Raw genomic sequence first — 56736 nt, 5'->3', positions numbered from 1 at the left:
AACGGGGGGCAGGGGTACCGGACGGCACGAGAGCCACCGACCACCCACCATCCCCTCGACCGTCCGCACTTCGGCGCTGCCGCGCCCCAGTGTGCCACCACCGGGCAAACTGGACCCATGAGCGTCAAGGACGCCCTCGCCATAGCGCTCGGCCTCGTGCTCAGCCTGCCGTTCCCCTCCGTCCTGTTCATCCGCGTCAACGCCCGACGCCTTGAGAGACGACGGCGGGCGGCCCGAGCGGCGGCCCACGACGCCCTGGCCAACGCGCTCACCCACTACCGCCGCGCGGAACTGCACTACATCCGCCGGCGCCTCGGATCGCCCGGCACCTCAGCCGCACGCGACGCGCACGCAGCGTCCTTCCGCGAGCGCTCTGCGGTTCAGCACGCACTCTTCCTGCTGCGGACGGCGTCCACCGACCCGCGCATCGTGGCACTGGCGGAGCGGGCATTCGAGCTCACCGGCCTGATCCACGACGCGAGCACGCTAGAAGAAGCCACCCGGGACGCCGCCAGGGCAGACCAGGCGGTCCGCGACTTCGTCACCGCGACCGGCGCCACCGTCCACCCCACGACGGCACGGACCGAGCTGCGTGATCCTTAGGTGCGCGCGAGGTACGGCGTTTGATCGGGTTGCCTCAAAGGTCGTATCCGCCCCGCTTGATCTTCGACACAAAGGCCGCCCACGCGTCCCGCCCCAGGGCCAAGACCCCGCCTTCGGGGTCCTTGGAGTCCCGAACCAAGTGCTGCGCGTCGCGGACGCAGGTCTCGACGCAACCGTTCGCACCCTCACTGTGGCTGCTCTTACGAAAGTCAGTGCGGTGAAGACGGGGACTGGACAATTTGTCCCTCCATGTGCTCATTGTCGCGCTAGCCGTTCGAGCATAGCCACCGACTCCTCGGGGCTCAGCGCCATGGCCGCCATCTGCTCGAATGCCAGCGAGTACGTGTGCACTTCCTTCTCGTCCTCGATGTAGAGAGCGCTCGTCATGTTCTCGACGTACACCACGTTCGGGGTGAACCGTTGAGGGAATCCCAGCACAGCGAAGCTGCCCACGACTCCGGGGTGCCCACCGGCGGCTACGGGCATGATCTGAAACATCACGTTCGGCTGCTCGGTCAACTCGATCATGCGTCTGTACTGGGCACGCATCACCTCCCGACCGCCTATGACCCGCCTGAGCGCGGTCTCGTCCAAGATTGACCAGAGTCGCGCGGGATCTTCCCGCTCCACCCACGCCTGCTGTCGCGCCATGCGGGCCGCGACGCGACGCTCGACTTCTGTGGCCGGCGAGAAGCGCATCAAGATCGACTTAGCCACGTGATGGGTGTAGTCCTCGGTCTGCATCAGGCCGTGCACGAGTCCCATCGTGTAGGAGTTGAGCCACTCGGCTTCAGCCTCCAGCCCCATGTAGGTGGCATAGTCCGCAGGCAGGCTGTTCTCGTAGACGTCCCACCAGCCGCGCTGCCTGGCTGTACGAGCGAAGCGGGCGAGCCCGTCCAAGCGGGGTCCACTCACCCCGTAGAGGGCCAGCATCTGCTGGACCTCGGCCACGGTGACCCTGCGGATCGCGTTCTCGATCCTGGAGAGCTTGGTCTTGCTCCACCCGAGCCGCTCAGCGGCCTCTTCCAGGTTCAGCGTCGTCGTGGACTCCCTGAGCCTCCGCAATTCACTGGCGAGACGGCGCTCACGAACACTGGGTGGCCTGGTTGTCATGTGACCGAGCATGCCCGCTGAGTAGTCACGCCTCAAGCCGTTCAAAGGAAGCTCACCGAAAGGATCTTTAGTTCCTTCTTTAAAACAGTTGCGGACACGATCCCAAGCTCGCATCATGTGATCCGAGTCACGAAACAGAGAGTGATACATATGTCGCTTTCTGTATGAATTCGGCGATGGCATGGAGGAGGTAGGTCTCGTGGAGGTCAAGGGGGCGTGGGGGCTGGTGGCCGGGGGGCTGTGCGCGTGGCGGCTGCCCGGGGACGAGAGCGGGCCGGCGATGGCACGGCGCCTCGTCCGGCAGACGATGTCCGAGCTCCGGCTCGACCCGGACGTGATCGAGGACGGCAAGCTCGCCGTGTCCGAGACCGCGACCAACGCACTACGGCACGCCGGGTGCGCGCGGGGCGACCGGCCGCCCACCCAGCCGGAACTGTGGATCTGGGCGCGGACGGTCCCATCTCCCCAGCTCATCGTCTCCGTCTTCGACGGCGCGCGAACGACCACACCGCACACCTCCGGGGCCGGGCTGCTAGACGAGCACGGCAAGGGCCTCGAACTCGTCCGCCAAGTCACCGCCGCCTGGGGCAGCACCCCAACCCGCTCCCGCGTCGACCCCGCGTCCGTCCCCGGCAAGACCGTCTGGTTCGCGCTGCCGCTCCCCGACGACTGGCCCGGCCTGCACTACCGCGTCCACCCCGGAACCGCCGCGCACCACCTGCTCCTCAACCTCACCCGGCGCGGCTTCAAGGGAACGAGCGGCACCATCGACGACGGCCTGTCCGTCCTCGTCCTCCCCAACCTCAACGTCTGGGTCCACCGCCGAACCTTCTGCTGGTGGTCCACACCGCACCGCTACCTCCGACGCCCCCTCATCGACCTCCAAGAAACCACCGAACTCCTCATCCACCACCTCGACACCACCCTGGTCCCGGCCACCTCCTCACCGCGATGAGCCCGCTCGATCTACCTCGGTGGCGCCTGACCATGCCGCCCCTGCGACCTACACCTCTGGGATCTTGGGATGCGGTTAGTCGCGATGATGGGGGTGTACGTGGACGTCCGGTCGAGCACGCACGTGATCGAACTGGGGCCCGACGTGGTGGTCAAGCGCTACCGCTCGCGGCGCAACGACGAGCCGCGTCGCGAGTGGCGGGCCCTGACCCTTCTGCACGAACACGCCCCAGATGTCGCGCCGGTACCGATCAGCGCCGACCTGGACGTCGAGCCGCATATCTCCACAACCGAGCGCTACCTCCACACCCTCCCCACCGCCGACGAAACCGCCCTGGAAGCCCTAGCCAAGATCCGCGCCAACCAGGGCAGTCAGGACGCAGCCTCAGGCCTCGAAGCCCAACTCACCGAAGCCCAAGCAAAGATCACCCAACTACAGGCCGTCCTCGCCGACCAGTTGGTCGCTCAGCACGTCGAGACAAGGCCGAACCTGCGCTCTGTGCAACTTCGCGCTGCCCCGGCCGCGGTTCCTCCACCTGCCGATTCCACATCCAGGTGGTATCGAAGTACCATGGGGTACCAAGGTACTTGGAGGTGATCGTGTGGCTGTCACCAAGCCCACGGCGGGACGGGTGAGCGCGCCGCTCAAGGTGGACCGGGACACAGATGAGCTGATCACTGATGGTGCCCACTTCCTCGGGATGACCAAGAAGGATCTGGTGGGTGAGGCTGTCAGGGTCTACCTGGCGTCCCGCCGCGAGGAGATGCGTCAGGCCATGCTCGACAAACTCCGCAAGCTTGACGGGTCGGCCGCCTCCAGCGTCTCCCTCTTGACCGACATCCCAGCCGAGGACATCGAGCGACTCGGCGGGATCAGCGAGGACACCTGATCGATGGAACCGACTCGGCCGACGCTGCGGGCGCTCCTGGACGACCTCGGCCTTCCGCTGCCTCCGCTTGATCAGCCTTTAGACGAGATCGACCACCCCCTGCTGGCCAAGGCCCGCGCCCAGTTCGCGACGGACGAGGTCGGCCACGAACGGATCCGCGCGATAGATGACGAGGTGGTCTTCAAGGTCAAGGTCCGGCGGTGGCGCGGCGCCGTCTGGCCCGATACGAACATTCCCTGGCTAATCGCCGCCGGTATACGCGAGGACGGCTCCGGCGACGACTTCTACCGGGTTCTCATGCGCGAATCCCAAGCGGCTCGTGCACGCTACAACGCGGAGAACGCCAAACCGCTCGGCGGCAGAACCTATATCGGTCATCTGCTGCCGACCGGCGACGACCACAAGCGCCACCAGCTGGAAGCAGGCACCCGCCTAGTCCGCCGATTGATCAAGGTGATCCGCGAGCTGGCGCGTGGGTCTCTGCACGACGGTCACGAGCACGCTGCCGATCTGCCCGGCTTCCGGCTGGGCATCGTTGTCCGTGCTGACGACGGAAACGAGACCTACGTCGCCGTGAAGATCACCGGCTCCGTCCCCGGCGATCTGGTCGCTGTGATCCTGCGGCACGTTCCCGGCTGCGACCCCGAACTCTGGGACACCGCAGTCAGACTTCCAGAGCGAAGTCTCTTCGGCCCCGAACAAGCCTGGTTCAACGTCATGGAACCAAAGGCTGCCGCCCAACTCCTGGAAGAGGGCGTCTGACCCAACCGGGCTCTTCACGAATGAACCACACCGGGTTAAGTGGAGATACTGGGTTGTGGCTGTGAGCTGCTGGTTTGGGCGTTGCCGGTAGTGGTCCGGTGGGGTGTGGCCGATCTCCGCGCAGGCGACGGTGTTGTACCGCCCCACCCACTCGGCATTGGCCAACTCAACCTCGTTGTTGTCAGGAGCGGCGCGGCTTGATCAGCTCAGTCCCATGCAGCCCGAGCGTGATCCATCGGCGCGTTGCCCAGCACATGACCGAGGGGCCGATCGGACGATCGGTGCGGTTGCGCGGCCACAGCGCCATCTCCCTCGCATCCAACACCAGCCTGGTCTCTGTTGGTGGCCCCGCGGCCTAGCCGGACGATGACGCGAAGTACGGCCACATCCTCGGAAGTGACCCGCCTCTCTGCCCCGAGGGTGAAGCAGAGAGGCGGGGCGCCAGCGTGTGGCTCCGGCAGCCCGCACTGGAGGCCGTGCTCGAACACCCGACGCGGCCCGTTTTCGGCACCGGGGACGGGAACCTGGCGAACCTCCTCTGGGACGGCAGCGAAGTCCGCCTCGTGGACTTCGAGTACTCCGGCCGCAGTGACCGTCCCTACGAGCTGGCCGAACTGGCCGAGCACATTTCGGTGCGGACGGCGGACGGGCCCGGCATGGAGCGCGTCCTGGAACGCTTCGACCTGGACGCGGCGGAGGCCGACAAACTGAAGAGCTGCCGCCGCCTGCTCGCCGCGTTCTGGATGCTGAGGATCATGGGCGGCGACCGGGGCGATCCGCAGACCCGCGCAAAGGCCCTGACGAGCCAAGCGTCCCGCCTACTGGCCTTGCTCGACCGTCGAGCCCCGTGACGCCGATCCCCGACGGGGCGGTGGGTGTCAGGGGGCGGTCGTCCAGTGGTGGAGGGTGTCGTGGTCGTGGGTGAGCCAGGTTCCGTCCCGGAGGGGGACGGCCGGGCCCGGGTCGGCGGCGTGGGCCTGATCGGGATATTCGATCAGGGCGGGTGAACGTCCGGGGGTCACCAGCCAGTGGCTCGACTCGCGCCAGCGCTCCGGGCCGAAGACCTCGACGTCGATCTCGTCGTATGTGTCCTCCAGCGCGAGCAGCAGGGCGCCGTCGCGCAGGACGCCGCCGGTGGAGCCGGACAGGTACGGCCGGATGTGCATGTCCGAAGACGGGAGGTCGGTGCAGGTGACCGCGGTGACCGGGTCCGCCCCGTCGGGGCCGTGCCACCGGACGTCGGTGGTCTCGCCGTCGTCGCTGCGCCCGACGGTGACGAAACCCGAGCCCGGGTCGGCGTCCAGCAGTGTGCGGTTCATGGCGGGCGAGAGGACGCCGTCGCGCCCGACGCCGAACGTCATCGCGACCGCACCCGGGCGGACGCCCAGGGCCACCGGCCGTCCGCCCGCGTCCAACGCGAGCCCCACGAAAAGGTGGCGGCCATCGACCGGCACTGCCAGCCGGTCGACGACCTCACCCGCGACGGTCAGCAGGTGCAGGCAGACTCCTCGATCGGCGTTGACGGCCAGCCACAGTCGCGGTTCGGCGCCGGGTGGCTGCACCCACTGCGCGTAGAGCACGGGGACGCCCTCCGAGCCGGCCGCGGGCCGGCTCCACAGCAGCGTCCCGTCCGGGGTGACGATCCGGTAGGAGTGTTCGTCCACCAGGACGGCGTGCGACAGGTCCGGTGCCACCGGGCCCGTCCCGACGATCGGCCGCCCGCGCACGTCCCCGGGGAACACCGCAGCGGGCTCCGCGAGAGGACCGCCGCGCCTCAGTTCGTGCACCACGAGCCCGTCACCGGTCCGGACGATCAGACGCGGCACGGGCCCCGCCCGATCGATCACCGCCGACCCGCGTTCGAGCAGCGCCGCGTCACCCGTCCGGTACAGCGCGATCTGCCGTGGTCGGATTTTCACACCGGCACCACCCCCGAGGACGTCTCGTCCGCACCACCGTGCCACACCCCCCGTCTCACCACTTGATTCCGGCCGCTACCGGCAGATGGTCGCTGCCGGTGGCGGGCAGGACGCGCGAGTTCACCGGTTCCACGCCTCTGACGAGGATCTGGTCGATGCGAGCCACCGGGAATCTCGCGGGCCAGGTGAAGCCGAAGCCGTCTCCGGCCCCGTCCTGGGCCGAGCGCATCCGCGAGGTGAGGCCGGCGAACGCGCGGTCGTCCATGGTGCCGTTCAGGTCGCCGAGCAGCACCACCCGCCCGTTCCGCTCTGCGGCGACGGCCTCGCCGAGCGCTTTCGCGTTCCGGTCACGGTGGACCGTCCAGAAGCCCGCCCTCAGATTCACGCGTGCGGACCCCAGGTGGGCCACGTACACCGCCAGCGGCCCGTGTTCCGTGGCCACCGTGGCGCGCAGCGCACGGGCATGGCTCATCCTGGCGTCGGCCGGCCTGGCCGCCGCCAGCGGCCCGTAGTCGGTCTGGATGTCGACCGGGCGGACGTCCGACAGCGGAAACCTGCTCCACAGCCCGACCGTCCCCAGCACCGCGTGGTACGCGTACGTCCTCGCCAGCTCCCTCTCGTACGTGCCCCGTGCCCGTTCGGTCAGCTCCTCCAGTGCCAGCACGTCCGCGCCGGACGCGGCCAGGTCGCGGGCGGTGCGAGCGGGGTCGGGGTTGTCGGCGCCGACGTTGTGGCTGGCCACGGTGACATCGCCGCCCGGACGGGACTTGTCGCTGAGCAGCCCGCCGAACAGGTGCAGCCACACCACGACCGGCACCAGCAGCGCGGCCACGGCGGACGCGGAACGGCGCCACAGCGCCCCGGCCAGCAGTGCCGGGACGGCCAGGCCGAACCAGGGCAGGAAGGTCTCCACCAGGCTGCCGACGTTGCCGACCCGGTTCGGGATCTCCGCGTGCAGCAGCATGAACAGGCCGAGCAGCGGCGCCAGCGCCGCGAGGACCGGGCCGCGCCGCCAGGGCCCCGGCCGCGCGGCGAGACGCAGCGCCCGGCGGACGGCCGCGCGGCGGGCCCCGGCGCCGGCCCGTCCGGTCTCCGACGTCTCTCGCCGCAGCATCGTCTGTCCTTGTTCTCCACCGGTCACTGCCGCATCCTCGGGTCCTGGGTCGGGTCGGCGTACATGCGCGGGCAGCCACGGTCGATCGCCTTGGCCCGCAGTTCGTAGTGCCAGGGCTCGTTCTCGTAGATCTGGCACAGCCCGTACTCGGCGCCGTGCCCGGACAGCCACGACGCCGCGTCGGTGCGCCCGATGTCGACCGCGTCCCCCGACACGTGGGAGGACGTCGCCGGGGTGGCCACCCATCGCGCGGCCTCCTTCTCGGACCCGTACTTGGCGACCGCGTCGCGCAGAAGCCGCTTCTGGTACTCCGGGGAGCGCCAGCCGCTGTTGACGTAGAACGTGACGCCGTCGTCCGCCGCGTCCCTCGCGGCGCGGCGGAGGGTCCGGAGCAGGTCCGGATCGAGGTTGGCGACGGCCGGGAACCGGTCGTTGAAGACCGTCACGCCGTCGGAGACGAGCCCGTCGGCCTTCCCGACCGGGCCACGGCGCTTACGGCGAGGTGCGTTCGAGGGCGGAACCGCGCTGAAGGACGAGGCGGGCGCCGACAACGAAGGCCCCAGGGGCGGCGAGGACGACGAGGAGGTGAGCGGCCGATGGGCCAGGGCCGCCACGGCCGCCGCCAGGACGGCCGTCACGCAGACGATGACGAGCCAGCGGACCCGGTGCGTCGGTGGTGCGGTTCGAGGCATACCGCCTAGTCAAGGCAGCGGGATGTTGCCGGCGCGTATGCGGTTTTAGATACGCCGACGATATGCGGCGGCTCGTAACTTAGGGTGCATGCGCGTGCTGATCGTCGAGGACGAGCCCTATATGGCGGAGGCCATCCGCGACGGCCTCCGCCTGGAGGCGATCGCCGCCGACATCGCGGGGGACGGCGACACCGCCCTGGAAATGCTGAGCGTCAACGCCTACGACATCGCGATCCTCGACCGCGACGTCCCCGGGCCGTCCGGTGACGAGATCGCCCGGCGCATCGGTCGCCTCCGGCAGCGGCATGCCGATCATCATGCTCACCGCGGCCGACCGTCTCGACGACAAGGCGTCCGGGTTCGAACTCGGCGCCGACGACTACCTGACGAAGCCCTTCGAACTGCAGGAACTCGCGCTCAGGCTCAGGGCGCTCGACCGCAGGCGCGCCCACAGCAGGCCCCCCGTGCGGGAGATCGCGGGCCTGCGGCTGGACCCGTTCCGCAGAGAGGTCTACCGGGACGGCCGCTACGTCGCGCTGACCAGGAAGCAGTTCGCCGTCCTCGAAGTCCTCGTCGCGGCGGAAGGCGGCGTCGTCAGCGCGGAGGAACTCCTGGAACGGGCGTGGGACGAGAACGCCGACCCGTTCACCAACGCCGTCCGCATCACCGTCTCGGCGCTGCGCAAGCGTCTCGGCGAACCCTGGATCATCGCGACCGTGCCCGGCGCCGGGTACCGCATCGACACGCCGCCCGACGGCGGGCCTGAAGGAGCCGCGCATGGATAGGGAGCCCGGGACGAGCGTCCGCCTCAAATTCACCCTCAGTTACGCCGGGTTCCTCATGCTCGCCGGTGCGTTGATCCTCATCGCCGTGGGGCTCTACTTCCTGCGCGGCCTGCCCAACGGTGCGATCTACAGCACCGGTGAGATCTTCATCAACCGCCGCCTCATCCTGCGTTCGTTCGTCCCGATCGCGGTCATCGTGCTGGCGTTCCTGCTGGTGTTCGGCCTCCTGGGCGGATGGATCCTCGCCGACCGCATGCTCGCCCCCCTGTCCCGGATCACCGACGCCACGCGCCTGGCCTCGACCGGGTCGCTCTCCCAGCGGATCCGGCTGCCGGGCCGCATGGACGAGTTCCGCGAGCTCGCCGACGCCTTCGACATGATGCTCGCCCGGCTCGAAGCGCACGTCGCCGAACAACAGAGGCTCGCGGCCGAACAGCAGAGGTTCGCGGCCAACGCCTCGCACGAGCTGCGCACCCCGCTCGCGATCTCGAAGACGCTCCTGGAGGTCGCCCGCGCCGATCCGGCGCAGGACGCCGGCGAGATCATCGAACGCCTCCACACCGTCAACACCCGGGCGATCGACCTCACCGAGGCGCTGCTCCTGCTCAGCCGCGCCAGCCGGCGGTCCTTCACCCGGGAGAGCGTCGACCTCTCCCTCGTCGCGGAGGAAGCCACGGAGACGCTCCTCCCCCTGGCGGAGAAGCACGGCGTCACCATCGAGTCCTCCGGTGACATCACCCCCGCTCTCGGGTCGCACGCGCTGCTCCTGCAGCTGACGACGAACCTCGTGCACAACGCGATCGTCCACAATCTGCCCGAAGAGGGCACCGTGTGGGTGAAGACGAGCGTCCACCCCGGGACGGCGGTGCTGACCGTCGAGAACACCGGCGGGAAGATCACCCCGGAGCTGGCCGCGACACTCACCGAACCGTTCCAGCGCGGCACCGAGCGCATGCACTCCGACCAGGCGGGCATCGGCCTCGGCCTGGCGATCGTCAAGACCATCGCCCACGCCCACGACGGAACACTCACCCTCACCCCACGCCCCGAAGGCGGTCTCCACATCACCGCAGAACTCCCCGCCCCCGGCGGGTAAGGGTCAGGCGTCGGTGGAGAAGCGGATGGCGGTGGGGGGGAGTTCTATGCCCGGCCAGATCCGCAGGCCGGGGCGTAGTTCGTTGCCGGGGCCGACCACCGCGCCGTCGCCGAGGACCACGCCGTCCAGGACGGCGCCGGGGCCCACCCGGGCGCCGCGGCTCAGGACCGAGTCGCAGACCGTGGCGCCCTCGGCGACGAACGCGTTCTCCAGCAGGACGCTGCCCACCACGGTGGCGCCCGCCTCGATCACCGCGTTGCGGCCCACCGTCGTGCCGCCGCGCACCACAGCGCCCGGGGCCACCTGGGCGCCGGGGAGGATCAGGCGCTCACCCGGGTCGCCCGGCATCGCGGGAGAGGTGAGCGCCCCCAGGACCAGGTCGCGGGAGCCCTGGACGAACGCCTCCGGGGTCCCGACGTCCAGCCAGTAGGCCGACTCCACGTGCCCCATGACCAGGGCGCCCGACGCGATGAGGCTGGGGAAGGTCTCGCGTTCGACGGAGACCACCTCGTCCTCGGGGATCGTGTCGATCGCGGAGCGGCGGAAGACGTAGCAGCCGGCGTTGATCTGGTTCGTGACCGGGTGCGAGGTCTTCTCCAGGAAGGCGGTCACCCGGCCGTCGTCGGACGTCGGGACGCAGCCGAACCGGGACGGGTCGTCCACCTCCGTCAGGTGCAGGGTCACCGCCGCGCCGGCCTCCTCGTGCAGCTTCACCTGGGCCCGGACGTCATGGCCCGACAGGATGTCGCCGTTCAGGATCAGGACCGGGTCGTCCGGGCCGCAGGTCAGCGCGCGGGCCGCGTTGCGGATGGCGCCGCCGGTGCCGAGCGGCTCCCTCTCGCTGACGTAGGCGAGGTCGACGCCGTGCGCGTGGGCCCCGAACGCCGCCTCGAACATCTCGGCGCGGTAGGACGTGGCGAACACGATGCGCTCGACGCCGGAGGCGTGGGCACGGGCGAGCTGGTGCGCCAGGAACGCCACGCCGGCGGTGGGGAGCAGGGGTTTCGGGGTGGAGATCGTCAGGGGGCGCAGGCGGGTGCCCTGGCCACCCACCAGGAGGATCGCTTCCACTCGATTCCTTTCTCCGCGCGAGGTCGGAGAGAGCCTAGTGGGTGCGGGATGCGGCGTACTGGTCGACCGCGCGCCGGTAGGAGGCCATGTGCGCCTCGGCGGACGCCGACCAGGAGAACTCCTGGGAGCGGGCGTGGGCGGCCTCGGCCAGCTCGGCGCGGCGGGACGGGTCGTCGATCAGCGCGGCGAGCGCCGACGCGATGCCGGCCGGGTCGGGCTCGGTGTAGGCGACCGCGTCGCCGCCCACCTCGGGGAGGGGGCCGCGGCGCGTGGTGAGGACGGGCGCGCCGCATGCCATCGCCTCCAGGACGGGCAGGCCGAACCCCTCGCCGCGGCTCGGAAGCGCGACGACCAGGGCGCCGCCGAAGAAACCGGGCAGGGACGGCCACGGCAGGTAGCCGGGGCGCAGGACGCGCAGGTCCAGCGGGACGGTGGCGAGGGCCGCGTCGACCTCGTCGTCCCATCCGCCGCTGCCCGCGAGGACGAGGGCGGGGGCGTCCGGGCGGCCCGCGCAGGCCCGCGCCCAGCCGCGGATCAGGCTCGGGACGTTCTTGCGCGGCTCCAGCGCCCCCAGGTAGGCGACGTAGGGGCGGCCGTGCAGGCCGAGGCGGTCGGAGACCTGCTTGGTCTCGGCCTCCGACGGCCGGTGGAACACCTCGTGGTCGACGCCGTGGTAGGCGACGTCGATGTGCGCCGGGTCGGCGCCGAGGACGCTGACCAGCTCGTCGCGGGTCGCGCGGGACGGGGCGATGAGCCGGGTCGCGCGGCGCGCCGCGGTGCGGGTCGCCGACTTGATGTACGACGTGCGGACCGGGTCGTGCAGCTCGGGTTCCGCGAACAGCGTCACGTCGTGGATCGTCACGACGGTGGGCAGCAGGGCGCTCACCGGCATCGTGTACGTGGGCAGGTGGATGACGTCCGCGCCGACGCGCTCGGCCACGTGCGGCAGGCCGGTCTGCTCCCACGCGAGGCGGGTGGCGCGGTGCGCCAGCGTCGCCGGGCCGGCGACGACCCGGGCCCCGGGGACGAGGCCCTCGTAGCGTTTCTCGTCCGCCCGCTGGCAGGCGACGGCGAGATCGGCGCCCTGCGCGTGCAGGGCGCACAGGAGCCCGTCCACGTACCGGCCGAGCCCGCCGCGATCGGCAGGCACGGCGGTGGCGTCGAGGAGAATTCGAGGCGCCACGGTCCATTCCCCCATCCAGCGCGGTGGCGTAGATCACCCTTTACTCCCCGAGCCTACGCCCGCCGGGCGTGCGCTCGGGTGACCTCGTTCCACGCGATTCACGATGAGGCCCCTACCCGCTGGCTACCTCTTACGCGCCCGCACGAGGACGATGCTGCCGCGCTCGTTCGGCGCCTTGCGGTCGGCGAGGGCGACGAGCGGGGTCAGCGGCGCGGCGGCGTTGAAGCCGACCTTGCCCCCGTAGGTGGACAGCGACAGGTAGAGGCGCTCGCTGGCGGCCGTGCGGAACTGGTAGCTGTGCTTCACCAGGTCGAGGCCGCGCTCGTCCATGAGCTTGCGCAGGCTGTCGTGGGTGTAGGTGTGCTGGACGTGGTACTTGGCCTTGTGCGCGTCGCGCAGCTTCGGCCAGGCGTCGGCGCGGCTCAGCACGTCGGCGGACATGAAGATCTCACCGCCGGGCTTCAGCACCCGCGCCATCTCGTCCAGCGACCTGCCGCCGTCGTCGAAGTGCTCGATCGCGCAGACGGACAGGACCGCGTCGAACGACCCGTCCGCGAACGGGAGCCGCAGCGCGTCGCATTCGATCAGCGCGGGGGCGTGCGCGAGCGTCCGCCCGTAGACCATCTTGGTGCGGGCGAGGTCGATCGAGACGGCCTCGGCGCCGCGCCTGCGCGCCCGCCCCGCCCAGTAGCCGTCGCCGCCCGCGACGTCGAGGACGCGCCTGCCGCGCAGGTCGCGCCCCATCCAGTCGAGCAGCGTCCCCGCCTCGCGGTACCGGCACACGTGCACCTGGTGCCCCATGAAGGCGACCACATCCGAAATCTTCATCGCCCCCAACTGTAGGGCGAGCGGACGGGTGGGAGGTCGCGTTCGCCTACGCTGGGCGGGTGAAGATGAAGGTCGTCGCCGTGCGGGCGCTGCGCGTGCTCCTGGTGCTGCTCGCGCTGGCGTTCTGCGCCTACAGCGTGGCCTCCCAGTGGGACGCGACGGTCCGCGCATTCGAGCAGATGTCGTGGGCCGCGCTGGCAGGCGCGCTCGCCGCGGGGCTGGCGGGGCTCTTCGTCTGGATGCTCGGCTGGCGGGAGTTCCTCGCCGGGCTCGGGTCGCCGCTGCCCGTGCGGGCCATCTTCCGCATCTCCGGGATCTCCCAGCTCGGGAAGTACGTGCCCGGCAAGGTCTGGGCGCTGGTGACGCAGATCGAGATGACCCGCGAGCACAAGGTGCCGCCGGAGCGCAGCTTCGGCTCGACGCTGCTGGCGGTGGCGACGTCCACGGCGTGCGGCCTGGCCGTCGCGGCGGTGACGCTGCCGCTGACGTCGAAGACCGCGCGGGACGAGTACTGGTGGCTGTTCCTGCTCGCGCCCGTCCTGCTGGTGCTGCTGCACCCGAAGATCGTGACCTGGGCGCTGGGGACGATGCTCCGGCTCATCCGGCGCCCGCCGCTGGAGCACCCGGTGAGCCTCGGCGTCACGCTGCGGGCCATCGGCTGGACGGTCCTCGGCTGGGCCCTGTTCGGCGTCCACACCTGGCTGCTGTGCATGGCCGTCGGCGGCGACGGGCCGGGCCTGCCGTTCGTCGCGACCGGCGCCTACGCGCTGGCGTTCGTCGCCGGGTTCCTCGTCTTCATCGCGCCGGGCGGCATCGGGGCGCGGGAGGCCGCGCTGACCGTGGTGCTGACGCCGGTGCTGCCGGCGGGCGCCCCGGTCGTGGTCGCGATCGCGTCCCGGGTGCTGCTCACCATCGCCGACCTGGTCAACGCGGGCGTCGCGATCCTGCTGGGACGCACCGCCCCGCCCGCCGGGAATGAACCGCCCTCCAAGCAGCTTGTGAGGGATACGCAGCCTACGAAGGAGGGACCGTGACGGCCCCGATCACCGTGACCGACGCGACGTTCGCGGACGAGGTCCTGAAGAGCGACACTCCCGTACTGGTCGATTTCTGGGCCGACTGGTGCGGGCCGTGCCGCATGATCGCTCCGGTGCTGGAGCAGATCGCCGCGGAGCAGGACGGCAAGATCAAGATCGCGAAGATGGACTACGACGCGAACCCGCAGACGCCGAACAAGTACGGCGTGATGGGCCTGCCGACCCTGCTGCTGCTGAAGAACGGCGAGGTCGTCGAGCAGATCGTCGGCGCCAAGCCGAAGCGCGCCCTCATGAAGGTTCTCGAACCGCACCTGTGAGCGCGTCGATGTAGGCGGCCCAGAGCGGGCCGTCGTCGACCGGCCGGACGCCGGAGCGGAAACGCTCCGGCTCCCCCGGCTCGTAGAACCGGCGCAGCGCGGCCGCCAGCGCCGCGACGTCGTCGGGCGGGCAGAGCAGCCCGTCGACGCCCACGCGGACCTGGGCCGCGAACCCGCCCACGTCGGTGGCGATCACTGGCAGGCCGTGCTCGTAGGCCATCAGGACGTTCTGCGACGCGGTCGCCATCCGGTACGGCAGGACGACCGCGTCGGCGGAGGCGAACAGCCCCGGGACGTCCGCGGCCGGGACGTAGCCCGACCGCAACTCCACCCGCGACTCCAGGTCCAGCGACCGCGCCAGCTCGCGCAGGTCGTCCAGGCAGTCGCCCCAGTACTCGCCCGCGACGGTCAGCGACACGTCGTCCGGGCCTTCGGCGAGGGCGCGCAGCAGGACGTCCACGCCCTTGTAGGGGCGGATGAGCCCGAAGAACAGCAACCGCCGGTGCACCTTGGCCCCGCCCTGTGAACCGTCGCCCTCGGAGGGGGCCCGCTCGGCGGGCAGGTGCGGGGCCATCTGCGCCACCCGCACGGGACGGCCGGTGATCCCGCGCGCCACCTCCGCCTGCGCCTCGGTGTGGACGAGGACGCCGTCCACCTTGCGCAGCAGCCGTCTCATCAGCGGCTCGTCGTACGGCTTCCGCTCGTGCGGCAGGACGTTGTGGCACAGCGCCACCACCCGCGTCTTCCGCCGGATGCCCGCCAGGATTCCCAGGTAGGCCGGCACCTGCACGGTGCTCAGCACCACCAGGACGACCAGGTCGCGGGACCGCAGGGCGCGGCCGGCGCGCCACCAGCCGTCCGGGCGGCGCCAGTCGAGCCGGCGCCGGGTGCCGGGGAACGGCTCGCCCTCCGGCTCGGAGATCGTCTGCTGCCCCGGGTACAGGAACCCCGGGTACTGGGCGCGCCACGACTCGATGACGACGTCGTGGCCGGCCGCCGCCAGCCGGTGCGCCAGTTCGGTCGTGTGCCGGGCGCCGCCGCCCTTGTACGGGAACGCCGGTCCGACGATCGCGATGCGCATGCCGCCGCCCGCCACGCTAGACGTCGCCGCGCGATCGGACGATCAGGTCGGCGAGCAGGGCCAGCGACGCGATGATCAACCCGGTCACGAAGATCATGATGGTGTTGTTGGCGAAGTAGCCGAAGTGCACCACCATGTCGAACACGCCCTTGAGCAGCCCGATCACGATCAGCCACAGCGCGGGCGGCATCAGCACCTTGAGCGGGTTGAAGTACATGACCATCCGCAGCACCTGCAGGATGTACCGGTAAGCGTCCTTGGTGAAGTGGAACTTCGACTTCCCGGCCCGCTTCGCGTAGTCGATCGGCATGTACCGGACCGGGTGCTGGTTCGACAGGAACGCGATCGTGATCGTGGTGACGCAGGAGAACCCGGGCGGCAGCAGCCGCAGGTACGGCAGCGACACCTCGCGGCGGAACGCGCGCAGCCCCGAGTTCAGGTCGGGGATCCTGGAGTTGGTGAGCCGCTCGGCGACCTTGCGGATGAACCACTTGGCGGGGACGCGCAGCACCTTGTGCGTCCCCTCCTCGGTGGTGCGCGCCCCGACGACCTGGTCGATGGACGGGTCGGCGTCGAGGGCCTCCACGAGCTCGGGGATCCGCTCGTTCGGGTAGGACATGTCGGCGTCCGTCCACACGACGATCTCGCCGCGGGCCTGCTGGGAGCCGATGCGCCGGACGGTCCCCGAGCCGCTGTTGTGCTGGAACGCCATGATCCGCATGTTCGGGAAGCGGGGCTCGGCCTCGCGCAGCCGGGCGAGCGTGTCGTCGGTCGAGCAGTCGTCGACGGCCAGCAGCTCGTAGGTCTTGCCGCTGCCGTCCATCGCCCGGCAGATGCGCTCGACCTCGTCGATCACGTGGTCCTGCTCGTTGTAGCAGGGCAGCACGATCGTGACGTGGACGGGCCCGGCCGGCGGCCGCGCCGGCTCGGGCGAGGGCGCGGGCGAGGGCACCGCCCCGGCGGGCTCGGCGGGCGCCGCGGGCGCGGACCCGGCGGACCCGGCGGCCTCGGGGGGCGCGGTCTCGGCGGGCGCGGTCTCGGTCTTCGGCTCGGCAGACTGGGTGCTCACGCAGCGCGAGGATACTCGTCCTGGCGAACGCGGGCAGCCGTTAGGACGCCGAGGGCTCGGCGATCCAGACCTCCATGGACAGCCCCCACGTCCCGCCCGGGGGCTTGGTGAGGGTGCGCCCGTCCTGCCGTGTCCGCACGTACAGGACCCGTTCCGGGGCGCCGTACGGGGCGACCTGCTCCCGCTTCGCCGCCATGATCACCGGACGCCGCCCGGCCCCGGACACGCCCGCGGCGACGCGCCGCACATCGGCGGGCGTGGCGCCGCCGCTCACCCGCGCGGACGGCAGCCCGCACATCCCCCGCACGACCTGCAGGAACCGGTCGGCGGTCGACTGCTCGACCACGACGACGGAGGCGTTCGGCGGCAGCGCGTCGCACATGCCCCGCACGGCGCCCACCTCGTGCTGCTCGGTACGGGTCACCATGAAGGCGCCGGACGTCAGCACGATCGGCACGAGCATCAGCGCGACACCGGCGACCGCGCCCCGGTTCACCAGCGTGGGCCCGTACCCGACCCGGCGGACGCGCCGCACCGTCCACGCCGACGCGAACACGGTGAACAGCAGCAGGCCGGGGATGACAAGGCCGATCAGCCGCCGCGACGCCCACGGATGGTCGGGCGTGATCCCCGGCCGGAGCAGCACCTGCGCGGTCGTCCAGACGACCATCGCGTAGGGCAGCAGCCATTCGGGCGACCGCCCGCGCAGCAGCCGCCGCGCCAGCAGTGCGGCGCCCAGCGTCGCGAACAGCAGCGCCGGGACGCCGATGTACCAGACGACCCAGTACAGGGACAGCTCCGAGTACTGCCGGGTGCCGTCCACGTCGAGGTGCTGGATCCGCTGGATCGTCTCGATGAACTGGACGTTCAGCTCGTCGTCGCGCGTGCCCGGCACCCGGCGGACGGTCTGCACCAGCGGCCGGACCGCGAACCCCGCCATCACCAGCACGGTGAGGACGGCCGCGGCGTCCGGCAGCCGGCCCCTCGCGACGGCGGAGCCGAGCCCGCGCAGCCGCGAAGCGGACGGCTCCCAGCGCAGCAGCACCGCCATCAGGACGGTCGCGGCGAGCACCGCGACACTGATCGCGAGCAGCGGCCTCAGGGACGGCCCGAGGTAGGTCAGGTAGGGGCGGGACAGCGTGAAGCCCTCGGCCAGCCCGGCGCCGGCGCCGAGCAGCAGCCCGCCGGCCACCCACGGGCCGGTGCGCCGCCCGAGCCCGATGAGCAGGCCGGCGAAGGCGAGCACGGGCAGGACGTCCCGGAGCCCGTCGATGCGGACGAGCACGATGAGCCCGAGGGCGGCGCCCGCCAGGAACGCCTTGGTACCGGCGGCCCGCCCCCGCTCCCGGCGGACGTCGTCCATCAGCGACAACCCGCCCAGCAGCAGCACGATCGCGGGCAGCTCGCTGAACGTGCTGCGCGAGACGTAGAGCATCGGCAGCGTCAGCGCCAGCAGCAGTGCCCCGGCGGGCGCCCAGCGCGGGCCGACGAGCCGCGCGACGAGCCCGGCGAACGACAGCACGCAGCAGGCGCCGAGCAGCGGCGCCATCAGCAGGATCCCGTGCGTCCCGCCGACCCAGCCGCCGAGCGCGAGGACCAGCGGCATGCCCGCCATGAACTGCGGGACGATCGCGCCGCCGTCCTGGTAGAAGGCGGGGCTCTCGAACTTCAGGACGGCGTCCGGGCCGCCGAAGGCGTCCGTCATGCGCGGGATGGGCAGCGACCCGTGGTCGGCCAGCCAGGTCGCGAACTGGACATAGGACGCCGGGTCGCGGCGGACGACGATCTGCTCCGAGCACATGGCCACCTGGAGCGCCAGGAACGCGACGGCGATCGCGAGGACGCCGCCGGTCGCCCACCACGGCGCCGCGGCCATGCCGCCCCCGGGGCCGTCCCGCCGCCCGTCCGGCAGGTCGCGGGGCCGGGACCGCAGGCCGAGCCACAGCGCCCCCGCCGCGACCGGCGCGAACAGCGCGATCGCCGGGCCCGGCCGGAACACGCCCGCCATCAGCAGCGGCAGCGACACCGCCAGCCACGCCACGACGAGCAGCGCCGGGACGACGGTGACGCGGACGAGCAGCCGACCAGCGTTCATCTCCCCGCCCCGTACTCGTGAGCCCAGTGCCCGCACTCGTGAGCCCAGTGCCCGTGCTCCTGAGCCCGGTGCTCGTCCGCCTGCGTGGTTCAACGGGTGGTCATCCACCCGTGCGGAGCGTAGCGGCAGCGGGCGGGTGGTGGCTCTCGGACGATCATGCGGGCATACGCTCTGGCCATGAGCGCACACGACCCGAGCGCGGCCACGCCCGCCGAGCTGCTGCGGCAGCGGGTGGCGGACGACCCGTCCACCCCCCTGGTCACCTTCTACGACGACGCGACCGGGGAACGCGTCGAGCTGTCCGCGCGGACGTTCGACAACTGGGTCGCCAAGACGGCGAACTTCTTGGTGGACGGCCTCGGCGCCGAGCCGGGCGACCGGGTCGTGCTCGTCCTGCCGCCGCACTGGCAGACCGCGGTGTGGCTGCTGGCGTGCTGGTCCGCGGGGCTCGTCGCCGAGCCGGTCGATCCGGCGGCCGTGCGGGGACGGGACGCGGGCGAACCGATCGGCTCGTCCGGGCCGTACATCCTGGCGGCGGCGCAGGAGGTGCTGGACGAGGTGCTCGCGGACGGGGAGGCGGAGGAGATCGTCGGGCTGTCGCTGCACTCGCTCGGCGGCCCGCTCGCCGACTGCCCGCCCGGCGTGACCGACTACGCCGAGGAGGTGCGCGCGTACGGCGACCGGTTCTCTCCGGGGCGTGCGGTGACGCCCGGGGCTCCCGCGCTGCATGTGGCCGCCCAGAATGTGACAAAGGCCACACTCAGCGCCGGGGAGCTGGTGGGCGCCGCGCGCGACGCCGCTGAGAAATGGGAGCTTGACGCACGCGACCGCCTGCTGGTTGACATGCCGTTCACCACACTGGACGGGGTACTGATCGCGCTGCTCGCACCACTAGCCTCGGGTGCTTCCGTCATAATCCAACGAAACTTTGACAAAGCGACCCTAGATCGACGTGCAACCGTGGAGCATGTGACGGTGGTGGCCGGACCACCCGGACCGAATGACGCATCCGGGTCCCCGTACCGGCTCTCCTGACCTACGCTCTCCTTGCCCCAGTCCCGTCACCCGACCCCTGAAAGCGGGCGATCCCGTGCGGGGGATGACCTCCCGCACCTTCAAGAACCGCTGAGACCCCGGACCCGGAGCCGATGAACAGCAACCCGATGTACATGGAGTACGTCGACGACGCCGACCCGCAGCCGGCGCCGCGACGCGGCTGGCGCATCCTCGGATGGGTGTGCATCGGGCTGTCGGCGGTCATGGTGGCCGGCTCCCTCACCGCCTACGGCCTGTACCGCAAGGCGTTCGGGAACATCTCGCACGAGGACGTCAACGCGCAGCTCGGCCCCAACCGGCCGAAGAAGCTGAACAGCGCGATGAACATCCTGCTGCTCGGGTCGGACACCCGCGCGGGGGCCAACGGCAAGTACGGCCGGTCGCTGAAGAACGAGGCGCCCCGCTCGGACACGATGATCCTGCTGCACCTGTCGCCCGGCGGCGGGCAGGCGATGGGCATCAGCTTCCCCCGCGACCTGATGATCCCGATGCCGTCCTGCAAGAGCCGCAAGGGCGGGACGATCCCGGCGCAGTCCCGCGCCCAGATCAACTCGGCGTTCACCAACGGCGGCGCGGCCTGCGTCATCAAGACGATCGAGAGCATCTCCAACATCCGGGTCGACCACTTCATGCAGGTCGACTTCACCGGGTTCAAGACCATCACGAAGGCGATCGGCGGCGTCCCGGTCTGCCTGCCGAAGTCGGTCAACGACCCCAAGTCCGGGCTCCGGCTGTCCAAGGGCAAGCACAAGATCTCGGGCGAGACGGCGCTGGCCTACGTGCGCGTCCGGCACGGGCTCGGCGACGGCTCCGACACCGACCGCATCAAGCGCCAGCAGAAGTTCATGGGGGCCCTCGCCGGCCAGGCGATGAGCGCGGGCGTGCTCAGCAACCCCAAGAAGCTCTACGCGCTGATGAACGCGGTCACCAAGTCGCTCACCACCGACAAGGAGCTGACACCGCAGGTCATGATGGACATCGCCCAGGAGATGTCCGGCATGACCACCGGCAAGCTGCGGTTCGTGACCGTCCCGTCCGGGCCCGACCCGGCCGACATCAACCGGGTGGCGCTCTCCCAGGCCGCGCAGCCGTTCTTCGCCGCCGTCCGCAACGACAAGACCGTGCCCAAGGAGCCGAAGGCGGGGGCGTCGAAGATCCCGCCGAGCCAGGTCCGGGTGCGGGTCTACAACGGCAGCGGCGTCGACGGCCAGGCCGGGCGCGTCGCCGACGACCTGGAGTCGCAGGGCTTCCAGGTGGCCGTCGGCGGGAACGCCCCCGCCACCGCGGCCACCAAGGTGCTGTACGGTTCCGGTGCCGACCAGCAGGCCCAGACGCTCGCCGCGCTCATCCCGAGCGGACCGCAGCCGACGGCGCGCGGGAAGGGCGCCACGCCGGGCGTCGTCGACCTCGTCGTCGGACGCAACTGGACGAATCTGAAGAGCGCCGGCGCCGGCATCCCGAAGCAGCAGGGCGAGATCCGGGCCAGCGACAACATCTGCGACACCTGACCCCGGGCAGCGTATGACGTACACCACCAGGCCCTCCGGAGCCGAGACCGCTCCGCTCCCCCCGCACCCGCCGTCCCCCGACCCGGCGGCGCCGGCCGCGGCGGGCGCCGCCGGCACCGCGCAGGCACCCGCGCCCGCGCAGCCCGCCAAGCCGCGCAAGGAACGCGACCCGTTCTTCGACAACGCCAAGTACTTCGCGATCCTGCTGGTGGTGGCGGGCCACTCCCTGGCCAACCTGCTGAACGTCCCGATGGCCAAGGGCCTGTACATCTTCATCTACCTGTTCCACATGCCGCTGTTCATCGTGATCACCGGCTACTTCTCGCGGAACTGGACGTTCGCCGGCGGCAAGGCGCGCAAGCTCATCACCCACGTCGGCGTGCCCTACGTGGTGTTCGAGACCGCCTACTCGCTCTACGACTGGCTGGCCGGGCGCAACACGCTGGAGATCAGCCTGCTGAACCCGTACTACCTGACGTGGTTCCTCATCGCGCTGTTCATGTGGCGGCTGTCCACCCCGGTGTGGCAGCAGATCCGCTGGCCGCTCGCGGTGGCGCTGGGGTTCGCGCTGCTGTCGTACATGAGCGACCTCGGCGGGACGTTCGACATCCACCGCGTCATCGGGCTGCTGCCGTTCTACGTCCTCGGCCTCACGCTGCGGCCCGAGCACTTCGAGCTGCTGAAGAAGCCGATCGCGCGGCCGATCGGGGCGGTGGTCCTCGCCGCCGGCCTCGCCGGGACGTACCTCGTCATGAACCACATGTCGCGGAGCTGGATCTACTGGAAGCACGCGCACTACCAACTCGGCGTCGGCAACTTCAACGGCACCGTGATGCGCCTCATCATGTTCGTCGCCGCGACCGTGTTCGTCGCCGCGTTCCTCAGCCTGATCCCCCGCCGCCGCCACTGGTTCACCCAGCTCGGCGCCTACACCCTCTACGCCTACCTACTGCACGGGTTCGTGACCCGGCTGCTGAACTTCACCGGCTGGTGGGGCGCGGACTGGATGCACACCGTGCCCGGAACCATCATCGTGATCTGCGGCGCCCTCGTCGTCGGGACGGCGCTGTGCTCCAAACCCGTCGTCCGGTCGATGAGCTGGGCCCTGGAACCCAAGATGACCTGGGTCTTCACACCTCTCCGGCGGCCGGGCCGACGGTAGGAAGCGCGCACACCCATGACGGACACCCTCCCCCCGCCGCGTCCCCCGGCGCCGCCCGCCCCCGCGCCGGCCGTCACGGCTCCCGACGTCACCGTCCCCGACGGCCTGGCGCCCGTGGGCCGGGCCCCGGCCGGCGGGACGCCCGCGCCCGCGCCGAAGCAGCGCGACGCCTACTTCGACAACGTGAAGTTCTTCCTGATCATGCTGGTCGTCCTCGGCCACGTCTGGGAGGTCTTCCGCAACGACAGCCACGCGGTGAACGCGGTCTACTCGCTCGTCTACGCCTTCCACATGCCGGCGTTCGTGTTCGTCTCCGGTTACTTCTCCCGCGGCTTCATGAAGTCGACGGAGAAATTCCGGGTTATTTTCCCGACGTTGATCGTGCCCTATGTGATTTTCGACGTCCTTTACCGGATGCAGCTGGTGGTCATCAGGGGGAACGAGTTCCGCTTGCACGAACTTTTCCGTCCGCAGTTCCTGATGTGGTTCCTCGTCGCGCTGGTGCTGTGGCGGCTGAGCGCCCCGCTGTGGTCGCACCTGCGGAATCCGGTCGCGGTGTCGGTGGCGCTGTGCCTGGTCGCCGGGAGCTGGAGCTTCAACTCCGACTCGACGCTGTGCCGGACCGCCGGGCTGCTGCCGTTCTTCGTCCTCGGCCTGACGGTCCGGCGCGACCGCGTCGAGGCGCTGCGCGGACCCGGCTGGACGCGCTGGGCCGGCGCCGCCGCGCTGCTCGCGGCGCTGCCGGTCGCCTACGTCTGGCAGCTCGGCACCGTCGTGCCGAAGGTCGAGCGCGGAGTCCTGCTGTGGAACCGCGGCTACGAGCACATGGGCTTCGGCGCGCTGGAGGGCATGGCGTACCGCCTGCTCGCGCTGGTGATCGCCGCCGTCCTCGGCATGGCGTTCCTCGCGGCCGTCCCGCGCGGGCGCGCCTGGTACACCGCGCTCGGCACCCGGACGATGTACGTCTACCTGCTGCACGGTCTCGTGGTGAAGGGGCTGGAGTACGGCGGCGTCCTCGACGGCGGCTTCCTCCGGACGCCGCTCGGCCTGCTCCTCGTCACGGCCGGCGGTCTCGCGCTCGGCGTCCTGCTCGCCAGCGTGCCCGTCCAGCGTCTCACCCGCTGGGCCGTCGAACCCAAGGGACGATGGCTGCTCAAGCCCTCTCATGGCGGGACATAAGATCTACCTACGATCTGCGGGTATAGTCCAGATTCACCGAGTAGCTGATTGGCCTACGCGTGAGCAGTGATCACGACATCTCTTTGAGCATCATCGTGCCCGTGCACAAGGTGCAGGGGTACATCCGGCAGTGTCTGGATTCCATCCTCGACCCGGATCTGCCGAATCTCGAGATCATCGCGGTCGATGACGCCTCGCCGGACGGCTGCGGTGAGATCCTCGACGAGTTCGCCGCGCGCGACCCGCGCGTCCGGGTGCGGCACCTCACCGAGAACGTGGGCCTCGGCCACGCGCGCAACGTCGGCATGGACATGGCGACCGGCGACTACGTCTGGTTCTTCGACAGCGACGACTACGCGACCGAGGGCGCCGTGCGCGCGATCGTCGACCGGCTCCGGGAGACGCGCCCCGACGTCCTGATGTTCGACTACGCGCGGTCCTACTGGAACGGGCGGGTCAAGCGCAGCATCATCAACCACCTGTTCCGGGAGCCCCCCGCGCCGGACGTGTTCACGATCGCCGAGCGGCCGAGCCTCCTGGAGATGTTCACCTCGATCTGGAACCGGGCGATCCGCCGCGAGTTCATGATCGAGCACGGGCTGCGCTTCAACAGCGGCTACTACGAGGACGTCAGCATCACCTACCCGCTCCTCATGGCCGCCGAGCGGGTCAGCTTCCTCGACCGGGTCTGCTACGTCTACCGGCAGCGCCGCCGCGGCGCGATCACGAAGACGGCCAGCGCCAAGCACTTCGACGCCTTCGACCAGTACGACCGCATCTGGGCGTTCATGGACGCGCTCGGCCCGGACATGGACCCGCTCCGGCCGCTGATGTTCAACCGGACGATCTGGCACCTGCTCGTCATCCTCGAGCGCGCCGACCGCGTGTACCCGTCGGAGAAACCGCGGTTCTTCGCCGAGATGTCGAAGACCTACAACCGGTACAAGCCGGCGGGGCACGTGCCGCCGGACGACGAGCCGGGCCTCGCCGACAAGCACCGCGCGATCGAGCGGGGCGACTTCAAGGCCTGGGAGCGCCTCAGCTCGCCGACGCTCTCGGCCAAGGCCAAGAAGCGCGGGCGCAAGGTCAGGAAGCTGCAGAGGCGCAGCGTCACGCGCTCCAAGGAGCTCGCCAAGGAGCGCTACTACCAGATGCGGCGGCGCATGCCGATCGAGGAGGACCTCGCCGTCTTCGCCGCCTACTGGTACCGCGGGTACGCCTGCAACCCGGCCGCGATCTACGAGAAGGTCCGGGAACTGGCCCCGCACATCCGCTGCGTGTGGATCGTGAAGCCGGGCGGGCGCAAGGACATGCCCGAGGGCGTGGACTACGTGGTCGCCGGCTCCGCGGACTACTACCGGACGATCGCCGCCGGGAAGTACTTCGTCAACAACGTCAACTTCCCCGACCACCTCGTCAAGCGGCCGGGGCAGGTGCACCTGGAGACCCAGCACGGCACGCCGCTGAAGAAGATGGGCCTGGACCAGATGGAGTACCCGGTCGGCGCCGCCGACATGGACTTCAAGGCCCTCATCGAGCGGTCCGACCGCTGGGACTTCCTCATCTCCGCCAACCCGCTGACCAGCGAGGCGTGGGAGCGCGGCTTCCCGTGCCACTACGAGATGCTGGAGATCGGCTACCCGCGCAACGACCGGCTCGTGCGCGCCACGCCGGACGAGCAGGCGCGGCTGCGCGCCGAACTCGGCGTCCCCGAGGGCAAGACCGCGGTCCTGTACGCGCCGACGCACCGCGACTACCAGCGCCGCTACACGCCGATGTTCGACATCGGCCGCGTCGTCGAGCAGCTCGGCGACGACCACGTCCTCCTGCTGCGCGCGCACTACTACTACAAGCTGAAGGACATGGCGGCCGACCTCGGCTGGCCCGAGGACCGGGTGATCGACGTGTCCAGGCACCCGTCCGTCGAGGACCTCATGATCGCCTCGGACGCGCTGCTCACCGACTACTCGTCGATCATGTTCGACTACGCCAACCTCGGCAAGCCGATCGTGATCTACGCCAACGACTGGGAGACCTACCGGCTCACCCGGGGCGTGAACTTCGACCTCACCGAGTTCCCGCCCGGCGTCGTCGCCTACACCGAGGACGAGCTCATCGACGCGTTCGTGTCGAAGGCCCCGTGGGGCGACGCGGCGGGCAAGAACCTGGAGGCGTTCCAGGCGCGGTTCTGCCCGTGGGACGACGGGGACGCGGCCGAGCGCGCGGTGCGCCGGGTGTTCCTCGGCGAGAAGATCGCGAATCCGCCGCAGAGCGCCACGCCCGACGCCGGACCGCAGTAGCATCCGGCGCACGCCCCCCGCGGCGTGAACCCCCTGTCACCGCCCCGGCATCACCGGGGCCGGCCGAAGTGATCGAAGGAGTGGGTCGCTTGTCCGCCCGCAGGATCAGTGTCATCGTCCTCACTCACGGCGCCGGGGAGAACCTCGGCGGTGCCCTGGAGTCGATCGCGGACCAGACGTTCCGGGACCTGGAGGTCCTGGTCGTGGACGACGGCACCGGCACTGCCGCGCTGGCGGCGCTGCCCGACGACCGGTTCCGGCTGATCCGGCAGGGCGCACCGAGCCGGGGCGCGGCCCGCAACCTCGCGGTGGCGCAGAGCGGCGGCGAGTTCCTGCTGTTCGCCGACGGCGGCGACCCGATGCCGCCGGACGCCGTCGCCGTGCTCCACACCGCGCTGGAGGCGTCCGGCGCGGAGCTGGCGAAGGGCCCCGACGCGTCCCGCAAGTGGACGGGCCAGGTGTCGCAGTGGAAGCCGCGCGGCGACACCGCGGACCCGGCGAAGGCCACCGACCTGCACCGCAGCCCCGACCTGCTGCGCGACCGGAAGATCACCGGGACGCTGCTGCGCCGCTCCTTCTGGGACGCGCACGGGCTGGAGTTCCCCGACCTCGGCCGCTACGACGACCTGCCGGTCATGGTGCGGGTCCTGCACCTGGCGAAGTCCGTGGACGTGGTACCGGACGTCGTCCTGCACCGCCGGTCGCGGCGCTACCCGCCGACCACCGAGCTGCAGGAGATCGCGGACGGTTTCGGCGCGGCGAACCTCGCGACGGCGTGGCTGGCCGAGCGCGGCGACGTCAAGGACCTGCGGCGGCTGCAGCTCGCCCTCGTCACGACCGAGCTGAAGACGTTCCTGGACATCCTGCCCGACCTGTCCGGTGACGAGCGGGAGCAGGTCGTCGCGCAGGCCGCGGCGTACGCGAAGGGCGTCTCGCCGAAGGTGTTCGCCGAGTGCTCCGCGCTGACCCGGCTGAAGTGGCACCTCGCCGAGACGGGCCACACGATGGAGCTGGTGAAGGTCGTCCGGTACGAGCGCGGCAAGTCGTCGCCGTCGATCGTCCGGGACCCGGTGCGCCGCTACGTCGTCTACCCGTACTGGAAGGACGCCAAGCTCGACGTCCCGCGCGAGGTGTACCGGGCGCGCGACGAGGTCAAGATGCGGGGCCGGGCGCACGCGGTCCGGTGGGAGGACGACCGGCTCGTCGTCACCGGCGAGGCCTACATCAACTCCGTCAGCTCCCGCCGCCGCTGGACGTCGATCAAGACGGTGACGCTGCGCAACGGCGACCGCAAGATCGTCATGAAGGCGCGGCAGACCCCGAAGCCGGGCAAGTCGTCCGGCGGCTGGACCGGCTTCGAGTTCTCCCTCGACGCGGCGAAGCTGAAGGAGCACGGCGCGTGGGCCGAGGGCACCTGGGAGGTGCACGCCGCGGTGCTGAACGCGGGCGTGTTCCGGCAGGGCCCGGTGCGCGGCGGCGGCTCCGGGACGGGCGCGCACCCGCCGTACCGGTACGTGGCCGACGACGTGCGCGTCGTCCCCAAGGTCGTGGACGGCAACTTCGTCGTGGAGGTGGAACGCGTCCGGGACCGGGCGACGGCGCTGCGCTGGGACGACGACACGCTGCTCATCGAGGTCGAGTCGGCCGGCGAACCGCCCGCCGAGCTGGAGCTGACGCTCGGCGACTCCCGGGTCCCGGTCCCGGTGACGGCCCGGCCCGGCGGCTGGACGGCCCGCGTCGACCCCGCCGCGCTCGACGTGGACATCGACCCCGAGTCGATCGACGACACCCGCGACTGGGCGCTGTCCGCGGACGGCCGGCCGCTCGTCCTCGCCGAGGGCGTGGCGGAGGCGCGGCGCACGTTCGGCGCGCTGGAGGTGAGCGCGGGGCGCGGTCCGGGCGGGTACGTGCGGGTGCGGCGGGCCACGACGCGGCTCTCGGTGGACGAGGTCGCGTGGGGTCCCGGCGGGACGCTGGCGCTGGCGGCGACGCATCCGGCGCACGCCGCCGGGCAGATCGTGGTGCGCAGCCGCGGGCGCCGCAAGGAGTACGCGTTCGACCTCGTCCCGGACGGTTCGGGCCGGCTTCGGGCGGAGGTCCCGGTGGCGGCCGTGCCGGGCGTCGCGGGCGTCCTGCCGCTGCGCCCCGGCCGCTGGGACGTGCTGTTCCGCCCGCCGGGCGAGCGGGCGCTGACCGTCCGGCTGACGGAGGCCGCGCAGCGCGCCCTGCCGGGGCCGCAGGAGGTCGCGCGGCGCGGCTACGAGCTGGAGACCAAGAACGGCAGGCTCGTCGTCGCCGTCACGGGGGACGTGTCCGGTGAGGAGAAGAGCGCCGGCGCGAAGTACCGGGAGGAGGCGCGGCGCATCGTCGCCCGCGACGGGCTGCGCGACGCCGTGCTGTTCTCCTGCTTCAACGGCCGGCAGTACTCCGACAGCCCGAAGGCGATCCACGAGGAGCTGCTGCGGCGCGGCTCCGACCTCGAACAGCTGTGGGTCGTCAACGACGCGCAGGTCGAGCTGCCGGACACGCTGCGGGCCGTGCGGCTGAACGGCAAGGAGTGGCAGGAGGCGGTGACGACGTCCCGCTACATCGTCACGAACCACCGGCTCGGCGACTGGTTCCAGCGGCACCCCGACCAGACCGTCCTGCAGACCTGGCACGGCACCCCGCTGAAGAAGATCGGGCGGGACGTCAAGGAGGTCCACTTCGCGTACGCGCCGGGGATGAAGTCCGCGCTGCAGAGCAAGGAGAAGAAGCCGGACGGGCCGGTCGTCCCCGAGTGGAGCCACCTGCTGTCGCCGAACCCGTTCAGCACGGAGATCTTCCGCCGCGCGTTCGCGTTCAAGGGCGAGATGCTGGAGGTCGGGTACCCGCGCAACGACCTGCTGCACAGCCCGGACGCGGACGTCGTCGCCCGCTCGGTCCGGGCGCGGCTCGGCATCCCGGAGGGCAAGCGGGTCGTGCTGTACGCGCCGACGTGGCGTGACGACCAGTACTACAGCCGCGGCCGGTACAAGCACGACATGCGCCTCGACCTGGACCGCGCGCGCGCCGTCCTCGGCGACGACCACGTGCTGCTCGTCCGCCTGCACAGCAACGTGGTGGACGGCGTCCCCGAGGACCCGGGCGGCTTCGTCCGCGACGTGTCGCTGTACCCGGACATCACCGAGCTGTACCTGATCTCCGACATGATGATCAGCGACTACTCGTCGGTGATGTTCGACTACGCCAACACGGGCCGTCCGATGCTGTTCTTCACCTACGACCTCGCCGACTACCGGGACCGGCTCCGCGGCTTCTACTTCGACTTCGAGGCCGAGGCGCCGGGGCCGCTCGTGGAGACCTCCGACGACCTGCTCGACGCGATCCGCGACGTCGACGCCGCCACCGCCGGGCACAAGGAGCGCTACGACGCCTTCGTCGACCGCTTCTGCCCCCTGGACGACGGGCACGCCGCCGCACGGACCGCCGACCGCGTCTTCGGCTCAGTGGATTGACCGGTCGCCACCCGTGAACGGGAACGAACCGGGCATTGATAAAATTCGCGGCTGCATCGGTGGAATCGGGGAAGGCTGCGGACCTTGGACGCGGTAGCGAACCATTGCAGGGTGGGCTCCGACGACCGGCTGAACATCCGGTGGCCCGGCCCCGTGCCGGACGGGCGGCGCCTCGTCCTGCGGCACCGGAAGTCGGGCGAGACGCGGGTGGAGCCCATCACGGGCGACCGGTGCTCGGTGGACCTGGACGTCGGCGGGCTGGCGCCCGGCAAGTGGGCCCCGGTGATCGAGGCGGGCGGCACGGAGCGTCCGCTGCTGACCGACGACCCCGGCTTCTCGCTGGACGGGCTGCGCGCCTACGCCGACCTGCCCCGCGACCGGCACGTCCGGGCGGTGCGGGCGGCCGACGGGAGCGTCACGCTCATCGTCCGGACGGTCGCCCCGCACGCCGAGGTGGTGGCGGTGCACCCGCGCGACGGCGAGATCACGATCGTCGGGCGGCTCTCCTACACGGGCCCGCGGCCCGGGGAGAGCGCGCTGCTGGTCGCCACCGCCCGCGACGGCGACGCCACGGTGCGCCGGGACGCGTTAATCGACGGGACGGAGTTCCGCGGCAGCCTCGACGTCGCCGAGTTCGCCGCGGCGGAGCCCGCCATCTGGGACCTCTGGCTCGACGTGGGCGACGTCCACGCCCGCCTCGCCACCCGGCTGGACGACGCGCCCGGCAAGCGGGGCAAGCTCTCCTACCCGCGGCAGGTCGCCGCGCACGGCGGCCGGGAGATGGCCGTCCGCCCCTACTACACCGACCGTGACCAGCTGTCGGTCTCGTGCAGCCTCGTCGAGGACGGCGCCAAGTGAAGATCACCTTTCTGCTGCTCGAGGCGTTCTCCATCGACGGCACCGTCCGCTGCACGTTCACGCTCGCGGACGAGCTGTCCCAGCGGCACGACGTCGAGATCGTGAGCGTCCTGCGGGACCGGGACCGCCCCGTCCTACCGCTGTCGGACCGCGTCCGGCTGCGTTCCCTCGTCGACCTGCGGCCGGACGCCAAGGTCCCGTGGCCGAACACCGGACGGGCCGAGCGGCTGATGCCGGAGCCGTCGGCCCTGATCCCCCCGCAGGAGCGCAGCTACAACAAGTTCAGCGCCTGGACCGACGACCGGATCAGCCGTTTCCTGCGGCGGCCGCGCACCGACGTGCTGGTCACGACCCGGGCCGGGCTCAACCTGCTGGCGGCGCGGTTCGCGCCGCGCAAGGTCGTGGTCGTCGGGCAGGAGCATCTGCAACTCGGCATCAACGAGCCGGAGATGGCCGCCGAGTTCGAGGAGTGGTACCCGCGGCTCGACGCGCTCACCACCCTCACGGTCGCCGACGGCGCGGACTACGAGGAACTGCTGCCGGCCGGGACGTGCCCGGTGTACACGATCGGGAACGGGCTGCCGCCCCGGCTGTATCCGCGCTCCCGGCAGGAGAACAAGGTCGTCGTCGCCGCCGGCCGGATGGTGTGGATCAAGGGCTACGACATGCTCGTCACCGCGTTCGCCGAGGTGGTGAAGAAGCATCCGGAGTGGCGGCTGCGGATCCACGGGCAGGGCCCCCGGCGCGACGAGCTGCGCCGCAAGATCACCCGGCTCGGGCTCTACAACAACGTCCTGCTGATGGACCCGACCGACGACATGGAGGGCGAGTTCGCCAAGGCGTCCATCCTCGCGATGTCGTCGCGGGCCGAGCCGTTCGGCATGACGATCATCGAGGCGTTCGCCTGCGGGCTGCCGGTGGTCGGGTTCGACTGCCCGCGCGGCCCCCGCGAGATCATCACCGACGGCCACGACGGGCTGCTCGTCCCGCCCGAGGACCCCGCGGCGTTCGCCGCGGCGCTGTCCCGGCTGATCGGCGACGAGGAACTCAGGCTGCGGATGGCCGGGCGCGCCCGGACGTCGGCGGAGCGCTTCGACATCGCCGTGGTGGCCGTGCACTGGGAGAAGATGCTCGGCGAGCTGCGGACCGCGCCCCGCCGGGATTCGGGCCGCCGCTAGGCGCCGCGGCCGGCGCCCGCCGTCTCCTTCGCCGGTTCCCGTTCGACGGGGACGGGCACGGCGGCGGGCGGGCGGGGGCGCCGGGGCGGCGGGAGCAGGGCCAGGCCGAGGGCCAGGCAGGCGAACGGCACGGCGGGCACCACGTAGCGGTAGTCGAAGTCGGCGGTCGCGGCGGGGATCACCAGCAGCGCCAGGCTCGTCCCCCAGGGGAGCAGCGCGCCCGTCCCCCAGTGCCGGACCGGCCCCAGCGGGCGCCATCTCCCCTGCGACCGGATGTGCGGGAGCGCGCCGGCGAGCCCGCCGATCAGCAGGATCCCGAGGATCGCACCCGGCATGGCGAAACCGTCCTGGTAGGCGAGGACCCGATCGGCCCAGGGCCGGACGACCCTGGTCTCGGCGCCGTCCGGGTCGTACTTCTCGGCGCGGAGCGCCTGCTCGTCCTTCCACGACTCCCCCTTGGGGAAGTCGTACTGCGGCGACGTCCACGGGGTGGGGTACGGCTCACGGTCCCATCTGAACGCCATGAGCGTGTCGTGGACGACCACGTCCAGGTAGTCGCGAGGCTGCTTCTCGATGGCCGCCCAGGCGAACTCGCCGGCGAGCCGGTCGGCCTCGTCACCGGTGACCCATCCGGGGATCTCGCGGAACGGGGAGTCCTTCGTCCACATGACGGCGAACGCGGGCGAGACGCGCGGATCAGTGAGCTCCGGGCACATGATGCGCAGTTCGGGACGGGGCTCGATGACCGCGCAGTCGGCGAACGCCGCGGTGCGCCCGTAGAGCCAGATCGAATCGGACTTGGCCATCTTGAACTGGCCGTACTCCGCCTGGAACCAGAACATGTAGCCGACGATCGGCAGCGCGAACGCCGCCGCCGCCGAGACGCAGGCCCGCCAACCCGCGCGGCGCACCAGCATCGCGCCGAGGATCACCGCGATCAGCGGCAGGCCGGCCGTCCGGGTGAGCGCCGCGAACGCCGCGAACATGCCGGCCAGCGCGCCCAGCCACCACGTCGACCGGTACCGCCACAGCGCCGCCGTCACCGCCGCGAGCAGCAGGAACGCGAACAGCGAGTCCGACATGAGCATGTGCTCAAGGGAGATCTGGTGGACGGGCAGCAGCACCGGGACGGTCAGCGCCGCGGCGAGGACGGCGGGCAGCCACACGCGCCACGCCAGGCGTCCGGGCTCGTCCAGGGGCCAGGTCGCCCGTCCCGCGCGCACCACCAGGACGTACACCAGGACACCGGTGAGGACGCCGATGGCGTGCTGCACGGACACCACCACGGTAAAGCTGTGGAAGGGTTCGATCAGCCAGAGCAGGATCGGGTACCCGCTCGGACGTGACTCGCCCGGCCGCAGTTCGATCGCGGCGTCCAGATAACTCTTGGAGTCGCCTGCCCACAACGGCGCCGGATACCCGAGGACCGCGATGACCCGGATCCAGATCGCCGCCGCGAGAACCCCGGCGAACGGCACATGGGCGATGAGTCGGACGCGCACCCGGCCCACGCTACCCACGGGAATGATCACCATGTGCGGGAGCCAGTCACGGATCAGCGACAATGCGCGTCCCCCGAACCGGACGGCGATAGCATCGGACCGCTCCTCACGATGAAAGGGATGAACCGCATGGCGAATTTCACGCTCGACGACGTTCGGCAACGGACGTACAAGGCGCGTGACGCCTGGTGGACCGTCCTCCTGGTCGACCCGCTCGCCGCCCGGCTGGTCAGGTTCACGGCCAACCGGACGCGCGTGACCCCGAACCAGCTCACCGTCGGCGCCCTGGTCCTCGGCCTCGCCGCCGGCGCCTGCTTCGCCGTCGCGTCCTGGCCGTGGCTGCTCGCCGGCGCGCTGCTGTACCACCTGTCGTTCACGCTCGACTGCATGGACGGCAAGATCGCCCGCCTGAAGGGCACCGGTTCGGTGTTCGGCGCCTGGCTCGACTACATCTTCGACCGGGTCCGCGTCCTGGCCTGCGCGATCGCCCTCATGGCCGGGCAGTACGCCGCCACGGACAACGTCGCCTACATCTGGACGGCGATCGCGGTCGTGTTCCTCGACATGCTCCGCTACATGGACGCGCTGGAGATCTACAAGGTCCGCACCCAGATGCGGACGACGCTGAACGCGGCCCGCGCGGAGGCCAGGGAGCTCGAACTCGCCGCCCGCCGCGCCAACGGCGAGATCACCGAAGACGACGAGGACCTCCGCTCCGCCGAGGCCCTCACCGAGGACCCCGAGGCCGACCTGGAGAACCGGGTCGTCGCCGACGACCCGACCATCGCGACGCTCCAGCAGGGCTTCAACCAGCGCTTCCCCTGGTACGCGCGGATCCGCAACGTCCTGATGGCGGGCCGCATCCGCCCGCACCTGATCAGCGGCATCGAGTTCCAGATGGGCGTCTTCATCGTCGCCCCGATCGCCGCCGCGATCGTCTCCGGCGCGATCATCCCGGTCGTCGCGGTGAGCGCCGCCGGCCTGCTGGCCTTCGAACTCGTCATCATCTACAAGTTCTGGCTGTCCAGCCGCGACTACAGCCGGAGCCTCGCCAAGCTCAACGCCAAGATCGAGACCTACCGCGCCGAGCTTCCCGTCGACAAAGGAGTGACGGTGGGCAGCGCCGGCTGACCCGCGAGCGAAAGGCCCCCGGCGACACGCCGGGGGCCTTCGCCCATGTTCAGCGCTTGCGCGCGGTGGGGGCGCGTACGGCTTCATCACGCCGAACATCTGCCCGATGAACCCCTCCGGCCCAGCTCCGCGCCCCGCTATCGTTTTCACGTCCCCGCCGCCCGGACGAGCATGGCCAACTCCATTCGTTGATTTGCGGCGTGTTGTTGCTTCCGGCGCACCCATACCAACGACATGCCGCAGGTCAACGCACCCCCGCACCAAGAGCAGCGATGACGAATTTCCCAAGTGGAGCGACGTCGTCGCAGCAGCCGGCGAGGAGGAAGCCGTCGCGAAGGCCCGCGAGCGCAACCAGTCCTCCATCGACGGCCACCGGCTCACCGAACGCTGCAAGGCCCTCGGTGGCCAGAGCCAGATCTCCGGCGTGTTCGGCAACGACCAGTAGATCCTGCGCGGCACCAAGCCCAAGCCCGCCTGAACGATCAACCGGCCACGGCTACCGCTCCGGTGCTGCTTGACCTGCTCGATCAGACCAGCGAACTGCGCAAGGGACAAGGTGGGGGGTGTCCTCCATCCGGGTCCTTGCTGTCCCGCACCCCGTTCCGGTCGCCAGAATCTCCATGCACCGGCGCGTGCGTGACCCGCAAGCCCGGCATCGAGCCCGCCGGCGCTGCATGCACCGCAACCGCCCGGCCTGCCCGCCAAGCGGGCCGGAGTGCTGACCGAGCGGCAGGGGCCGGGTCTTCACGCGATGGCGAGCAACTCGGTCTCCGCCGCCCCGGCGTCCCCTTCACCGACGATGACGCGGAACCGCAAGCCGAGGGCGTGCCCGAGCCTGTTCAATACGGCCAGGGTCGGCACCCCTCCACCGCCGGATTCGATGCGGGACACGGCAGGCTGACGCATCCCGGCACGGCGGGCCAGCTCGGTCTGGGACATGCCCAACTCGGTCCGCCGGACGTAGACGGCACGGCCGAGGGCGAGCGCCAGACACGCCTCCTCGTGGGCGAGCCGGTACTCGTCGGTGTCACGCTTGGCTGCCAGGCCAGGGTGGTCACCAAGAAGAACATGCGGGCTGGTCCGCTGGCTGCTCATGACCCCTCCGGAGTCTCGATGAGGCTGATGATCTGGTCGGTGTCGTGTTCGGCTTCGCAGACCTTCTGTGCCTGTTTGGCCCGTCTCACCTGAGCCTGCTCGGCGTCCCGGGTCTTACGGAACACCGTCAACAGCACGATTCGGTCGTGCCCGGGGAACCAGTAGGTGATCCGCATGTCCTTGGGGTGCAGGTTGATCCGCAGCTCCCATACGCCGTCACCCAGAGGTCTGGACAGGGGCATGCCGAGGCCGGTGCCTTCAACCGCGAGTAAGCCGCACACCGCGTCCACCCGCGCCAGGTGAGCAGGCGGGAGCGACATGAGCCAGTCGACGACTTCCGGCTCAGCCTGGATCTCGAACAACCCCATGCATCTCATGTTATAGCCAGCGTGCTCCTCAACACCCGGCCGACCAAGCGGATTCAGCTCGACGGCGGGCCATCCTGCCAGCCCACGGAGAGAAGCCCCGGTAACGGTTGCGCTGGCACAGAGGGCATCGGCGGATCTCCGCCGTGTCCCGCGATGACCAGTACATCCTCCGGCCGACACTGCTGCTGGTCACGGGCTGGCCTGGAAGGTGCCCGGCTGAGCCGGTCCCACAGTGTGATCGGGCGGGCTGGCCGCCTGTGCGGACGACCGTGACCACCAAGGTCCCGCCCGGCGCCGGACGCCATGCCCTCGGGGGGAGCCGGGTAGACGCCCTCGTCGCGAGACCTACCGCGCCGCGCTTCCCGTCGACAAAGGAGTGACGGTGGGCAGCGCCGGCTGACCCGCGAGCGAAGGGCCCCCGGCGACGCGCCGGGGGCCTTCGCCCATGTTCAGCGCTTGCGCGCGGTGGCGAGCAGGTACTCCCACTCCAGGACCAGGCCGGACGTCCCGACGTCCTGGTCACGGGCCAGGTCGGCGAGCGCGGCGTCCAGCGCGGCGACCTTCTCCGGGTCGCCGGCGATGCGCCGGTAGACGGCGATCGTGGGGCCGTAGCGGCTCTTGAAGTAGTCGCGGAACTCCTCGGGCTTCCCGAACCGCTCGACCCGCACCGTCCGCTTCTCGAACTCCACGCCGGTGACGCGGTCGCCGAGGAGTGCCTCGACGTGCTCGGGACGCCCCCACAACGGCGGCGGCTGCGCGCCCTCTGGGGGCGGCGGCGCGTACGGCTTCATCACGCCGAACATCTGCCCGATGAAGCCCTCCGGCGTCCAGTTGATCAGCCCGATCGTGCCGCCGGACCGGCAGACGCGCACCAGTTCGCCCGCCGACGCCTGGTGGTACGGGGCGAACATGATCCCGACACACGACAGCACCGTGTCGAACTCCCCATCCCCGAACGGCAGCGCCTCCGCGTCGGCCTCCTTCCACTCCAGCTTGGCGCCGCGCCTCGCCGCGTCGTCCCGTCCGGCCTGGAGCAGCTCGGGCGTGAGGTCGCTCGCCACGACGTCCGCCCCGGCGAGCGCCGCCGCGATGGCCGCGTTGCCCGACCCGGCCGCGACGTCCAGCACCCGCGTGCCGGCCGTCACCCCCGCCGCCTCGGCGAGCACCTCCCCCAGCTCCGGGATGATCTCGGACGCCAGCGACGGATAGTCGCCCGACGCCCACATCGCCCTGTGGGCGTCCTTCAGCGTGTCCCCCATGACACGTTCTCCCCTCGTTTTCGTGGGGCCCACGCTAAGAAGCCGTAGGGGTGCGCTCCTAGTACAGGATCTGTACCGGGACCTAGCCGGTCTGAGCGAACCGTCCTAAGGTGCGAGGTATGGGGGCCTCGTATTACCAGTTCTGTCCGGTGGCCAAGGCGATGGAGCTGCTCGACGAGCGGTGGACGCTGCTGATCGTCCGCGAGTTACTCTCCGGCAGCGAGCGCTTCAACGAGGTGCGCCGGGGCGTGCCCCGTATGTCGCCGACGCTGCTCTCCAAACGCCTGAACCAGCTGGTGCGCGCCGGGGTCCTGGAGCGGCGGGAGGACCGCTACGTTCTCACCCCGGCCGGCGAAGAGCTGCGCCCGGTGGTGGAGGCCCTGGCGGTGTGGGGCGTCCGCTGGATCGGGGAACTGGGCGACCGCGACCTGGACCCGAAACTCCTGCTGTGGGACATGCGCCGCAACATCACCCCGGACGCGATCCCGGCCGACCGAACCGTGGTCCTCTTCGTCTTCCCGGACGTCCCGCCCCGCAACCGCCACTGGTGGCTGGTCCTCACCCCCGGCAGCGCGGACCTCTGCGACGCCGACCCCGGCTACGACGTCTCCGTGACCGTGACCGCCGACCTCCGCGACCTGACCCAGATCTGGCGCGGCGACCTCACCTGGGACGCCGCCCTCCGCTCCAGCGCGGTGGACCTGCAAGGCCCCGGCCCTCTCCGCCGCCAGATCCCGGGCTGGTTCGCCCTCCCCGCCTTCGCCGCCGTCCCCCGTCCGGCCATGCACGACTCGGAAGGAGCATCAAAGGTAGGATAAATGGCATGAGTGAGCCTACCGGGAAGTACTCGATCACCATGCCGCGCGACATCGCGGAGGCCGCCAAGGCCCGCAGCGGTCCTTCCGGCCTGTCCGCCTACGTCGCGGCCGCCGTCGCCCGCCAGGTCGAACGCGACAACCTCAACGAGATCATCGCCGTCGCCGAGGCCGAGCACGGGCCCGTCACGGACGAGGAGATCCAGGCTCTGCGCGACCAGCTCCACCAGGTGCGCAGGGAACAGGGTGGGGCGGACGCGGCGTGACCCGCTCCCCTGCCATGCCCGGCGGCACCCTCGTCCTCGACAGCGAGGGCCTGGCCAAGGCCGTTCTGCGCGACCGCAACGTCACCGGCTGGCTCGCCCTGGCCCGCGCCGACGACCTCCGCGTGATCACCTCGGCGGCGACCCTGGTGGAAGTCGTCCACCCGCGCATCAACCGGCCCGCCCTGGAGTGGACCCTCTCCCGCCTCGTCGTCGAGCCGGTCACCGAACCCATCGCCCGCCAGGCCGCCGCCCTCCTCGCCGACGCCGGCCTGCACGGCCACAAGCACGCCATCGACGCCATGCTCGGCGCCACCGCGCTCACCTCGCCCGGCCCGGTCACGATCCTCACCTCGGACCCCGCGGACCTGGCAGCCCTGTGCGGGGGACGCGCCGCCGTCATCAAGATCTGACCGGGCTCTTCCCCGCACGGCGGTCAAGCACGCCGACGCACTATCGACCCGCTACGAGACCAGGAAGGCGCTCATCTCGCGGGCCACCGCTTCGGGGGCGTCGAGCATCGACAGGACGTAGGCGTCGGGGATCTCGGCGTAGCGGGCGTTGGGGATGAGGTCGGCGAGGCGGTGGCCGTGGGACGGGGGCATGACGCGGTTGTCGGGGGACCACAGGACCAGGGTGTCGCCCTCGAAGCGGCTCAGGGCCTGGGTGTTCCGGATGCAGGTCGCCTTGTCGAAGCCCCCTCGGCCGTAGGCGCGAAGGTCGCGCCGGATGGCCGGGTCGCGGAGCACCGGCTCGGTCCAGCCGCGGACGAGGGAGTCCGGGACCGGTTCGCGCACCATCTGCCCGAACAGCATCGGCCTGCGGCGCAGCCAGCCGATGCGGAGCTGGCGGGCGACGAGCGGGACGGCTCCCGGCACGCGGACGGCGAGGGTCGCCATCTTGCCGGGGAGGCCGGGCGGGAAGTTGCCGAACGCCTCGCAGGGCAGGATCACCAGGCGCGCGACCCGGTGGTCGAGCCCGTGGGCGGTGAGGAAGAGGCCGCCGCCCCAGTCGCTGTGCACGAGGGTGACGCCGTCCAGGTCCAGGGCGTCCAGGAGGTCGGCCACGATGCGGGTCTGGCCGGGCAGGGCCAGGTCGGCGTCCGGGTTCATCGCGCGGCGGTGCGCTCCGAGCGGCAGGACGGGGCGGATGTACCGGAACCCCTTCGGGAGGAGCGGGAGCACGCGGTCCCAGATGGTGTGGTCCAGCAGCAGGCCGTGCAGGAGGACGACGGGCGGCCCCGTGCCCGTCTCGTCGTACTCGATGACGCCCGCCGGCAGTGTGACGCTCTGCATGTCGCCCCCATTAGAACGATCGCTCTAGAGCAACTGTTCTAACATGGGGGCGTGGAGACTGACAAGCGCATCGTGAACGCGATGGCGGAGCTGCTGCGGGTGCAGGGCTACGCCGCGACCGGCATCCAGCAGCTGGCGCGGGCGGCGAAGGCGCCCACCGGGTCGATCTACCACCACTTCCGGGGCGGCAAGCGCGAGGTCGCGGCGGCGGCCCTCCGGCAGACCGGCGCCGTCTACATCCAGGTGCTCCCGATGCTGCTGGACGAGCACGCCGACCTCGCGACGGGGGTCGAGGCGGCGTTCGCGGCGGCGGCCGAGGACATCGAGAACACCGGCTGGGCCAACATGTGCCCCGTCGGCACCGTCACCGGCGAGATCGCCGACACCGAGCCGGAACTCCGCGAGGTCGCGGCTGAAGTGCTCACCTCGTGGGTGGAGGAGGGCACCCGGTATCTGGCCGGGCGGGGGCTGTCCGGCACGGATGCGCGCGCCCTGACCTATGCGCTGATCAGCGCGTTGGAGGGCGCGTTCATCCTGGCCCGCGGCCAGCGCTCCACCGAACCGCTGCTCGCCGCCGGCCGCGCCATGGCCGCCTACACCGCGACGTTGCCCGCCGGCGCCTCTCCCTCATCCGGCGAGAAGGTCGGTCCATCGGGCGCAGACTTCGGGGAGGGCGTAGGCGGCTTCTAGCTGGGATTTGGCTTCGGCGCCGTCCTGGTGCCAGCGGTTCAGGGCGACTGTGGTGGAGATCGAGGCGGCCATCGCCGCCGGGGACTCGTGGATCCAGCGGGCGTCGTAGATGGTGTCGGCGCCGGGCCAGTTGAGCAGGGCCGGGACGGCGCCGGACGCCATGCCCTCGGCCGGCGCCAGGTGGAAGCTCTCGTCGTCGCTGGTGGACAGGACGAACCCGATGCGGCGCAGCCAGGACGCCACGTCGCGGCCGTAGGCGTCGAAGACGACGCCGCCGGATAGGAGGCGCGAGCGGCGGATGCGGCGGAACACCTTCTCGTAGTGGGCCCGTTCCTCCTCCTTCTGCCAGATCCACCAGTACTCCCAGGGGAGCTTGGATTTGACGAAGAGGGTGAAGCGCGGGTCGTCGCGGCGGAGCTCTTCGAGGACGTCCAGCGCCAGGTCCAGGCGTTTGCGGGACGGGGCGATGCCGATCATCCCGAGGTGGTGTTCGGCGCCGGGGAGTTTTGCGCGGTCGAACTGGGCGTCGTCTACCCAGTTCGGGATCGTGACGACCTTCGAGGCGGGCCAGCCCGTCAGCTCGCGGGTCAGGTCGGTGTAGTGGGGGCTCACGCAGATGACCTGGTCCACCGCGTCGATGTCCAGTTGCTTCGGCCACGGCGCGTAGAGCTCGAAGCGGTGGAGGCGGACCACCAGGCGCTGGTCGGGGCGTTTGCGGGCCGCGAACCAGAGGGCGTTGGGGCCGCACCATTCGCAGATGACGACGTCCGCCCAGTCGACCAGGTCCTGGCTGCGCTTCTCGTCGTGCGCCTTGAGGGCGGGCCAGTGGTCGACGCGGATCTCCATGTCGGGACGGGAGCGCAGGTAGTCGAGCAGGCGGGTGAAGAACTTCAGGTCGTGGCCCGCGACGCCGACGCGGAGGGGACGGTCCTTGACCGCCAGGACGGCCGGGGAGGGCTCCGGGAACACCTGCGAGAGGCAGGTGCGCAGGCGGTCCGCGGCGGCGTCGAGGGTGAAGCCGGCGGCGGCCGTGCGGCAGCGGTCGGCGGCGAGGGTGTAGACGTCCGGGTTCTTGCCGATGAGGGTCAGGGCGTCCAGGACGTCGTCCTCGGTGGCGGCGAAGAGCGGGTAGTCCGTGCCGAGGAGCGTCTCGTGCATGGGCGTGCGGTTGAGGACGACCGGGACGCCCAGCGTGCCGCATTCCAGGACCTTCGTGGACAGTTCCAGGCTCGCGTCCATCGACGCGTCGCGCCAGGAGAGCCCGACGTCGCAGGACGCGGTGAGCCGCATCGCCTCGGCGCGGGGGTGGCCGCCGTGCCAGACGACGCCCTCGCCGGTCTCCAGCGCGGTCCGCATGCGGGTCGCGAAACCCGCGTCGGCGGGGTCCTCGTGGATCTTGTCGCCGACCATGTGGAGTTCGGCGTCCACGCCGCGCACGCCGAGCATGCGCGGGAGGGCCGTCATCTCGTAGGTCTTCCAGCGGGGCGCGAACTTGCCCGTGTAGACGAGGCGGAGCGGGCCGCCCGGGGCGCCGGGAGGACGGGCCTCCAAGTCGGACGGGAGGACGACGACCGGCGGGAACAGGACGCTCTTGCCGGCGGTGGCGGGGACGGCGCCCTCCAGGAAGCCGCGCAGCTCCTCGGTCTGGCAGAGCAGCAGGCGGGAGGCGTCCGCGATGCGGCGCAGCTCGGCCTTGGCGGAGGCGGTGAACTCGCCCGCCGACTGCGGGACGTCGGTCAGGTACGTCCAGAGCCGTCCGGCCAGGGGGCCCATGGCGAGCTTGCCCGCGAGCCGGCGGCCCCTGACGACGACCAGGTCGTGCGGGTTCTCGGCGTCGATCTGGGCGAGGATCGCGGCGGCGTGCCGCGGCGCCATGGGCGCGTCGAACAGCCCCTCGGCGTGCGGGCTGCGGACGGTGACGCCGGGCAGGGCGCGCAGCGGGTCGACGAGCCGCCCGGTCCGGACGGGCGCCTTCAGGACCAGGGTCACCTCGCAGCCGGCGCGGGCGAGGGCCTGGACCATGCCCTGGGCCCAGATCGCCGATCCGTCGATCATGTTCAGGTCGACGTCGCCGTAGACGAGGGCACGTGGTCGCACGGTGGTTCCTTTCAACGGGCCGGTTCCAGCAGTTCGGCGAGGCGGCCGGGTGCGGTGGCGGTCGCGTCCCACGGCAGGGACGCGAGGGTCGCGGGCGGCGCCTGCCCCCACAGGACGGTCGGAAGCTTCCTGGACGTGGCGATCCGCCGGAGTTCGTGCAGCGCGAGGTCACGGTCGTACATGCCGGGGACGCCCAGGTACGCCCAGGGCCCGCCGGGTTCGCCGGCCGCCGCGTCCACGACGAGCATGTCCACGTCCGCCCTGTCCAGGACGATCGCGCCGTCGTGCGGGTACAGCGGGACGACCGTGGCGTGCTCGCCGAGCAGGGCCGCCGTGCCCGGGGCCAGCACCCCCGCGACGATCAGCCCCTCGCAGGGGCCCGCGACGAGCAGCCGGTTCTCGGGACGGTCGACGCGGTCCGGCTGGACGCCGCCGCCCGACGCGGAGCCGCCGCCCGGCACGGGCGCGTTCCGTTTGCGCCACAGCCGGTACAGCTCGCGCGGCAGCCGCTTCCCGCGTTTCGGGTCGCGCGCGGCGCCCGCGACGAGCCGTCCGAACTGCACGGCCGTCGACGTCTCCAGCGCGCTGAGCCGCCGCTCCAGCTCCTCCAGCCGCGCCTCGCGCTCGCGCAGCGTGGACCTCAGCCTTCCGAGCTGCTGGTACGCGCGCTCGTCCTTCGCGTCACTCACCCAGGAACTCCATGATCACTTCGGCGATGCGGGGGCCGGCGTTGCCGTCCCACAGGGGCGGTCTGCGGTCGCCCGCCGGCGCGGCCGACTCCAGGGCCTTGCGGGCGGCGGGCACCAGTTCCTCGAAGGTGACGAGGCGGTTCGTGCCGTGCGTGATGGTGATCGGCCGCTCGGTGTTGGGACGGACGGTCAGGCACGGCACCCCGAGGATCGTCGTCTCCTCCTGGAGCCCGCCCGAGTCGGTGACCACCGCCGCCGCGCCCCGCACCGCGGCGATGAAGTCGATGTACCCGAGCGGGTCCAGGATGTGCACGCCGTCGTGGTCGTCCAGCCCGGCGGCGAGCAGGTTCGCGCGGCCGCGCGGGTGCACCGGGATGACGAGGTCGGCGAGGTCGGCGACGCCGTGCAGGTGCCGGACGAGGGCGGACGCCGTCTCCGGCGCGTCCACGTTGGCGGGACGGTGCATGGTCGCCAGGACGTACCGCTCCGGCAGCCCGTGGGCGGCCCGGACGGCGTCGGTGTCGAAGGCGTCCAGGTTCCCCAGCAGCGTGTCGATCATCGGGTTGCCGACCAGGTGGGCCCGGGACACCGGGACGCCCTCGGCGGCCAGGTGCCCGACCCCCTCCGGGCTCGTGACCAGGCACAGCGCGGACAGCTGGTCGGTGACCCGCCGGTTGACCTCCTCCGGCATGGTCATGTCGAAGCTGCGCAGCCCGGCCTCCACATGGGCGACGGGGATGTGCAGCTTGGCCGCGACGAGGGCGGCGGCGATGGTCGAGTTCACGTCGCCGTACACGATGACCAGTGCGGGTGAACGGCTCGTGAACTCCCCCTCCAGCCCGATCATGAGCGCGGCGGTCTGCTCGGCGTGCCCGCCGGAGCCGACGCCGAGGTTGACATCGGGCTCGGGAAGCCCCAGCTCGTCGAAGAAGACCTCCGACATCCGCGCGTCGTAGTGCTGGCCGGTGTGGATCACCGCCTGTTCGGCGCCGGCGGCCCGCAGCGCGGCGATCACCGGGGCGGCCTTCACGAAGTTCGGCCGCGCCCCGAGGACGTGCACGATGGGTGCCAACACAATTTCCCTTCTGTTCACCGGGGTCGCTTAGCGTCCGGCCCCGTGGTCGACCAATCGGTGCTGAAGAAATCCGTCTACCTGGCCGGACTCGGCTGGCGGCAGCTCAGGGACGATCCCGGGCGGGCGCCGCGGCTGGGCGTGCGGCTGGCCGCGCGCACCCCGTTCGGCGCCCGGCTGCGGCGCTCCCCGCTGGCCGTGCCGAAGCCCCGGGACGTCCGCCGCGAGACCGAGGATCTGCGGGCGCTGCTCGCCCGGCCGCCGGCGACCGGTCGGCGCGGGCCCCGGCCCGGCGGGACCGTGCTGCAGTTCGTGACGAACGCGCTGCCGTGCACGAACGCCGGCTACACCGTCCGGACGCACCGGATCGCGCTCGCGCAGCGGGAGACGGGCCTCGACCCCCATGTGGTGACGCGGCTCGGCTACCCGCTCAGCCAGGGCGTCGGGGACGCGCGGGCGCGGGTGGACGTCGACGGCGTCCCGTACCACCGGCTGCTGCCCTGGCTGCCGCCGGGCGACCCGGTCCGGGCCGTCGAGAAGGGCGCCGATCTGGCCGGGCGGCTGGTGGAGGAGCTGCGGCCGTCCGTCCTGCACGCCGTCAGCAACCATCTGAACGCGGCCGTCGCGCTGGAGTTGGGGCGCCGCCACGGCATTCCGGTCGTCTACGAGGTGCGCGGCTTCCTGGAGGACTCCTGGCTGTCCCGCGACCCGTCGCACAGCGAGACGGACGCCTTCTACCGGCTGACCCGCGAGCTGGAGACGCGCCGGATGGCCGAGGCGGACGCGGTCGTCACGCTCGGCGAGGCGATGCGGGCGGAGATCGCGTCCCGGGGCGTCCCCGAGGAGAAGATCTTCACGGTTCCGAACGGCGTGGACGAGGCGTTCCTGGAGCCGCTGCCGGACGCCCGGGACCTGCGCGAACGGCTCGGCATCCCGGCGTCCGCCACGGTGGTCGGCCTGACGTCGTCGTTCTACGGCTACGAGGGCATCGACACGCTCATCGACGCCGCCGCCCTGCTCCGCGACCGGGGTACCCCCGTCACGCTGCTCCTGGTCGGGGACGGCCCGGAGCGCGGCGCGCTCGAACGGCGCGCGGCCGGGCTCGGCGTGCACGCCGTGTTCACCGGACGGGTTCCGATGGAGTCCGTTCGCAGATTCCACGCCGTCCTCGACGTGTTCGCGGTGCCGCGCCGGGCGGACCGGGTGTGCCAACTGGTGACTCCTCTGAAGCCGATCGAGGCGATGGCGGGGGGAATCCCCCTCGTAGCCAGTGATGTCAAAGCTCTGCGGGAAATCGTGGAACCGGGCGTGACGGGCGCGTTAACAGTTCCGGAAGACGCGAAAGCATGGGCGAATTGTCTGGAAGACCTGGCTTACAGTCCCGAACTGAGACAGAAAATCGGGCGGTCGGCCCGGGAATGGGTCGCCGCGGAACGCACCTGGCGCGCCGTGACCCGCGGATACCGGGCCGCCTACCGACGCACATAGACCGAAGGGAGCCGGGCGCATGGATCTTGTGGTCATCGGACTCGGCTACGTGGGACTCCCGCTCGTCCGGGAGGCGTGCCGGGCCGGCCTGCGGGTCGGCGGGCTCGACCGGGACGCGCGCGTCGTCGCCGGGCTCAAGGCCGGGCTGTCGCACATCGACGACGTCTCGGCCGCCGAGATCGGCCAGATGCTGGAGGCCGGGTTCGTCCCCAGCCTGCACGAGGACGTCCTGGACGGCGCCCGCACCGTGGTGATCTGCGTGCCGACGCCGCTGTCGCCGGAGGGCGGCCCCGACCTCACCGCGGTGCGCGGCGCGGCCGAGACGGTCGCCCGGCACCTGGAGCCGGGGACGCTGGTGGTGCTGGAGTCGACCACCTACCCGGGCACCACCGAGGAGGTCGTCCGGCCCATCCTGGAGACGTCCGGCCTGGTCGCGGGCGAGGAGTTCCACCTGGCGTTCTCGCCGGAGCGGATCGACCCGGGCAACCCGGTCTACGGGGTGCGCAACACCCCGAAGATCGTCGGCGGGCTGGGCCCGGCGTGCGCGTCGGCGGCGGCGGCGTTCTACGGCAAGTTCGTCGACCGCGTCGTGGAGGCCAAGGGCACCCGCGAGGCGGAGATGGCGAAGCTGCTGGAGAACACCTACCGGCACGTCAACATCGCCCTGGTCAACGAGATGGCGGTGTTCTGCAACGAGCTGGGCATCGACCTGTGGGACGCGATCGACTGCGCGGCCACCAAGCCGTTCGGGTTCCAGGCGTTCCGGCCGGGACCGGGCGTCGGCGGGCACTGCATCCCGATCGACCCGAACTACCTGTCGTACAAGGTCAGGTCGCTGGGCTACCCGTTCCGGTTCGTGGAGCTGGCCCAGGAGATCAACGACCGGATGCCCCGGTACGTGGCGGAGCGGGCGCAGCAGCTACTCAACCGGGAGGGGCGCGCACTGAAGGGCGCCAGGGTCCTGCTGCTCGGCGTCACCTACAAGGCCGACATCGCCGACCAGCGCGAGTCGCCGGCCCGCCCGGTGGCGCGGCGGCTGGCCCGGCTCGGCGCCGACCTGGTCTTCCACGACCCGTTCGTCGCGTCCTGGGAGGTGGACGGCGAGCCGGTCCCCGACGCGGGCGACGACCTCGCCGCCGCGCTGCGCGGCGCCGACCTGTCGATCGTGCTGGCCGACCACTCCGCCTACGACGCGGACGTGCTGACCCGGCACGCGCGGCTGCTGTTCGACACCCGCGGCCGAACCCGCGACGCGGACTCGGAGACCGTGGAACTCCTCTGAGCCCGCGTCGAGCTGCGGCGTGTCGTTGTTATACGGCCGCCGAAAGCAACGACACGCCGCAGGTCAACGAATCGGTCGGGGGTGGACATGTCGGCGACGGCGGCGGTTCATCAGGTGTTCTCGTTCGCGGCCGAGACTCGGCGTAGATGACGATTCCTGCGCGTTACGGAGTGAGTGGGATGCGGGTCTGTGTTTGCACGGTGGTGCACCATCCCGAGGACGCACGCATTCTGCACCGGCAGATTCGCGCGCTGCTCGACGCCGGCCATGAGGTCACATATATCGCGCCATTTCGGGCATGCAATGCGACGCCGTGGCGGCGGATCAGCCCCGTGGACATCCCGCGCGCCACGGGACGGCGGCGGCTCCGGGCCCTGCGCGCCGCCCACCGGGCGCTCGCCGAGCACGCCCCGTACGCCGACGTGGTCCTCCTGCACGACCCCGAGCTGCTGGTGTCCCTCCCCCGCGAGGTCCGGCAGCGGACGGTCGTGTGGGACGTCCACGAGGACACCGCCGCCGCCCTGTCGGCCAAGGGCTGGCTGCCCGGCCCGGCGCGGCCCCTGCTGCGCCCGGTCGTCCGCGGGCTGGAGCGGCGCAGCGAGCGCCGGCACCGCCTGCTGCTCGCCGAGGACGGCTACCGGGCCCGGTTCCGCGGGGACCACCCGGTCGTGCCCAACACCACCTACGTCTCCGACACGCCGCCCGGCCCGCCGGCCGGCGGCCGCGCCGTCTACGTCGGGCAGCTGTCCCGGGCGCGCGGCGCGCTCGACATGATCGAGATGGCCCGCCCGCTGGCCGCCGAGGGCGTGCTCGTGGAGCTGATCGGCGCGGCCGACGCCGACGTCCGGGACGCGCTGCGGGCCGCGCAGCGCGAGGGGATCGTGCGCTGGTACGGGTTCGTCCCGAACGACCGGGCGCTGCGGATCGCCGAGGGCGCGACGGCCGGGCTGGCGCTGCTGCACGACGAGCCCAACTACCGGCACTCGATGCCGACGAAGGTCGTCGAGTACATGGCGCACGGCATCCCTGTGGTCACCACGCCGAACCCGCCGGCGGTCGACATCGTGGAACCGAGCGGCTGCGGGGTCGTCGTCCCGTTCGGCGACCCGCACGCCGCCGCCAAGGCCGTCCTGCACCTGCGCGACGACCCCGACCATCGCACCGAGCTCGGCAAACGCGGCTACGACGCGGCCCGAGCCCGGTTCCACTGGCCCGTCCACGCCGAACGCTTCGTCGCCCAGCTGGAGGCGTGGGCGGGCCGCTCCCCCGACACGGCACGCGAGCCGGAACCCGCGCCGGAACCCGTCCCCGAGTCCTGACCCCGCCCCCGCCGCATCCGCGTCAGGACGGGTGGTGCAGCCGGTACGCGACGGACCTCGCGATCCGCGCGGCGGCCCCCGGCGGGCGGTTCGCCTCCACCACCACGAGGTACCGGCCGACGCGCAGCGCGATCATGCCGGCGGTCGGGCCGATCTCGTACGCCTCGTCCCCGCCGATGTCGCGGCGCCGCCGGGCCTGCGACTGCGTGGCCTGCAGGGCGTCCAGCATCCGGGACGCCGCCTCGTCCGTCTCCGCCACCCACCGCACGCTCACGGTGAGGCCCCGCACGGCCGGATCGGCGTCCTCGCTCGGGCTCGCGGACGGCGTGGCCGGCTTCGACGCGCTCGCCTTCGCCGTGGCGCCCTCCCCGTCCGGATCGTCCTTCTCGCGCTCGCCGCCCTCGTCGCGCGGCTCGTAGGTGCACGACACCGGGCGCGGCAGTTCCACCGCCCCGGCGGACGTCCGGCTCGGCTCGGCGCGGTAGCCGGTCATCCGCGCCGCCGCCAGGTCGGGGCCGGTGAGCAGCGAGCACGCGTCCGGCCAGTCGGCCACCGGCACGCCGCCGAGCTCGGCCGGGCCGGTGCCGGTGGGCCCGCCGCGCAGCGCGACCAGCCGCGCCGCGCCGTCCGGGCGGGGCGCGGCCTGCGGGACGCCCACGTACAGCAGCCCGCCCGCCGCCGCCAGCCACGGCCGCGCGCCCGGCAGGTCCGGGTCCATCGGGAACGGCGCGGGCGCGGTCGTGGCGCCGCCGTCGCCCGGCGCCACGATGTCGACGCCGGCCGGCAGCAGCCCCTCCGACAGCCGCGGACGCAGCGCGAAGACCTGCCCGCCGGCCTGCGCGAGCGCCGCGTAGGCCGGGACGTCGCGGCTCCAGGCGACCCGCCCGGACGGCACGTCCACGGCCTCCATGCGGGTGTCGCCGGAACGGTCGCCGTCGGGGTGGTAGACGACCAGGAGCCGCCCCGGCGCCAGCACCCCCGGGCACATCAGGTCGCCGCACACCCCGTCGCCCTTCCAGACGCGGAACTGGTCGCCGTCCTCGCCGAACGCGCGCAGCGCCGTCCCGTCCGAGGCGAGCGTCACCCCGTCCAGCATCGAGACCTCGGGCGACTCCTTGGAGCCGAGCCGCTCGTCCCAGCGGACGGTGCCCTTGGCCGGGTCCACCGCCAGCAGCCGGCTGCGGCGCCGCCCGTCCTCCCGGCAGTCCAGGCCGAACGCGGCGAGGTCCTCCCGGCCGTCGGACGGGTGCGCGCCGCCCTCGAACAGCCGGCAGCCGCGCGGCAGCGCCAGCCGCCACACCCGGTTCCCCGTCACGGCCGAGACGCCGAACAGCGTGCGGTGGCCGTCGTCGGTGGTGAGGACGGTGCCGGACCCGGCGGGCCAGCGCAGCGTCGTGCGCGACACCGCGGCGGGGCGCTCCCCCTCCCGCCGCCACAGCAGCCCGCCCGACAGCGCGTCGAACGCGACGACGAGCCGGTCGCCGCGATCGCCGTTGCGCTCGAAGTAGGCGACGAGCCGGGACCGGGTGGACGTCCAGCCGAGCATCGTCCAGCCGGACCGCCGGTAGCTCCAGCGCTCGCCGCCGGTCCGCGCGTCGCGCACCTGGAGCCCGTGCCCGGACGCGGTCACGACCTGCCCCAGCGCGACCTGGTGGGCGACGCCGTCGTAGCCCGCGACGGCGCCGTGGTGGATCCGGGTGGTCTGCTCCCAGCTCACCGCGAGCGGGCCCGGCGGCGGCCCGACCTCGCGCTGCGGGGTGACGGGGTCGCCGGTCACGGTGTGCCGCACCTGCCACCACTCGGCGCGCAGGACGTAGGTGTCGACGAGCACGACGCACAGCGCCACGGCGACCACGGCGGAGACCAGCCCGAGCGCGACGCGGACCCTGCCCACGGACTCCGGTCGGCCACCAGGCCGCTGCCGGCTCCCGACCACGACCGCGCCGCCTCCCTCCGCCGATCCCCGGTGCCCGCCGCCGGGCGGGCCCGCTGATTACTGTGTCTTGGGACGACACCCACCATGCCGTGTGCCGGACGTCCGGCGCGACAGAACGGAGTTGAACCGTGGAGGTCTTCACTCACTGGCACACCTGGGACACGGCCCGTGCGGACATCGCGGCGTCCGGCCTCCCGATCGACGTGGACGCCCTGGAGAAGGCCGTGTCCGCCGCGGAGCGCTGGCACGGCGACCAGAAGCGCCCCACGGGCGCGCCCTATGTCGAGCACCTGCTCGAGGCGCTCGAAGTGCTCGTGCGCGGTGCCGGGGTGTTCACGCCCTCCGTGCTGACGGCCGCGGTGCTGCACGACGTCGTCGAGGACACCCCCGCGTCCGTTCAGGACGTGGAGGCCGGGTTCGGCCCGGAGGTCGCCGAGCTGGTCGACTGGGTCACCAAGCCGCCCGCGGGCGGCGCCGGCCGCCAGGCCAAGCGCGCCGCGAGGGCCGCCTACCTGCGCCGCCTCGGCGACGCCCCGGCCGAGGCGATCCAGGTGAAGCTCGCCGACCGCGCCAGCAACGTCCAGACGCTCGACCGGATGCCGCCGGACTTCCAGCGCCGGTACTACGCCGAGACCCTCACCTACATCGTCCCCCTCGCCGAGCCCCACCCCTGGTTCCGCACCTGGTACGCGAGTTGGAGTGCCGGATTCGCTCACCTGCGTTAGCTCAGCCGTCGCCGGCCTCGACGTTGCGATCGCGTGCGAAGCCAGGTTTCGAGCCTGCGCGAACCCTGATCGCGCAGCGAGCCGCCAGGCGGGCCGAAGCGATGCGGCGATCGCCGCGTTGGCCGTTGAAGGAGGGCCCCCAGCGCCCGGCGCCGAGGCCAATGAAATAAATACTGCATGAAACGGGAGTGGGTGGTCGAGGAGAGCGTGGCCGTCGCGGCGCGGCCCGACGAGGTGTACGCGGCCGTCGCGGATCCGCGGCGGATGCGCGAGTGGAGCCCCGAGGTCTTCGCCACGTGGATGCGCGGGAAGGCGGTCGAGCCCGGGACGAGGTTCGTCGGGTTCAACCGCATCGGGTGGCGGGTGTGGTTCACCACCTGCAAGGTGACGGCGGCGGTGCCGGGCCGGGCGTTCGCGTTCCGGGTGTCGAGCTTCGGGATGCCCGTTGCGCTGTGGGGATACCGCGTCGAGGACGTCTCGGACGATCCGGCGGGGCCGGACGCGCCGCGTACGCGGCTCACCGAGTACTGGGAGGACCTGCGCCGCGACAACCGGGGCGCCGCGTTCGTCTCGCTCCTCGGCAGGCTCTTCACCGGCGTCCCGGCGGAGCGGCGCGCCGCGGTGAACCGCGCGGGCATGCGCGCCACCCTCGACCGGATCCGGACGGCGGCCGAGAAGGGGTGAGCCCCGGTTCTTGGCAGCAAAACGAGAACCTGTTCTACTAAGCGGTGTGACAAGCACCGTGCAAGCGCATGCCATCCAGGGCGAGCGGGTCACCCTCCCGGTGCGGATCCGCGACGCCGCCGTGGGGTCGGCGATGTTCGCCGTCCCCGCCCGCGCCGCCCAGGCCGTCATCGCCTACTCCGGGCTGGACGTCGCGGAGCCGCTGCCCGGCCGGGCGATCTGCTCACTGGCGTTCGTCCGCTACGCGGACGGGGACCTCGGGCCGTACCACGAGTTCGCCGTCGCGTTCCTCGTGCGCCCGCCCGGCGCGGAGCCCCCCGGGCTGCTCGGGCGGATGCGCGGCGTCGGCGCGTTCATCCACTGGCTGCCGGTCAACCAGGAGTTCACACTGGAGGCCGGGCGGACGATCTGGGGCTTCCCCAAGGAGATCGCGGACATCCCCATGGACCTGTCCGGACGCGTGAAGCGCTGCGCGGTGCGGCTCGGCGGGCGGACGGCGATCGAGGTCGCGCTGCGGCCCGGCCTGCCGGTGCCGGCCGGCACCGCCGCGCCGAAGGTCGACGCCTACTCGTGCATGGACGGCGTCACGCGCCGGACGCCGTGGACGCTGACCCCGTCCGAGGTCCGGACCCGTCCGGGCGGGGCGACGGTGATGCTGGGCGACCATCCGGTGGCCGAGGAACTGCGCGGGCTGGGGCTGGACCGCGCGCGGCCCCTCAGCAGCAGCACGGTCGGGCACCTGCAGATGGTCTTCGAGGGCGCCGAGGAGGTGCACCGGTGAGGCGGACGGCCCTGGTCACGGGCGCGGCGGGCGGGATCGGCGCGCTGGCCGCGCGGCGGCTCGCGGCGGCGGCCTGGGACGTCGTCGCGGTGGACGCCGACGAGGCCGGCCTGAAGGAGACGGCACTGCGCTCCCCCAACACGCACGTGCGGACCTGCGACATCACCGACCCCGGGGCCCTCGCCGACGTGGTGGCGATGGCCGGCCCCGTGCACCGGGTCGTGCACGCCGCCGCGACAGCGCCGGCCGCGCCCGCCCTGGACCAGCCGCTCAGCGAAATAGAACGTGTTCTCCGCATGGACGTGCTCGGCGCCGTGCACGTCGTGCGGGCCGTGCTGCCGGGCATGCTGGAACGCGGCTCCGGCGAGCTCGTCCTCTGCGCGGGCCCGGCGGCGACGGGCGCCGCCGCCGCGGCGTCCGGGGCGGTGGCCGCCTACACCGCCGCGCTCTGGCGCGAGCACGGCGGGCGCGGGGTGACGCTCCGCTGCGTCCACCTGGACGGCGAGACCCCGCCGCGCCGCGTCCTCGACGCGCTGGACCGCTCGCTCGCGCGCCCGCCCGGTGACCTGCACGTCCGGCCGGGGAGGGGCCGCCCGCACCTGCCGCGCGGCCGCCGCTCCGCGCTGAACCCCGGGCCGACCGAATAAGCTGTCTCCTCCGCCCCTTCGGGGGGCCGGGGGACGTCCCCGGCGCGACCCACGTGCGAGGAGCAGCCTGCATGTCGTCCCAGGTCACCGGGCGGCCGACCGGCCCCGGCGGCACGGTGAAGGATCAAGAGATCGCCGCCGAGCAGCGCTACGTCGACATCGCCTACGCCCGGCTGGAGGAGATGCGCGCCGACGCCCAGGCCATGATCCGCGAGGGTTACCGTCAGTCACTCGCCGGCACCAAGGGCTCGCTGGTGGACCGGGACGCGATGGTCCACCAGGCGGCACTGCGCGCCCAGGCCCTCGACATCGCCGACGACGGCCTCGTGTTCGGCCGGCTCGACCTCGCCCCCGGCGAACGGCCGACGGGGGAGGTCCGCTACGTCGGCCGCATCGGGGTGCGGACCAGCGAGCACGACTCCCTCGTGATCGACTGGCGGGCGCCCGCCGCCGAGGACTTCTACCGCGCCACCCCCGAGGACCCGCGCGGCGTCGTCCGCCGCCGCGTCCTGCACTCGCGCGGGCACACGGTCGTCGACCTGGAGGACGACCTCCTCGACCCGGACGCCGCCGACGGCATGACGATCGTCGGCGACGGCGCGTTCCTCGCCTCCCTCGCCCGCGCCCGCGAGGGGGCGATGCGCGACATCGTCGCGACGATCCAGCGCGAGCAGGACGAGGTGATCCGCGCCCCCGCCGACGGCACCGTCCTGGTGCGCGGCGCCCCCGGCACCGGCAAGACGGCCGTCGCCCTGCACCGCGTCGCCTACCTGCTGTTCCGGCACCGCCGCCGGTTCGGGTCGCGCGGCGTCCTCGTCATCGGCCCGAACCGCCGGTTCACCGCCTACATCGAGCGGGTGCTGCCGTCGCTCGGCGAGGGTTCGGCGACGCTGCGCTCGCTGGGCGACCTCGTCGACGGGGCCACCGCGACCGTCCACGACCCGCCGCGGCTCGCCCGCGTCAAGGGCGCGGACACGATGGTCACCGTGCTGCGCCGCGCCGTCGCCGACCACGCGCCCGGCGCCCCCGACGAGCTGCGCGTCGTGTTCAAGGGCGTCGTCGTCACCCTCGGCCGCGACCGCCTCGACCGGCTCCGCAACGACCTCCACCGGCGCAGCCGCGGCAGCGTCAACGCGGCGCGCGGCCGGGCCGCCGAGCTGCTCCTGGACGCCCTCTGGCGCCGCTTCAACGACGTCGGCGGGCCGGAGGCCGCCGAGGCGGAGGAGAGCGCCGAGACGGGGCTGTGGAACGCGATCCTGGCCGCCGACGGCCTCGCCTCCCTCGACGAGGAGCCCGGCCGCGGCCCGCAGGGCGGCGACCCGAAGCGCGCCCAGTTCGACGCGCGGGTCCGCGAGCAGCGGTCGTTCACCGACTTCCTCGTCGCCTGGTGGCCGATCCGCCGGCCGCTGGACGTGCTGCGCTCCCTCGGCGACCCGGCCCGGCTGCGCCGCGCCGCCGGCCGCGACCTCGACCGCGCCGACGTCGAGCCGCTCGCCGCGTCCTGGGCCGGCGACGCCCCGCTCAGCTACCAGGACGTCGCGCTGCTGGACGAACTGGACGCGCTGCTCGGCTCGCCGCCCCGCCCGTCCCGCCGCCGCAAGGCCCCGTCCGAGGACGATCCCTTCGTCGTCGACGGCGTCAACATCCTCACCGGCGAGGAGGTCGCGGACGAGGCGTGGGAGCCGGAGATGCAGGAGCTGACCACGTCCATGGAGCGGCTCGAACGGTCCCGGCGGGTGGACGACGGCGTGGTGGAGGAGCGTCCCGAGTACGCGCACATCGTCGTCGACGAGGCTCAGGACCTCTCCCCCATGCAGTGGCGGATGCTCGGCCGGCGCGGGCGCCAGGCCAGCTGGACCATCGTCGAGGACCCGGCCCAGAGCGCCTGGGAGGACCTCGGCGCCGCCCGGCGGGCGATGGAGGCCGCGCTCGGCGGCGAGCGGCCGGCGTCCCGGGGCCGCCGCCGCACCCGCAAGCCGGCGCCCCGCGCCCGGCACGAGTACGAACTCACCACGAACTACCGCAACTCCACGGAGATCGCCGCCGTGTCGGCCCGGGTGCTCGCCCGCGCGCTGCCCGAGGCGCGCCCGGCCCGCGCCGTCCGCACGTCCGGCATCGACCCTGTCGTCCGGGTCGTCCCCGAGGCCGGCCTGGCCGCCGCCGCGCGCGAGGCCACCGAGGAACTCCTCGGCCAGGTCGACGGCACGATCGGCGTCATCGTCCCGATGGCCGCGAAAGAGTCCGGCGGCGGCGCGGCGTGGACGGAGCGCGACCGCGAGCGCCTCGGCGCGGGGCTGCCGGAGCGCGTGCAGGTCCTGGACGTCCTCGACGCCAAGGGGCTGGAGTTCGACGCGGCCGTCATCGCGGCGCCCGAGACCGTCGCCGCGCAGTCGCCGCGCGGGCTGCGCGTCCTCTACGTGGCGGTGTCGCGCGCGACGCAGCGGCTGACCGTCCTCACCGCCGACCCGGATTGGCGCGACACGCTGCTGGCCGATTGAGCCGCGCCCCGGCCCGGGCCACCGGGCGCGGGGAGCCGCCCGGTGCGGCCCGCCACACGAGGGTGAGAAGTGCCCGCCGGCGAGAGTTAGGCTGACGCTGCCCCCCTTTTACGCACGGGTGAACGGAGAGCGATGAGCGGCCGTAATCCCGCACCCAGGCGCAGCTATGGCGGCCGGTCCGCGCAGGAGCGCCGCGCCGAGCGGCGGGAGCGCCTGCTCGACGCCGGGCTCGAACTGTTCGGCACGCGCGGCTACGCGGCGACGTCCATCGAGCGGCTGTGCGCGACCGCGAGCGTGTCGACCCGCAACTTCTACGAGGAGTTCAGCGGGCGCGAGGAACTCCTCACCGCGCTGCACAGCACCATCAACGAGCGCGCCGCGCAGGCCCTCGCCGCCGCCTACGCCGAGGCCGCCGGCGCCGGCCTCCGCACCCGCGTGGAACGCGCCGTCCGCGCGTTCGTCACCGTCACCGCGAGCGACCCCCGCTGGGCCCGCATCGCGTTCGTCGAGGTCATCGGCGTCAGCGCGACCCTGGAGCAGCACCGCTTCCGCTGGCGCGGCCAGTGGGAGGACTCGCTCACCACGATGGCCCGCGAGGCCGTCGACCGCGGCGAGGCCGTCGACCGCGACTACCGGCTCACCATGATCGCCATCATCGGCGCGGTCAACAACCTCGTCCACCACTGGTCCGCCCGCGACCAGGACATCCCCCTCGACGACATCACCGCCGAGCTGACCCACCTCATCCTCGCGGCGGTCACGACCCCCTAGATGATCGGGGGGCGTCCCGTCCGGGTCATGCGCCAGGCGGTGCGGTAGGAGATGGGGCGGCGGGGCCCGGCGGGCTTGCGCCAGCCCTCCGCGAAGCCCTTGAACCACGGCTTGAGGGCGCTCGGCCTGCGCTCGCGCAGGAGCGTCATGCCGACCCACACGGCGAGGTAGGTGAGGGCGAGGGGCCACGGCAGGTTGCGGCGGGCCAGCCAGACGCGGTTGCGGGCGTTGTAGCGGTAGAACATGTCGTGCCGCGTCGGCAGGACGGCCGGGTGGAACATGACCGCCGACGCGTCGTAGACGATGCGGTACCCGGCGTCGAGGATCTGCCAGGCGAGGTCGGTCTCCTCGTGGGCGTAGAAGAAGTCCTCCGGGAGGCCGCCGCCGGCGTCGAACGCGGCGCGGCGGACCGCGCAGGCGCCGCCGAGGAACGTCGTGACGGGCGACGAGCGCTCCGGGTCGCCGGCGCGCAGCCGCGGGACGTGCCGGCGCTCGCCGCGCCCGCCCTCGGGGTCGCGGACGCGGAACGAGACGACGCCGAGGTCGGGTTCGGCGGAGAACCGGTCGCGCAGGTGGACGCCGAGGCGGGTGGAGCGGTACCAGCCGTCGTCGTCCAGGAACAGGATCACATCGCCGCAGGACGCCTCGACGCCCCGGTTGCGTCCGCCCGGGATGCCCAGGTTCGTGGGGAGGGTCAGGGTCTTGACGCGCTCGTCGTCGAACGGCGCGGCATCGGCCCGGTCGCCGACGGGGTCGACGCCGTTGCCGACGAGGACGACCTCGACGTCCACGTGCTCCTGCTCCAGCGCGCTGCGGACGGCGCGGGCGAGCTCCTCCGGGCGGTTGCCCATGGTCAGGACGACGACGGAGAGTTTCACTTCAGCCTCCGGGACGCCAGGATGCTGACCAGGTGGAGCAGCGTCTGCGCCACCGCGACGGCGGCGACCGCGACCGTCAGGACGCGGACCGCGACGGGATCGTC

At 72.0% G+C, this 56736-nt stretch carries 55 protein-coding genes and 1 pseudogene (2 of these 56 cut by a window edge); 33 read left to right on the top strand and 23 right to left on the bottom strand.

Annotated features, from left to right (window positions below; all coding sequences use genetic code 11):
* Positions 1-37 carry the start of a DNA-3-methyladenine glycosylase family protein gene (locus SM611_RS12385; RefSeq protein WP_371949638.1) on the bottom strand. It extends 911 nt beyond the left edge of the window, so only the first 37 of its 948 coding nucleotides appear in the window; its start codon is at positions 35-37; its stop codon lies beyond the left edge, outside the window.
* An 80-nt stretch (positions 38-117) separates the two neighbouring features.
* Here SM611_RS12385 and kilB point away from each other — a divergent pair, with 80 nt between their 5' ends.
* A complete protein-coding gene (gene kilB / locus SM611_RS12380; protein WP_371949637.1) occupies positions 118-603 on the top strand; it encodes a plasmid transfer protein KilB in 486 nt (161 codons plus the stop codon).
* Between the two features lie 34 nt (positions 604-637).
* Here kilB and SM611_RS12375 read toward each other — a convergent pair whose 3' ends face one another.
* Both SM611_RS12375 and SM611_RS12370 read right to left on the bottom strand, forming a co-directional pair.
* On the bottom strand, positions 638-862 hold the full coding sequence (locus SM611_RS12375) for a DUF397 domain-containing protein (protein WP_371949636.1): 225 nt from the start codon (positions 860-862) through the stop codon (positions 638-640).
* Positions 859-1716, bottom strand: coding sequence for a helix-turn-helix domain-containing protein (locus SM611_RS12370; RefSeq protein WP_371949635.1), 858 nt, complete (start codon positions 1714-1716; stop codon positions 859-861). Before SM611_RS12370 ends, SM611_RS12375 begins: the two co-directional genes overlap by 4 nt.
* A 181-nt stretch (positions 1717-1897) precedes the next feature.
* Here SM611_RS12370 and SM611_RS12365 point away from each other — a divergent pair, with 181 nt between their 5' ends.
* The 5 genes from SM611_RS12365 to SM611_RS12345 all read left to right on the top strand — a co-directional run bounded on the left by SM611_RS12365 (position 1898) and on the right by SM611_RS12345 (position 5173).
* Positions 1898-2671 carry an ATP-binding protein gene (locus tag SM611_RS12365; protein WP_371949634.1) on the top strand — a complete coding sequence of 258 codons (774 nt, stop codon included), beginning with the start codon at positions 1898-1900 and terminating at the stop codon, positions 2669-2671.
* Between the two features lie 69 nt (positions 2672-2740).
* On the top strand, positions 2741-3268 hold the full coding sequence (locus SM611_RS12360) for a hypothetical protein (protein WP_371949633.1): 528 nt from the start codon (positions 2741-2743) through the stop codon (positions 3266-3268).
* A 4-nt stretch (positions 3269-3272) separates the two neighbouring features.
* Positions 3273-3560 (top strand): hypothetical protein, encoded by a 288-nt coding sequence (locus SM611_RS12355; protein ID WP_371949632.1) that lies wholly within the window; start codon positions 3273-3275, stop codon positions 3558-3560.
* A gap of 3 nt (positions 3561-3563) precedes the next feature.
* Positions 3564-4322: a hypothetical protein gene (locus SM611_RS12350; protein ID WP_371949631.1), complete on the top strand. Its 759-nt coding sequence runs from the start codon at positions 3564-3566 to the stop codon at positions 4320-4322.
* A 446-nt stretch (positions 4323-4768) separates the two neighbouring features.
* Entirely contained in the window at positions 4769-5173 is a 405-nt protein-coding gene (locus SM611_RS12345) for a phosphotransferase family protein (protein WP_371949630.1), read from the top strand.
* Positions 5174-5200: 27 nt separating this feature from the next.
* Here SM611_RS12345 and SM611_RS12340 read toward each other — a convergent pair whose 3' ends face one another.
* The 3 genes from SM611_RS12340 to SM611_RS12330 are packed head-to-tail and all read right to left on the bottom strand — an operon-like array spanning position 5201 to position 8047.
* Positions 5201-6241: a hypothetical protein gene (locus SM611_RS12340; protein WP_371949629.1), complete on the bottom strand. Its 1041-nt coding sequence runs from the start codon at positions 6239-6241 to the stop codon at positions 5201-5203.
* 55 nt (positions 6242-6296) lie between these two features.
* Entirely contained in the window at positions 6297-7355 is a 1059-nt protein-coding gene (locus SM611_RS12335) for an endonuclease/exonuclease/phosphatase family protein (protein ID WP_371949628.1), read from the bottom strand.
* Positions 7356-7378: 23 nt separating this feature from the next.
* Positions 7379-8047 (bottom strand): M15 family metallopeptidase, encoded by a 669-nt coding sequence (locus tag SM611_RS12330; protein ID WP_371949627.1) that lies wholly within the window; start codon positions 8045-8047, stop codon positions 7379-7381.
* Between the two features lie 88 nt (positions 8048-8135).
* Here SM611_RS12330 and SM611_RS12325 point away from each other — a divergent pair.
* Positions 8136-8832 (top strand): annotated as a pseudogene (locus SM611_RS12325) (response regulator transcription factor).
* The gene (locus tag SM611_RS12320; protein WP_371949626.1) at positions 8825-9928 is read left to right on the top strand and encodes a sensor histidine kinase; all 1104 of its coding nucleotides are present in this window, start codon (positions 8825-8827) and stop codon (positions 9926-9928) included. Before SM611_RS12325 ends, SM611_RS12320 begins: the two are co-directional and overlap by 8 nt.
* A gap of 3 nt (positions 9929-9931) precedes the next feature.
* On the opposite strand, the gene manB is transcribed toward SM611_RS12320, so the two are convergent.
* The 3 genes from manB to SM611_RS12305 all read right to left on the bottom strand — a co-directional run bounded on the left by manB (position 9932) and on the right by SM611_RS12305 (position 13010).
* Positions 9932-10999, bottom strand: a complete 1068-nt coding sequence (gene manB / locus SM611_RS12315) for a mannose-1-phosphate guanylyltransferase (RefSeq protein ID WP_371949625.1) — start codon at positions 10997-10999, stop codon at positions 9932-9934.
* 34 nt (positions 11000-11033) lie between these two features.
* Positions 11034-12182 carry a glycosyltransferase family 4 protein gene (locus SM611_RS12310; protein WP_371949624.1) on the bottom strand — a complete coding sequence of 383 codons (1149 nt, stop codon included), beginning with the start codon at positions 12180-12182 and terminating at the stop codon, positions 11034-11036.
* Between the two features lie 123 nt (positions 12183-12305).
* Positions 12306-13010, bottom strand: coding sequence for a class I SAM-dependent methyltransferase (locus tag SM611_RS12305; RefSeq protein ID WP_371949623.1), 705 nt, complete (start codon positions 13008-13010; stop codon positions 12306-12308).
* A gap of 65 nt (positions 13011-13075) precedes the next feature.
* On the opposite strand from SM611_RS12305, the gene SM611_RS12300 reads away from it, so the two are divergent.
* Both SM611_RS12300 and trxA read left to right on the top strand, forming a co-directional pair.
* Positions 13076-14044 carry a lysylphosphatidylglycerol synthase transmembrane domain-containing protein gene (locus SM611_RS12300; protein ID WP_371950034.1) on the top strand — a complete coding sequence of 323 codons (969 nt, stop codon included), beginning with the start codon at positions 13076-13078 and terminating at the stop codon, positions 14042-14044.
* Positions 14041-14364, top strand: a complete 324-nt coding sequence (gene trxA, locus SM611_RS12295) for a thioredoxin (protein WP_371949622.1) — start codon at positions 14041-14043, stop codon at positions 14362-14364. The genes SM611_RS12300 and trxA overlap by 4 nt, the downstream gene beginning before the upstream one ends.
* Here trxA and SM611_RS12290 read toward each other — a convergent pair.
* The 3 genes from SM611_RS12290 to SM611_RS12280 form a co-directional block, all read right to left on the bottom strand.
* Positions 14336-15445, bottom strand: coding sequence for a glycosyltransferase family 4 protein (locus SM611_RS12290; RefSeq protein ID WP_371949621.1), 1110 nt, complete (start codon positions 15443-15445; stop codon positions 14336-14338). The genes trxA and SM611_RS12290 overlap by 29 nt on opposite strands.
* Before the next feature lie 16 nt (positions 15446-15461).
* Entirely contained in the window at positions 15462-16397 is a 936-nt protein-coding gene (locus tag SM611_RS12285; protein ID WP_371950033.1) for a glycosyltransferase family 2 protein, read from the bottom strand.
* A gap of 157 nt (positions 16398-16554) precedes the next feature.
* The gene (locus SM611_RS12280; RefSeq protein WP_371949620.1) at positions 16555-18609 is read right to left on the bottom strand and encodes a hypothetical protein; all 2055 of its coding nucleotides are present in this window, start codon (positions 18607-18609) and stop codon (positions 16555-16557) included.
* 177 nt (positions 18610-18786) lie between these two features.
* Between SM611_RS12280 and SM611_RS12275 the strand changes: the two genes are divergently transcribed.
* The 8 genes from SM611_RS12275 (at position 18787) to SM611_RS12240 (ending at position 31347) form a co-directional block, all read left to right on the top strand.
* On the top strand, positions 18787-19644 hold the full coding sequence (locus SM611_RS12275; RefSeq protein WP_371949619.1) for a TIGR03089 family protein: 858 nt from the start codon (positions 18787-18789) through the stop codon (positions 19642-19644).
* Positions 19645-19757: 113 nt separating this feature from the next.
* Positions 19758-21173: an LCP family protein gene (locus tag SM611_RS12270; protein WP_371949618.1), complete on the top strand. Its 1416-nt coding sequence runs from the start codon at positions 19758-19760 to the stop codon at positions 21171-21173.
* A 13-nt stretch (positions 21174-21186) separates the two neighbouring features.
* Positions 21187-22335 carry an acyltransferase family protein gene (locus tag SM611_RS12265; RefSeq protein ID WP_371949617.1) on the top strand — a complete coding sequence of 383 codons (1149 nt, stop codon included), beginning with the start codon at positions 21187-21189 and terminating at the stop codon, positions 22333-22335.
* Between the two features lie 15 nt (positions 22336-22350).
* Positions 22351-23514 carry an acyltransferase family protein gene (locus SM611_RS12260; protein ID WP_371949616.1) on the top strand — a complete coding sequence of 388 codons (1164 nt, stop codon included), beginning with the start codon at positions 22351-22353 and terminating at the stop codon, positions 23512-23514.
* A 59-nt stretch (positions 23515-23573) separates the two neighbouring features.
* On the top strand, positions 23574-25814 hold the full coding sequence (locus tag SM611_RS12255) for a bifunctional glycosyltransferase/CDP-glycerol:glycerophosphate glycerophosphotransferase (protein WP_371949615.1): 2241 nt from the start codon (positions 23574-23576) through the stop codon (positions 25812-25814).
* A gap of 89 nt (positions 25815-25903) precedes the next feature.
* Positions 25904-29311 (top strand): bifunctional glycosyltransferase/CDP-glycerol:glycerophosphate glycerophosphotransferase, encoded by a 3408-nt coding sequence (locus SM611_RS12250; RefSeq protein ID WP_371949614.1) that lies wholly within the window; start codon positions 25904-25906, stop codon positions 29309-29311.
* 111 nt (positions 29312-29422) lie between these two features.
* Positions 29423-30169: a hypothetical protein gene (locus SM611_RS12245; protein WP_371949613.1), complete on the top strand. Its 747-nt coding sequence runs from the start codon at positions 29423-29425 to the stop codon at positions 30167-30169.
* Positions 30166-31347, top strand: coding sequence for a glycosyltransferase family 4 protein (locus tag SM611_RS12240; protein ID WP_371949612.1), 1182 nt, complete (start codon positions 30166-30168; stop codon positions 31345-31347). The genes SM611_RS12245 and SM611_RS12240 overlap by 4 nt, the downstream gene beginning before the upstream one ends.
* Here the strand turns inward: SM611_RS12240 and SM611_RS12235 are convergent.
* Entirely contained in the window at positions 31344-32849 is a 1506-nt protein-coding gene (locus SM611_RS12235; RefSeq protein WP_371949611.1) for a hypothetical protein, read from the bottom strand. The two genes, SM611_RS12240 and SM611_RS12235, sit on opposite strands and share 4 nt — an antisense overlap.
* A 129-nt stretch (positions 32850-32978) precedes the next feature.
* Here SM611_RS12235 and SM611_RS12230 point away from each other — a divergent pair, with 129 nt between their 5' ends.
* Positions 32979-33980 (top strand): CDP-alcohol phosphatidyltransferase family protein, encoded by a 1002-nt coding sequence (locus SM611_RS12230; protein ID WP_371949610.1) that lies wholly within the window; start codon positions 32979-32981, stop codon positions 33978-33980.
* 193 nt (positions 33981-34173) lie between these two features.
* Entirely contained in the window at positions 34174-34425 is a 252-nt protein-coding gene (locus SM611_RS12225; protein ID WP_371949609.1) for a hypothetical protein, read from the top strand.
* Between the two features lie 299 nt (positions 34426-34724).
* Here the strand turns inward: SM611_RS12225 and SM611_RS12220 are convergent, their stop codons facing one another.
* The 3 genes from SM611_RS12220 to SM611_RS12210 all read right to left on the bottom strand — a co-directional run bounded on the left by SM611_RS12220 (position 34725) and on the right by SM611_RS12210 (position 36702).
* Positions 34725-35075: a helix-turn-helix domain-containing protein gene (locus SM611_RS12220; protein WP_371949608.1), complete on the bottom strand. Its 351-nt coding sequence runs from the start codon at positions 35073-35075 to the stop codon at positions 34725-34727.
* Positions 35072-35443 (bottom strand): type II toxin-antitoxin system RelE/ParE family toxin, encoded by a 372-nt coding sequence (locus tag SM611_RS12215; protein WP_371949607.1) that lies wholly within the window; start codon positions 35441-35443, stop codon positions 35072-35074. The genes SM611_RS12220 and SM611_RS12215 overlap by 4 nt, the downstream gene beginning before the upstream one ends.
* 449 nt (positions 35444-35892) lie before the next feature.
* Entirely contained in the window at positions 35893-36702 is an 810-nt protein-coding gene (locus tag SM611_RS12210; protein ID WP_371949606.1) for a class I SAM-dependent methyltransferase, read from the bottom strand.
* Positions 36703-36821: 119 nt separating this feature from the next.
* Here SM611_RS12210 and SM611_RS12205 point away from each other — a divergent pair, with 119 nt between their 5' ends.
* From SM611_RS12205 to SM611_RS12195, 3 genes are read left to right on the top strand one after another with little or no spacing between them, the layout of a single operon-like run.
* Complete coding sequence (locus SM611_RS12205; RefSeq protein WP_371949605.1) at positions 36822-37520, top strand: winged helix-turn-helix transcriptional regulator; 699 nt, start codon at positions 36822-36824, stop codon at positions 37518-37520.
* A gap of 5 nt (positions 37521-37525) precedes the next feature.
* A complete protein-coding gene (locus SM611_RS12200) occupies positions 37526-37783 on the top strand; it encodes a CopG family transcriptional regulator (protein ID WP_371949604.1) in 258 nt (85 codons plus the stop codon).
* Positions 37780-38193 carry a PIN domain-containing protein gene (locus SM611_RS12195; protein WP_371949603.1) on the top strand — a complete coding sequence of 138 codons (414 nt, stop codon included), beginning with the start codon at positions 37780-37782 and terminating at the stop codon, positions 38191-38193. The genes SM611_RS12200 and SM611_RS12195 overlap by 4 nt, the downstream gene beginning before the upstream one ends.
* Positions 38194-38244: 51 nt before the next feature.
* Here SM611_RS12195 and SM611_RS12190 read toward each other — a convergent pair whose 3' ends face one another.
* A complete protein-coding gene (locus tag SM611_RS12190) occupies positions 38245-39075 on the bottom strand; it encodes an alpha/beta fold hydrolase (protein WP_371949602.1) in 831 nt (276 codons plus the stop codon).
* Positions 39076-39126: 51 nt separating this feature from the next.
* Between SM611_RS12190 and SM611_RS12185 the strand changes: the two genes are divergently transcribed.
* Complete coding sequence (locus tag SM611_RS12185; RefSeq protein WP_371949601.1) at positions 39127-39765, top strand: TetR/AcrR family transcriptional regulator; 639 nt, start codon at positions 39127-39129, stop codon at positions 39763-39765.
* On the opposite strand, the gene SM611_RS12180 is transcribed toward SM611_RS12185, so the two are convergent.
* From SM611_RS12180 to wecB, 3 genes are read right to left on the bottom strand one after another with little or no spacing between them, the layout of a single operon-like run.
* Positions 39703-41820 carry a glycosyltransferase gene (locus tag SM611_RS12180; protein WP_371950032.1) on the bottom strand — a complete coding sequence of 706 codons (2118 nt, stop codon included), beginning with the start codon at positions 41818-41820 and terminating at the stop codon, positions 39703-39705. The genes SM611_RS12185 and SM611_RS12180 overlap by 63 nt on opposite strands.
* Positions 41821-41873: 53 nt before the next feature.
* Entirely contained in the window at positions 41874-42551 is a 678-nt protein-coding gene (locus tag SM611_RS12175; protein WP_371949600.1) for a hypothetical protein, read from the bottom strand.
* Positions 42544-43614, bottom strand: coding sequence for a non-hydrolyzing UDP-N-acetylglucosamine 2-epimerase (gene wecB / locus SM611_RS12170; protein ID WP_371950031.1), 1071 nt, complete (start codon positions 43612-43614; stop codon positions 42544-42546). The genes SM611_RS12175 and wecB overlap by 8 nt, the downstream gene beginning before the upstream one ends.
* Positions 43615-43668: 54 nt before the next feature.
* Here wecB and SM611_RS12165 point away from each other — a divergent pair, with 54 nt between their 5' ends.
* The 3 genes from SM611_RS12165 to SM611_RS12155 all read left to right on the top strand — a co-directional run bounded on the left by SM611_RS12165 (position 43669) and on the right by SM611_RS12155 (position 47712).
* Complete coding sequence (locus SM611_RS12165; protein WP_371949599.1) at positions 43669-45111, top strand: glycosyltransferase family 4 protein; 1443 nt, start codon at positions 43669-43671, stop codon at positions 45109-45111.
* 19 nt (positions 45112-45130) lie between these two features.
* A complete protein-coding gene (locus SM611_RS12160; RefSeq protein WP_371949598.1) occupies positions 45131-46393 on the top strand; it encodes a nucleotide sugar dehydrogenase in 1263 nt (420 codons plus the stop codon).
* Positions 46394-46572: 179 nt separating this feature from the next.
* Positions 46573-47712, top strand: coding sequence for a glycosyltransferase family 4 protein (locus tag SM611_RS12155; RefSeq protein ID WP_371949596.1), 1140 nt, complete (start codon positions 46573-46575; stop codon positions 47710-47712).
* A 22-nt stretch (positions 47713-47734) separates the two neighbouring features.
* Here the strand turns inward: SM611_RS12155 and SM611_RS12150 are convergent, their stop codons facing one another.
* The gene (locus SM611_RS12150) at positions 47735-49606 is read right to left on the bottom strand and encodes an outer membrane protein assembly factor BamB family protein (protein WP_371949594.1); all 1872 of its coding nucleotides are present in this window, start codon (positions 49604-49606) and stop codon (positions 47735-47737) included.
* Positions 49607-49776: 170 nt separating this feature from the next.
* Here SM611_RS12150 and SM611_RS12145 point away from each other — a divergent pair, with 170 nt between their 5' ends.
* The 6 genes from SM611_RS12145 to SM611_RS12120 all read left to right on the top strand — a co-directional run bounded on the left by SM611_RS12145 (position 49777) and on the right by SM611_RS12120 (position 55754).
* The gene (locus tag SM611_RS12145; protein ID WP_371949593.1) at positions 49777-50373 is read left to right on the top strand and encodes an HD domain-containing protein; all 597 of its coding nucleotides are present in this window, start codon (positions 49777-49779) and stop codon (positions 50371-50373) included.
* Positions 50374-50550: 177 nt separating this feature from the next.
* Positions 50551-51057, top strand: coding sequence for an SRPBCC family protein (locus SM611_RS12140; RefSeq protein ID WP_371949591.1), 507 nt, complete (start codon positions 50551-50553; stop codon positions 51055-51057).
* 46 nt (positions 51058-51103) lie between these two features.
* Positions 51104-51838 carry an acetoacetate decarboxylase family protein gene (locus tag SM611_RS12135; protein WP_371949589.1) on the top strand — a complete coding sequence of 245 codons (735 nt, stop codon included), beginning with the start codon at positions 51104-51106 and terminating at the stop codon, positions 51836-51838.
* Complete coding sequence (locus SM611_RS12130) at positions 51835-52485, top strand: SDR family NAD(P)-dependent oxidoreductase (protein ID WP_371949588.1); 651 nt, start codon at positions 51835-51837, stop codon at positions 52483-52485. The genes SM611_RS12135 and SM611_RS12130 overlap by 4 nt, the downstream gene beginning before the upstream one ends.
* 71 nt (positions 52486-52556) lie before the next feature.
* Entirely contained in the window at positions 52557-54983 is a 2427-nt protein-coding gene (locus SM611_RS12125; RefSeq protein WP_371949586.1) for a HelD family protein, read from the top strand.
* A gap of 132 nt (positions 54984-55115) precedes the next feature.
* The gene (locus SM611_RS12120) at positions 55116-55754 is read left to right on the top strand and encodes a TetR/AcrR family transcriptional regulator (protein ID WP_371949584.1); all 639 of its coding nucleotides are present in this window, start codon (positions 55116-55118) and stop codon (positions 55752-55754) included.
* Here the strand turns inward: SM611_RS12120 and SM611_RS12115 are convergent.
* Positions 55751-56605 carry a glycosyltransferase family 2 protein gene (locus tag SM611_RS12115; RefSeq protein ID WP_371950030.1) on the bottom strand — a complete coding sequence of 285 codons (855 nt, stop codon included), beginning with the start codon at positions 56603-56605 and terminating at the stop codon, positions 55751-55753. The two genes, SM611_RS12120 and SM611_RS12115, sit on opposite strands and share 4 nt — an antisense overlap.
* Positions 56606-56628: 23 nt before the next feature.
* Positions 56629-56736, bottom strand: partial view of a CDP-alcohol phosphatidyltransferase family protein gene (locus SM611_RS12110; protein ID WP_371949582.1) — the 3' portion only. The gene runs 741 nt beyond the window's last position; 108 of the gene's 849 nt are visible here — the last part of the coding sequence; its start codon lies beyond the right edge, outside the window; the stop codon is at positions 56629-56631.

Origin of the sequence: Actinomadura monticuli (assembly GCF_041463655.1) — a bacterium.
In the GTDB taxonomy this organism is placed as follows: Bacteria; Actinomycetota; Actinomycetes; order Streptosporangiales; family Streptosporangiaceae; genus Spirillospora; species Spirillospora monticuli.
This window is presented reverse-complemented; position numbering and strand designations above follow the sequence as displayed.

Excerpts from the sequence above, each read along its gene's own strand:
- SM611_RS12300 (WP_371950034.1), top strand. The coding sequence starts at position 13,076 with ATGAAGGTCGTCGCCGTGCGGGCGCTGCGCGTGCTCCTGGTGCTGCTC.
- SM611_RS12265 (WP_371949617.1), top strand. The coding sequence starts at position 21,187 with ATGACGTACACCACCAGGCCCTCCGGAGCCGAGACCGCTCCGCTCCCC.
- SM611_RS12180 (WP_371950032.1), bottom strand. The coding sequence starts at position 41,820 with ATGATCGACGGATCGGCGATCTGGGCCCAGGGCATGGTCCAGGCCCTC.
- SM611_RS12155 (WP_371949596.1), top strand. The coding sequence starts at position 46,573 with ATGCGGGTCTGTGTTTGCACGGTGGTGCACCATCCCGAGGACGCACGC.
- SM611_RS12160 (WP_371949598.1), top strand. The coding sequence starts at position 45,131 with ATGGATCTTGTGGTCATCGGACTCGGCTACGTGGGACTCCCGCTCGTC.
- SM611_RS12365 (WP_371949634.1), top strand. The coding sequence starts at position 1,898 with ATGGAGGAGGTAGGTCTCGTGGAGGTCAAGGGGGCGTGGGGGCTGGTG.
- SM611_RS12200 (WP_371949604.1), top strand. The coding sequence starts at position 37,526 with ATGAGTGAGCCTACCGGGAAGTACTCGATCACCATGCCGCGCGACATC.
- SM611_RS12215 (WP_371949607.1), bottom strand. The coding sequence starts at position 35,443 with ATGGGGTTGTTCGAGATCCAGGCTGAGCCGGAAGTCGTCGACTGGCTC.
- SM611_RS12290 (WP_371949621.1), bottom strand. The coding sequence starts at position 15,445 with ATGCGCATCGCGATCGTCGGACCGGCGTTCCCGTACAAGGGCGGCGGC.
- SM611_RS12270 (WP_371949618.1), top strand. The coding sequence starts at position 19,758 with ATGAACAGCAACCCGATGTACATGGAGTACGTCGACGACGCCGACCCG.
- SM611_RS12320 (WP_371949626.1), top strand. The coding sequence starts at position 8,825 with ATGGATAGGGAGCCCGGGACGAGCGTCCGCCTCAAATTCACCCTCAGT.
- SM611_RS12125 (WP_371949586.1), top strand. The coding sequence starts at position 52,557 with ATGTCGTCCCAGGTCACCGGGCGGCCGACCGGCCCCGGCGGCACGGTG.
- SM611_RS12230 (WP_371949610.1), top strand. The coding sequence starts at position 32,979 with ATGGCGAATTTCACGCTCGACGACGTTCGGCAACGGACGTACAAGGCG.
- SM611_RS12220 (WP_371949608.1), bottom strand. The coding sequence starts at position 35,075 with ATGAGCAGCCAGCGGACCAGCCCGCATGTTCTTCTTGGTGACCACCCT.
- SM611_RS12210 (WP_371949606.1), bottom strand. The coding sequence starts at position 36,702 with ATGGGGGACACGCTGAAGGACGCCCACAGGGCGATGTGGGCGTCGGGC.
- SM611_RS12205 (WP_371949605.1), top strand. The coding sequence starts at position 36,822 with ATGGGGGCCTCGTATTACCAGTTCTGTCCGGTGGCCAAGGCGATGGAG.
- kilB (WP_371949637.1), top strand. The coding sequence starts at position 118 with ATGAGCGTCAAGGACGCCCTCGCCATAGCGCTCGGCCTCGTGCTCAGC.
- SM611_RS12335 (WP_371949628.1), bottom strand. The coding sequence starts at position 7,355 with ATGCTGCGGCGAGAGACGTCGGAGACCGGACGGGCCGGCGCCGGGGCC.
- SM611_RS12350 (WP_371949631.1), top strand. The coding sequence starts at position 3,564 with ATGGAACCGACTCGGCCGACGCTGCGGGCGCTCCTGGACGACCTCGGC.
- SM611_RS12305 (WP_371949623.1), bottom strand. The coding sequence starts at position 13,010 with ATGAAGATTTCGGATGTGGTCGCCTTCATGGGGCACCAGGTGCACGTG.
- SM611_RS12280 (WP_371949620.1), bottom strand. The coding sequence starts at position 18,609 with ATGAACGCTGGTCGGCTGCTCGTCCGCGTCACCGTCGTCCCGGCGCTG.
- SM611_RS12140 (WP_371949591.1), top strand. The coding sequence starts at position 50,551 with ATGAAACGGGAGTGGGTGGTCGAGGAGAGCGTGGCCGTCGCGGCGCGG.
- SM611_RS12120 (WP_371949584.1), top strand. The coding sequence starts at position 55,116 with ATGAGCGGCCGTAATCCCGCACCCAGGCGCAGCTATGGCGGCCGGTCC.
- SM611_RS12370 (WP_371949635.1), bottom strand. The coding sequence starts at position 1,716 with ATGACAACCAGGCCACCCAGTGTTCGTGAGCGCCGTCTCGCCAGTGAA.
- SM611_RS12260 (WP_371949616.1), top strand. The coding sequence starts at position 22,351 with ATGACGGACACCCTCCCCCCGCCGCGTCCCCCGGCGCCGCCCGCCCCC.
- SM611_RS12375 (WP_371949636.1), bottom strand. The coding sequence starts at position 862 with ATGAGCACATGGAGGGACAAATTGTCCAGTCCCCGTCTTCACCGCACT.
- SM611_RS12190 (WP_371949602.1), bottom strand. The coding sequence starts at position 39,075 with ATGCAGAGCGTCACACTGCCGGCGGGCGTCATCGAGTACGACGAGACG.
- SM611_RS12330 (WP_371949627.1), bottom strand. The coding sequence starts at position 8,047 with ATGCCTCGAACCGCACCACCGACGCACCGGGTCCGCTGGCTCGTCATC.
- SM611_RS12115 (WP_371950030.1), bottom strand. The coding sequence starts at position 56,605 with ATGGGCAACCGCCCGGAGGAGCTCGCCCGCGCCGTCCGCAGCGCGCTG.
- SM611_RS12360 (WP_371949633.1), top strand. The coding sequence starts at position 2,741 with ATGCGGTTAGTCGCGATGATGGGGGTGTACGTGGACGTCCGGTCGAGC.
- SM611_RS12275 (WP_371949619.1), top strand. The coding sequence starts at position 18,787 with ATGAGCGCACACGACCCGAGCGCGGCCACGCCCGCCGAGCTGCTGCGG.